The 57,671-nt window shown below is 59.4% G+C and carries 48 protein-coding genes, 2 tRNA genes, 3 rRNA genes and 2 pseudogenes (2 of these 55 only partly in view); 29 read left to right on the top strand and 26 right to left on the bottom strand.

All coding sequences use genetic code 11. The features are described from left to right. The 16 genes from A7J50_RS03550 to pgeF form a co-directional block, all read left to right on the top strand. Nucleotides 1-414, top strand: partial view of a tail assembly protein gene (locus A7J50_RS03550; RefSeq protein ID WP_064450576.1) — the 3' portion only. The gene continues 204 nt to the left of window position 1, outside the view; the window shows 414 of its 618 coding nt (coding positions 205-618); its start codon lies beyond the left edge, outside the window; the stop codon is at nt 412-414. 276 nt (nt 415-690) lie between these two features. Then, nucleotides 691-849 carry a hypothetical protein gene (locus A7J50_RS31540; RefSeq protein WP_167353674.1) on the top strand — a complete coding sequence of 53 codons (159 nt, stop codon included), beginning with the start codon at nt 691-693 and terminating at the stop codon, nt 847-849. Further along, on the top strand, nt 846-1,142 hold the full coding sequence (locus tag A7J50_RS03545; RefSeq protein WP_064450575.1) for a hypothetical protein: 297 nt from the start codon (nt 846-848) through the stop codon (nt 1,140-1,142). The genes A7J50_RS31540 and A7J50_RS03545 overlap by 4 nt, the downstream gene beginning before the upstream one ends. Nucleotides 1,143-1,204: 62 nt before the next feature. Further along, nucleotides 1,205-2,065: a toprim domain-containing protein gene (locus A7J50_RS03540; RefSeq protein ID WP_064454849.1), complete on the top strand. Its 861-nt coding sequence runs from the start codon at nt 1,205-1,207 to the stop codon at nt 2,063-2,065. After that, nucleotides 2,055-3,569, top strand: coding sequence for a DUF3631 domain-containing protein (locus A7J50_RS03535; protein WP_064450574.1), 1,515 nt, complete (start codon nt 2,055-2,057; stop codon nt 3,567-3,569). Before A7J50_RS03540 ends, A7J50_RS03535 begins: the two co-directional genes overlap by 11 nt. Continuing rightward, a complete protein-coding gene (locus A7J50_RS03530) occupies nt 3,569-3,862 on the top strand; it encodes a hypothetical protein (RefSeq protein ID WP_064450573.1) in 294 nt (97 codons plus the stop codon). The genes A7J50_RS03535 and A7J50_RS03530 overlap by 1 nt, the downstream gene beginning before the upstream one ends. Before the next feature lie 71 nt (nt 3,863-3,933). Further along, complete coding sequence (locus A7J50_RS03525; protein ID WP_156526248.1) at nt 3,934-4,164, top strand: hypothetical protein; 231 nt, start codon at nt 3,934-3,936, stop codon at nt 4,162-4,164. An 11-nt stretch (nt 4,165-4,175) separates the two neighbouring features. Continuing rightward, nucleotides 4,176-4,715 carry a hypothetical protein gene (locus A7J50_RS03520; RefSeq protein ID WP_064450571.1) on the top strand — a complete coding sequence of 180 codons (540 nt, stop codon included), beginning with the start codon at nt 4,176-4,178 and terminating at the stop codon, nt 4,713-4,715. A 143-nt stretch (nt 4,716-4,858) separates the two neighbouring features. Beyond that, nucleotides 4,859-5,842 carry a major capsid protein gene (locus tag A7J50_RS03515; protein ID WP_064450570.1) on the top strand — a complete coding sequence of 328 codons (984 nt, stop codon included), beginning with the start codon at nt 4,859-4,861 and terminating at the stop codon, nt 5,840-5,842. 35 nt (nt 5,843-5,877) lie between these two features. Beyond that, the gene (locus tag A7J50_RS03510) at nt 5,878-6,300 is read left to right on the top strand and encodes a hypothetical protein (RefSeq protein WP_064450569.1); all 423 of its coding nucleotides are present in this window, start codon (nt 5,878-5,880) and stop codon (nt 6,298-6,300) included. Continuing rightward, nucleotides 6,293-7,657, top strand: a complete 1,365-nt coding sequence (locus tag A7J50_RS03505; protein ID WP_082895820.1) for a phage terminase large subunit — start codon at nt 6,293-6,295, stop codon at nt 7,655-7,657. The genes A7J50_RS03510 and A7J50_RS03505 overlap by 8 nt, the downstream gene beginning before the upstream one ends. A gap of 286 nt (nt 7,658-7,943) precedes the next feature. Further along, nucleotides 7,944-8,510, top strand: a complete 567-nt coding sequence (locus A7J50_RS03500; protein WP_064450568.1) for a GNAT family N-acetyltransferase — start codon at nt 7,944-7,946, stop codon at nt 8,508-8,510. Then, nucleotides 8,507-9,340, top strand: coding sequence for a DMT family transporter (locus tag A7J50_RS03495; RefSeq protein WP_064450567.1), 834 nt, complete (start codon nt 8,507-8,509; stop codon nt 9,338-9,340). Before A7J50_RS03500 ends, A7J50_RS03495 begins: the two co-directional genes overlap by 4 nt. Nucleotides 9,341-9,459: 119 nt before the next feature. Further along, nucleotides 9,460-10,239, top strand: a complete 780-nt coding sequence (locus tag A7J50_RS03490) for a PhzF family phenazine biosynthesis protein (protein WP_064450566.1) — start codon at nt 9,460-9,462, stop codon at nt 10,237-10,239. Between the two features lie 36 nt (nt 10,240-10,275). Continuing rightward, the gene (gene ggt / locus A7J50_RS03485; RefSeq protein ID WP_064450565.1) at nt 10,276-12,105 is read left to right on the top strand and encodes a gamma-glutamyltransferase; all 1,830 of its coding nucleotides are present in this window, start codon (nt 10,276-10,278) and stop codon (nt 12,103-12,105) included. 25 nt (nt 12,106-12,130) lie between these two features. Continuing rightward, on the top strand, nt 12,131-12,853 hold the full coding sequence (gene pgeF, locus A7J50_RS03480) for a peptidoglycan editing factor PgeF (protein ID WP_064450564.1): 723 nt from the start codon (nt 12,131-12,133) through the stop codon (nt 12,851-12,853). A gap of 67 nt (nt 12,854-12,920) precedes the next feature. Here pgeF and ddlA read toward each other — a convergent pair whose 3' ends face one another. The 4 genes from ddlA to A7J50_RS03460 are packed head-to-tail and all read right to left on the bottom strand — an operon-like array spanning nt 12,921 to nt 15,518. After that, complete coding sequence (ddlA, locus tag A7J50_RS03475) at nt 12,921-14,015, bottom strand: D-alanine--D-alanine ligase (RefSeq protein WP_064450563.1); 1,095 nt, start codon at nt 14,013-14,015, stop codon at nt 12,921-12,923. A 44-nt stretch (nt 14,016-14,059) separates the two neighbouring features. Further along, nucleotides 14,060-14,698 (bottom strand): LysE family transporter, encoded by a 639-nt coding sequence (locus tag A7J50_RS03470; RefSeq protein WP_064450562.1) that lies wholly within the window; start codon nt 14,696-14,698, stop codon nt 14,060-14,062. Nucleotides 14,699-14,722: 24 nt separating this feature from the next. Continuing rightward, nucleotides 14,723-14,947, bottom strand: coding sequence for a helix-turn-helix domain-containing protein (locus A7J50_RS03465; protein WP_064450561.1), 225 nt, complete (start codon nt 14,945-14,947; stop codon nt 14,723-14,725). A 7-nt stretch (nt 14,948-14,954) separates the two neighbouring features. Next, nucleotides 14,955-15,518, bottom strand: a complete 564-nt coding sequence (locus tag A7J50_RS03460) for a DUF2975 domain-containing protein (protein ID WP_064450560.1) — start codon at nt 15,516-15,518, stop codon at nt 14,955-14,957. A 205-nt stretch (nt 15,519-15,723) separates the two neighbouring features. On the opposite strand from A7J50_RS03460, the gene A7J50_RS03455 reads away from it, so the two are divergent. Beyond that, complete coding sequence (locus tag A7J50_RS03455; RefSeq protein WP_064450559.1) at nt 15,724-16,533, top strand: AraC family transcriptional regulator; 810 nt, start codon at nt 15,724-15,726, stop codon at nt 16,531-16,533. 126 nt (nt 16,534-16,659) lie between these two features. Here A7J50_RS03455 and A7J50_RS03450 read toward each other — a convergent pair whose 3' ends face one another. The 4 genes and pseudogenes from A7J50_RS03450 to A7J50_RS03440 form a co-directional block, all read right to left on the bottom strand. Then, complete coding sequence (locus tag A7J50_RS03450; protein ID WP_064450558.1) at nt 16,660-17,235, bottom strand: flavin reductase family protein; 576 nt, start codon at nt 17,233-17,235, stop codon at nt 16,660-16,662. Between the two features lie 60 nt (nt 17,236-17,295). Continuing rightward, nucleotides 17,296-17,727 (bottom strand): annotated as a pseudogene (locus tag A7J50_RS32205) (methyl-accepting chemotaxis protein); the annotation flags it as partial. Between the two features lie 108 nt (nt 17,728-17,835). Continuing rightward, nucleotides 17,836-18,522, bottom strand: a pseudogene (locus tag A7J50_RS32200) (PAS domain-containing protein); the annotation flags it as partial. 194 nt (nt 18,523-18,716) lie between these two features. After that, on the bottom strand, nt 18,717-19,049 hold the full coding sequence (locus A7J50_RS03440) for a DUF2790 domain-containing protein (protein WP_064450556.1): 333 nt from the start codon (nt 19,047-19,049) through the stop codon (nt 18,717-18,719). 226 nt (nt 19,050-19,275) lie between these two features. Between A7J50_RS03440 and A7J50_RS03435 the strand changes: the two genes are divergently transcribed. The 3 genes from A7J50_RS03435 (at nt 19,276) to A7J50_RS03425 (ending at nt 23,046) form a co-directional block, all read left to right on the top strand. Continuing rightward, entirely contained in the window at nt 19,276-20,595 is a 1,320-nt protein-coding gene (locus A7J50_RS03435; RefSeq protein WP_064450555.1) for an OprD family porin, read from the top strand. 343 nt (nt 20,596-20,938) lie between these two features. Further along, nucleotides 20,939-21,613, top strand: coding sequence for a response regulator transcription factor PcoR (locus tag A7J50_RS03430; protein WP_053254221.1), 675 nt, complete (start codon nt 20,939-20,941; stop codon nt 21,611-21,613). Next, on the top strand, nt 21,610-23,046 hold the full coding sequence (locus A7J50_RS03425) for a heavy metal sensor histidine kinase (RefSeq protein WP_064450554.1): 1,437 nt from the start codon (nt 21,610-21,612) through the stop codon (nt 23,044-23,046). Before A7J50_RS03430 ends, A7J50_RS03425 begins: the two co-directional genes overlap by 4 nt. Here the strand turns inward: A7J50_RS03425 and A7J50_RS03420 are convergent. From A7J50_RS03420 to A7J50_RS03405, 4 genes are all read right to left on the bottom strand, one after another. Beyond that, complete coding sequence (locus tag A7J50_RS03420; RefSeq protein ID WP_064450553.1) at nt 22,961-26,116, bottom strand: CusA/CzcA family heavy metal efflux RND transporter; 3,156 nt, start codon at nt 26,114-26,116, stop codon at nt 22,961-22,963. The genes A7J50_RS03425 and A7J50_RS03420 overlap by 86 nt on opposite strands. 18 nt (nt 26,117-26,134) lie before the next feature. Next, on the bottom strand, nt 26,135-27,241 hold the full coding sequence (locus tag A7J50_RS03415) for an efflux RND transporter periplasmic adaptor subunit (protein ID WP_064450552.1): 1,107 nt from the start codon (nt 27,239-27,241) through the stop codon (nt 26,135-26,137). Nucleotides 27,242-27,259: 18 nt separating this feature from the next. Continuing rightward, entirely contained in the window at nt 27,260-28,480 is a 1,221-nt protein-coding gene (locus tag A7J50_RS03410; protein ID WP_064450551.1) for a TolC family protein, read from the bottom strand. A 109-nt stretch (nt 28,481-28,589) separates the two neighbouring features. Beyond that, complete coding sequence (locus tag A7J50_RS03405) at nt 28,590-29,495, bottom strand: cation diffusion facilitator family transporter (protein WP_064450550.1); 906 nt, start codon at nt 29,493-29,495, stop codon at nt 28,590-28,592. A 216-nt stretch (nt 29,496-29,711) separates the two neighbouring features. On the opposite strand from A7J50_RS03405, the gene A7J50_RS03400 reads away from it, so the two are divergent. Beyond that, complete coding sequence (locus A7J50_RS03400) at nt 29,712-31,082, top strand: gluconate:H+ symporter (RefSeq protein WP_064450549.1); 1,371 nt, start codon at nt 29,712-29,714, stop codon at nt 31,080-31,082. A gap of 3 nt (nt 31,083-31,085) precedes the next feature. On the opposite strand, the gene A7J50_RS03395 is transcribed toward A7J50_RS03400, so the two are convergent. Further along, nucleotides 31,086-32,375 carry an MFS transporter gene (locus A7J50_RS03395; protein WP_064450548.1) on the bottom strand — a complete coding sequence of 430 codons (1,290 nt, stop codon included), beginning with the start codon at nt 32,373-32,375 and terminating at the stop codon, nt 31,086-31,088. A gap of 186 nt (nt 32,376-32,561) precedes the next feature. Here A7J50_RS03395 and A7J50_RS03390 point away from each other — a divergent pair, with 186 nt between their 5' ends. The 4 genes from A7J50_RS03390 to A7J50_RS03375 all read left to right on the top strand — a co-directional run bounded on the left by A7J50_RS03390 (nt 32,562) and on the right by A7J50_RS03375 (nt 37,906). Further along, nucleotides 32,562-33,980, top strand: coding sequence for a short-chain fatty acid transporter (locus tag A7J50_RS03390; protein ID WP_064450547.1), 1,419 nt, complete (start codon nt 32,562-32,564; stop codon nt 33,978-33,980). A gap of 262 nt (nt 33,981-34,242) precedes the next feature. Next, complete coding sequence (gene acpA, locus A7J50_RS03385; RefSeq protein ID WP_064450546.1) at nt 34,243-35,943, top strand: acid phosphatase; 1,701 nt, start codon at nt 34,243-34,245, stop codon at nt 35,941-35,943. Between the two features lie 122 nt (nt 35,944-36,065). After that, entirely contained in the window at nt 36,066-37,235 is a 1,170-nt protein-coding gene (locus tag A7J50_RS03380; protein WP_064450545.1) for a hypothetical protein, read from the top strand. Between the two features lie 146 nt (nt 37,236-37,381). After that, nucleotides 37,382-37,906: a hypothetical protein gene (locus A7J50_RS03375; RefSeq protein ID WP_064450544.1), complete on the top strand. Its 525-nt coding sequence runs from the start codon at nt 37,382-37,384 to the stop codon at nt 37,904-37,906. On the opposite strand, the gene can is transcribed toward A7J50_RS03375, so the two are convergent. Then, nucleotides 37,903-38,547 carry a carbonate dehydratase gene (gene can, locus A7J50_RS03370; RefSeq protein WP_064450543.1) on the bottom strand — a complete coding sequence of 215 codons (645 nt, stop codon included), beginning with the start codon at nt 38,545-38,547 and terminating at the stop codon, nt 37,903-37,905. The genes A7J50_RS03375 and can overlap by 4 nt on opposite strands. A gap of 154 nt (nt 38,548-38,701) precedes the next feature. On the opposite strand from can, the gene A7J50_RS03365 reads away from it, so the two are divergent. After that, nucleotides 38,702-39,106: a hypothetical protein gene (locus A7J50_RS03365; RefSeq protein WP_064450542.1), complete on the top strand. Its 405-nt coding sequence runs from the start codon at nt 38,702-38,704 to the stop codon at nt 39,104-39,106. 131 nt (nt 39,107-39,237) lie between these two features. Here A7J50_RS03365 and rimI read toward each other — a convergent pair whose 3' ends face one another. Next, entirely contained in the window at nt 39,238-39,690 is a 453-nt protein-coding gene (gene rimI / locus A7J50_RS03360) for a ribosomal protein S18-alanine N-acetyltransferase (RefSeq protein WP_032886035.1), read from the bottom strand. Continuing rightward, entirely contained in the window at nt 39,683-40,426 is a 744-nt protein-coding gene (locus A7J50_RS03355; protein ID WP_064450541.1) for a hypothetical protein, read from the bottom strand. The genes rimI and A7J50_RS03355 overlap by 8 nt, the downstream gene beginning before the upstream one ends. A 187-nt stretch (nt 40,427-40,613) precedes the next feature. On the opposite strand from A7J50_RS03355, the gene mksB reads away from it, so the two are divergent. Genes mksB through mksF form a run of 3 tightly spaced genes read left to right on the top strand, consistent with a single transcriptional unit; the run spans nt 40,614 to nt 45,425 of the window. Then, on the top strand, nt 40,614-41,891 hold the full coding sequence (mksB, locus tag A7J50_RS03350) for an Mks condensin complex protein MksB (RefSeq protein ID WP_064450540.1): 1,278 nt from the start codon (nt 40,614-40,616) through the stop codon (nt 41,889-41,891). Further along, entirely contained in the window at nt 41,881-42,588 is a 708-nt protein-coding gene (gene mksE / locus A7J50_RS03345) for an Mks condensin complex protein MksE (RefSeq protein WP_064450539.1), read from the top strand. The genes mksB and mksE overlap by 11 nt, the downstream gene beginning before the upstream one ends. Continuing rightward, nucleotides 42,585-45,425 (top strand): Mks condensin complex protein MksF, encoded by a 2,841-nt coding sequence (gene mksF / locus A7J50_RS03340; protein ID WP_064450538.1) that lies wholly within the window; start codon nt 42,585-42,587, stop codon nt 45,423-45,425. Before mksE ends, mksF begins: the two co-directional genes overlap by 4 nt. Before the next feature lie 172 nt (nt 45,426-45,597). On the opposite strand, the gene A7J50_RS03335 is transcribed toward mksF, so the two are convergent. From A7J50_RS03335 to A7J50_RS03290, 10 genes are all read right to left on the bottom strand, one after another. Then, the gene (locus A7J50_RS03335; protein ID WP_064450537.1) at nt 45,598-47,901 is read right to left on the bottom strand and encodes a PqiB family protein; all 2,304 of its coding nucleotides are present in this window, start codon (nt 47,899-47,901) and stop codon (nt 45,598-45,600) included. After that, nucleotides 47,894-48,517, bottom strand: a complete 624-nt coding sequence (locus A7J50_RS03330; protein WP_064450536.1) for a paraquat-inducible protein A — start codon at nt 48,515-48,517, stop codon at nt 47,894-47,896. The genes A7J50_RS03335 and A7J50_RS03330 overlap by 8 nt, the downstream gene beginning before the upstream one ends. Then, nucleotides 48,504-49,163, bottom strand: a complete 660-nt coding sequence (locus A7J50_RS03325; RefSeq protein ID WP_064450535.1) for a paraquat-inducible protein A — start codon at nt 49,161-49,163, stop codon at nt 48,504-48,506. The genes A7J50_RS03330 and A7J50_RS03325 overlap by 14 nt, the downstream gene beginning before the upstream one ends. Nucleotides 49,164-49,407: 244 nt before the next feature. Then, nucleotides 49,408-49,523 (bottom strand): 5S ribosomal RNA (gene rrf / locus A7J50_RS03320). Nucleotides 49,524-49,691: 168 nt separating this feature from the next. Beyond that, nucleotides 49,692-52,583, bottom strand: a 23S ribosomal RNA gene (locus A7J50_RS03315). 250 nt (nt 52,584-52,833) lie between these two features. Beyond that, nucleotides 52,834-52,909, bottom strand: a tRNA-Ala gene (locus A7J50_RS03310). A gap of 30 nt (nt 52,910-52,939) precedes the next feature. Next, nucleotides 52,940-53,016 (bottom strand) — tRNA-Ile (locus A7J50_RS03305). Nucleotides 53,017-53,098: 82 nt separating this feature from the next. After that, nucleotides 53,099-54,635, bottom strand: a 16S ribosomal RNA gene (locus A7J50_RS03300). The 16S, 23S and 5S rRNA genes sit together here with 2 tRNA genes alongside, the layout of an rRNA operon. 626 nt (nt 54,636-55,261) lie before the next feature. Continuing rightward, on the bottom strand, nt 55,262-56,755 hold the full coding sequence (locus A7J50_RS03295; protein WP_053254187.1) for a CoA-acylating methylmalonate-semialdehyde dehydrogenase: 1,494 nt from the start codon (nt 56,753-56,755) through the stop codon (nt 55,262-55,264). Nucleotides 56,756-56,794: 39 nt separating this feature from the next. Then, nucleotides 56,795-57,671: the 3' portion of an aspartate aminotransferase family protein gene (locus A7J50_RS03290; RefSeq protein WP_064450534.1), read on the bottom strand. It continues 473 nt past the right edge of the window; 877 of the gene's 1,350 nt are visible here — the last part of the coding sequence; its start codon lies off the right edge, out of view; the stop codon is at nt 56,795-56,797.

Here is a 57,671-nt window from a genome sequence, read left to right as displayed (position 1 = left end):
AACCGAAAAAACGTTGGCGAGGGTGAATTCAAACTGGGTGGCACCAGGGAGATTCGTATCGTTCCGGTGATCTGTGGTTCCAAACGTGCTGGCGTCCTGCAGACCGTTGTGGGGGCAGTGCTGATTGTCGCTGCCGCATTCATCACCGCAGCTTCGGGCGGCACGGCCACACCACTGACAAGCGCGATGGCAGCTGCTGGTTGGGGTATGGCAATAGGCGGCGTTATCCAGATGCTCAGCCCCCAGGCCGGCGGACTAAAGACCAGTGCTGCGCCAGAGAACACCCCCGGCTACGCCTTTGGCAGCGCCAAGAACACCACGGCATCCGGCAACCCTGTCCCGCTCTGCTACGGCAAGCGACGAGTGGGCGGAGCGATCATCAGTGCCGCGATTTACGCGGAGGATCAAGTATGACGCTTGCGTCCGAATGCTTCCGCATGTATCGTCGGCCTGTCGTTGCAAATTCAACGACCGGGTTTGGTCACCCAGATAAGCAAAAGGCGCACAGCGCCCAAGATTCCGTCTCCGGCGTTTTTTTACGCCTGAGATTCCGCTTTATGGCGGCTGTGCGCAGGACACCTTCGGGTGTGCCGGGTTTCCTTTTGCCCCGGTTGACCAACCTGCGTACAGCTGCCACCCATTCGTTTGGTCACGAACGTGGCAGCTCCAATCTGCAAAAGGAGCTCCACCATGCACGCCCTCACTCCCTCGAAAATTCGCGCACTCGCACACCGTCGTATGGCGCTTTCCGCCCTTCACGCCGACTCCAGCCTGGCTACACGGCTCAAGCGGTACAACCATCACATGGCCATCGTTCGCACCTTGGAAGCGCAAGGTGGTGTGCAATGAATCTGCAACGCTACGTCGCCGAAGGTGAAGTGCTGCGCGATGCAGTGCTGAGTGCCAGGGATATGTGCTCAATGAACTTCGCCCGTGAAGAGTTCGACAAGCTGGTGCGGATTCTTTTGCCCATGGTCGAGCCGCACCTGGCCCGCGAAACGGAAGGCCCCGCTAGTGACATTGCGCGGCACATCGAGCAAATCAGGATCTTCAGTAGCAACTTCCTAGTCCATCATCGTCACTTGGGTGCGTCGTATGGAGTGGTAGGCAGTCGTCCCGGTGTAGACGTTCCAGAGGAATAACTATGAAAACCATTAAACAGTGCAATCGCGCTGGCGGGATCGGCTTATCTGCTAAACCTGAAATGGCCTTTCTGGAAGTTCTCCAGGGTGTATATGGCCAACTTGATTTTAACCCTATTGCTGATGGCGAAATTCACCGATTCAAAATTCAAGCTGATAAGTCTGGAAGTTTGAACGGATGGTACGTCCTATATTGCGACGGTATTGCTTCTGGTGCTTTCGGTAGTTGGAAAGCTGGCGACAATCACACCTGGAGCATTCGTGAGCCGGCAGACCATCAGGAATCCGAGCAACTGCGTCAGCGCATTGAGCAAGCTAAGGCACAGCGCGAGGCCGAGCGCCGCCAGAAACAGCAAGCGGCTGCCGAGCTGGCCAACCGCTGGTGGCGCAACGCCCGCCGCGCCGATCCAGAGCACCCGTATTTGGTCGCCAAGGGTGTACGTGGGCACGGACTACGCCAGCGCGGTGCCGAACTGCTCGTCCCTCTCTACGCCAACGGCCAACTGGTGAACCTACAGCGCATCAGTCCCGAAGGCATCAAGCGCTTTTTGGCTGGTGGCCAGGTGAGGGAAAGCTATTCAGCGCTGGGGGCTATCGGGTACGACAAACCGCTCTGCATCTGTGAGGGCTGGGCGACCGGTGCCACGTTGCACCAAGCTGGCTACACCGTCGCCGCTGCAATGAACGCCGGGAATCTCAAGCCGGTGGCGATGGCGCTTCGGTCGAAGTACCCAGGCGTCAAATTCATCATTGCCGGTGATGACGACCGGGGCACGGAAGGCAACCCGGGCAGGACAGCCGCAACGTCGGCGGCACTCGCCGTTGGTGGTGAGGTTTGCTTCCCCGAGTGGCCAGAAAGCGCGCCGATTGAGCTGTCGGACTTCAACGATCTGTTGCAGTGGAGGACGTCCAATGGCTACTGAAAACGTAATCAGCCTGGAGTCGAAAAGCCCGCTGCAAGAGGCCATCCGGCAACTGTCGGTCGATGCTGGCGCGCTTTATGCGCCGGCGATCCTCGACGAGCTTAAACGCACGCGGGACAAAGACCCAGCGGCCTGGGCACGCCTTCGCCAAACGGTAAAGGAAACCAAGGTTCTGTCGATGGCTGACTTCGACCGACTGACCGCCCCCGCCCTGGAAGGCAAGACCTCAGCCAATGATGGTTTTTTTGATGAGGTGGAGGCGTGCGCCGAGGCAGTAGATGGCGCTGCGCTGTTGGACGAAATTGTCCTTGCGATCAGTCAGTACGTGATTGCTGACAAGGAAACGATCCGCGCCGCCGCGCTGTGGGTGACGTTCACCTGGTTGACTGACGTTGTCCAGGTGGCGCCCATTGCCAACATCACAGCGCCGGAGAAGCGTTGCGGCAAAACGGTAATGCTCTCGGCACTCGGTAAGCTGGCATACCGCCCAATGCAAGCCAGCGACATTGCCACGGCGGCGCTGTTTCGCTCCATTGAGCTGTGGTCGCCAACACTGCTTATCGATGAGGTGGACGCGTTCCTGCGCGACAACGAAGAAGCACGCGGCATCCTGAACGCCGGGTTCACCCGCGACTCCGCGTTCGTGATTCGCTGTGTTGGTGACGATCACATACCTACCAAGTTCCGCGTGTGGGGCGGCAAGGCGCTGTGTGGCATTGGCAAGATTGCCGACACCCTGGCAGACCGGAGCATCCCGCTGCGCCTGCGCCGAAAGAAGCCTGGCGAAACCACCGGACACCTGCGTCATTCCGATGAAACCGTGTGGGAGCGCTTACGCAGCCGTATAGCCAGATTTGCAGAGGACAACGGCACTCGTATCGGCGCTGCCCGACCGACAACCATCCACGGCCTCAACGACCGCGCCAACGACTGCTGGGAGCCTTTGCTGGCGATTGCCGAGGCTGCGGGCGGTGACTGGCCACTGATGGCCCGACAAGCCGCTGTAGTGCTTCACGGCCTGGAGGGAGAGTCGCCAAGCGTTGGCGTAGAGCTACTGACTGACATCAAGGCCATTTTCGATAAGAAACAGGCAACCAGGATGTTCAGCTCTCACCTGCTTGATGAGTTGGTGGCGGATGACGAAGCACCGTGGGCGACCTGGAACCGTGGGAAAGCCATGGCACCGCGTCAGCTTAAAACGAAGCTTTCTGAGTTCGGAATTACCTCCAAGCAAGTCCGTATCGGATACGAATCCGGGAAGATGGGCTACGAGCGTTCCGACTTTGTAGAGGCTTGGGGGCGCTACCTTTCCCCGGCACCCCCCCTCAAAACCTCTACACCGCTACAAGCCACGCCACACAAGGGCTGCAGCGATATTGAAACCTCTACACAGGGTAAGAGTGTAGAGATTGAAAATGCTCTACAGTCCACGGAATACAAGGGTTGTAGCGGTGTAGAGGATAAAACACCCCTCCTCCGGGAAGAAGACGAGGAGGACCTGTGATGGCCGCCGTCGATTACCTGTTGGAGCGAGGATTCACAGCCAAAAAGTCGGGGATGCGTGTCCGCGTTTCGCCGGCTTCAAAGCTGACCGACGATGTTCGCCAGTACGTGAAAGCTCATCGTTTGGAGCTGCTGGCCGAACTGGCTGCCAACGACGGAGTGGAGCGCCGTTGTTATTGGCACGTCGTCCGTGACGGCAAGACGATCTGCACGATGGTCGGTGAGCCGAGCACTTACGCGGAGGCAACCACGGAAGTGAAATCACGCTGGGCAGACGCTGAGGTAAAGCAATGATGGCCGTAATGTTCACGGGGCACCTGAGCCGACCAGTTATGCAAACAGAACCGCACCGCTGGGAGGGTAGCGTGCGCAACGATCAGGAAGACCGTTCAGCGCGACTCCTGGTCAAGCGCAAGGCAATAGCAAGGCAACTTACGGGGTTGCCGATTGGCACCCAAGTAGCAATAACCGGTTTGCTTCACATCGTTCCGGTTATCAACGACCAAGGCGAGCCAAGGGTTCACCTGACAATCGAAGTAACCGCCGTGTTAACTGCGGCATCGAAAAAAACATTCATTCAGAAACTTTTTAGTTAAGGAACACAATCATGACTGACATTAAACTCGACGACATTGATGAAAAAAATGGTGAACTTGAAGGTCTGCGCTCAAAGAACCGCGAACTTTTGAACGAAGTAAAGCAACTTAAAATCCAACTTCGTGAACTTCAAGCATCTGCTGTTGGTGATAACGGCGAGACGGAAAAGCTGAAAGCGGAGTTGCTGGAGTTCAAAACCCGCGACGGCTGGTCAGCGATTACAAAGCACTCCGGCGTGTTGCCTGAAATGGTGAAGTATATGCGTCAGGAACTGGGCGCTAACTTGTCCATCGGCGAAGACGGCTCAATGCAGTTCGTCAATGCCGAAGGGAAAATCCTCACTGACAGCAAGGGCCGCGATCTGTCTCCGCTGGAGGTCGACGACGTTCGACTGCTGACCGAGTCTGTACGTGAGAAATTCCCGGCTTTCTGGCCGCGTCCGACCGGCACTGGCGCAGTCGGCAACGGTCATGGGCGCGCCGTGCCTCCAACCCCGGAAACCGACGAGCCTGCTAAGCATGAGAAGCCAGCTAGCTTCGGCCTGAAATAGCGTTTACCATTTGTCCAGCGGCCCCTGTGGGGTCGCTACCCTTCCGGCCTGTGGCCGACTCCCCCTGTAACACCGGCCTGTGGCCTCCCCGCGAAGTCTGTGACCCGCGATTCAAATCATCCATTGAATCGAGGCAATACCCTATGAGCACTACCCAACTCGCCGACATTATCGAACCGGCTGTTTTTACCGACTACATCATTCAAAACACGATGGAGCAAACCCGCCTCTATCAGAGCGGAATCATCGCCGCGAACGCCGTGATGCAAGCGCAACTCAAGGCCGGCGCACACAGCTTCACCGTGCCTTTCTGGCGTGACCTGGGCAACGAAGAAGCCAATATCACCAACGACGATCCGAACGACCGCGCCATTCCTCACAAACTGGGGTCTGGCAAGCAAGTTGTGCGCAAATCGTTCCTCCACAACTCCTGGTCTGCAATGAATCTGGCGTCTGAAATCGCCGGCTCTGATGCACTCAACCGCATTCAATCGCGAGTGACGGCCTACTGGGATCGGCAGATGCAACGCCGCCTGATTGCTTCGCTGAACGGGATCAAGGCTGCCAACGTCGCCAACGACGGCAGCGATATGGTCGTCAATATTTCGGGTGGCACAGGCAACGCTGCCAAGTTCAGCGCCAACGCGGTTATCGACGCAGCCGGCACCCTGGGCGACCAGCTCAACGCCGTCGTGGCCATCGGTATGCACAGCGACAAATACCGCGATGCGCTCAAGAACGACATGATCGAAACCATCCCCGATAGCAAGGGCGGCAGCATCCAGACCTTCCGGGGCCTGGGCATTGTTGTTGATGACGGCTTGCCTGTGGTCGATGGCAACTACACGTCTGTCTTGTTCGGTATGGGGGCATTTGGCTACGCGTTAACGGCACCGAATTATGCACAGGGCACCGAGATCGAGAACTTGCCGAGTGCCGGCCGTGGTGCTGGTCAGCAGATCCTGCACAGCCGGGTGAACATCGCAATGCACCCGAGCGGGTTCTCCTGGCTGGAGGGTGAGGTGGAAGGCGAAAGCCCGACCATCGCAGAGCTGGCAGACCCTCTGCACTGGCAGCGAATCCTCGAGCGCAAAGCAGTTCAACTGGCCTTCCTGGTCACGAAGTAATGGAGCTTGGGGGCAGTGATGCCCCCTTGTTGTTTATGACCCAGAAGAACAGAAACCCGGCAACCGGATCGCGCAAGAAGCCGCCGGCTGATGCAGCCGAAAAGCTGCTGGCAATGGCCGCTGATGGCGTGAACAAAAAAGGGTTGGCCTATGGATTGGGCACCACCGTCGAGCTGCTGAATGTGTGGCTCGATCAGTACCCAGAACTGCAACAGGCCATCGACCAAGGGCGCGAACGCGAGCACAAAGCGCTACACAACGCCCTGTACAAAGCCGCAGTGGATGGTGGCAACGTCACCGCCGCGATATTCCTGCTCAAAGCCCGCCACGGGTATCGCGAAGGCGACCAGGGCGACCAAGCCAACCGAGTGTCGATCAACTTCCAGTTGCCCGGTGCAATGCGCCTGGAGGACTTCACAAAGGATGTGACCCCGCGCAAGGAGACTCACGATGATTGAATTAAACAACTTCCAACAACGCCTGATGGCTACGCCTGAGGAACTGGACGTTTTCATGGGTGGCGGTCGTGGTGGTGGCAAGTCCTACGGCCTCGCCCTGGTGTGCCTTCGTCATGTCGAGCAGTACGGCGAGAAGGCACGAGTTCTGTACCTGCGCCGCACTTACAAGGGCCTGGCCGACTTTGAGTTGATCTGCCGGGAAGTGTTCGGGATGGTCTACGGATCTGCCGCGCGCTACAACTCTGCCGAGCACGTTTGGCGCTTTCCGAATGGCGGATACCTGGAGCTTGGCCAGCTCGAAACACAAGCCGATTACACGAAGTACCAGGGCCGATCGTTCACGCTTCTGATTGTCGATGAGGCTGGCCAGTACCCAACCCCTGAGCTGTTGGATTTGATGCGTTCCAACCTGCGCGGGCCGAGGGATATGCCTATCAGGATGATCGTTGCCGCAAACCCTGGTGGGCCTGGTCATTACTGGTTGGCCAAGCGTTACGTGTTCACCACCGCGCCGTGGAAACCGTTCTTGGAACCCAAGAGCAAACGGCAGTGGGTCTATGCGCCCTCGACCTACGAATCTAACCACTTCATCGACACAGACCAGTACAGCGACCAACTTGAATCGGCGTGCCCGGATGACCCTGAGTTGTTGCGTGCGTGGAAGACAGGTGACTGGGCAGTTAACCGCGGTGCCTACTTCGCGTCGGTGCTCGATGAGCAGCGTAATGCCGTTGACCCCTGGAATGAGATCCCTGATGACTGGTCAACCTGGCTCGCTCACGACTTCGGATCGAGCGCGCCCTCGGCAACCTACATCGTTGCAGAGGCACCTGGTGGCCTTGGCCCTGATGGCAAGTATTACGCTCGCGGTAGCCTGGTGCTGGTGGATGAGTTGGTGACGTGCAAACGGGATAGCCCGAACGCTGGGTTGAACTGGACAGTGCCCGTGCTGGCGGAAGAAATCGTGAAGATGTGCAAGCACTGGGATGTGAAGCCGTGGGGTGTCGCTGATGACGCGATATTTGCAAAGGGCGGTCACGCTGCAGGATCTATTGCAGATGAGTTCAGCCGTGCCGGTGTGAGCTTCACAGCAGCCAAGAAGGCCGACCGCATTACCGGGTGGAACATCATGCGCCGATTGCTCGCCGATGCGGGTAAGCCGGATAAGCCAGGTCTGTACATCAGCAGGCATTGTTCGTACCTGTGGGAGACTCTGCCAACGCTTGCCAGGGATCAGAAGCGGGTTGAGGACGTGGACAGCACAGGGCCAGACCACGGAGCCGATGCAGTGCGTTATGGCTGCTTGAGGCGGACTGCTTGCGTGGGGGGAGTGATCAAGATAAGGGGGATGTACTGACAGATTGAGTGGGTCGAAATCGCGCTTACACGATCAACTCAACCACAAAAAAGGGGGTGATTAAATTGTGATCAATCAGGGACAGCAGGTAGCACCGTGTATCCCTGTGTGTATCCCTTGATTTTTTACATACGATCAAACCCTTTAATATCAGCAACTTACACACCCAGTTCAATTGACTGTGTACCACCAAGTACTAAAAACGGCTTACCGAAAGGTAGGCCGTTTTTTTATGCCTCCAGAAAAGCCCTGAGGCATACTCGCCCCAACCCCAAGGAGGCGATACGTGAACCCTCAATTCCCCACCCGCGGCATCAGCACCGAACGGCTGTTGCTGCAAGCGGCCCACCCCTCCCACGCGGGCACCCTGCGCGCGCACCTTGTGGCCAACCGCGCGTTCCTCCAACCCTGGGAACCCTCGCGCGACGACGAGTATTTCGAACTGGCTGCGATCAGCCAACGCCTGGCAACCATGACCGAGAAAACCGCCAGCGGCGAAGCCTTGCACCTGCTGATACTGCGCGAGGGGCACATCATCGGCAGCTGTAACTTCACCACCATCGTGCGTGGCGCATTCGAAGCGTGCCATCTGGGTTATGCACTCGACGAGTCGGCTCAGGGCCAGGGGTTGATGCACGAAGCACTGAACGCCGCGATTGCCTATGTGTTCGACGAGATGAAGCTTCATCGCATCATGGCCAACTACCGGCCGGAGAATGAGCGCAGTGCGCGCTTGCTCAAACGGCTGGGGTTCGAGCGCGAGGGTGCAGCGCGGGCCTATCTCAAGATTAACGGCGAGTGGGCGGACCACGTCTTGACGTCGCTGATCAACAGCGCAAACCGCGACACATGAGCCTCACCGTCTTCGCGATCATCCTGCTGGGTGCCGCACTTCATGCCACCTGGAACGCTGTGGTCAAAGGCGGCGTCGACACGCTGTTGACCACCTGCATGATCGCCGCCGTCGCCTCGTTGATCGCGTTGGCGGCCGTCCCGTTTCTGGTGCTGCCGGCGAAAGAGAGCTGGCCGTACCTCGGCGTATCGGTGCTGTTCCAGGTGCTGTATTTCGTGCTGGTCGCCTCAACGTACCGCATTGCCGATATGAGCCAGACCTATCCGATCATGCGCGGCAGCGCGCCGCTGCTGGTGGCGACGGTAAGTGTGTTTGCGCTGTCTGAACCGCTGTCGACGTTCGCCTGGTTTGGGATCGCAGTGATCTCACTCGGCATCTTGAGCATGGCCGCCGCGCCTTCGGCAGGGCATAGAAAAGGCTTGGTCCTGGCACTGATCAACGCCGGTGTGATTGCCGGTTACACCCTGATTGATGGTTTGGGCGTGCGCACGTCCGGCGCGCCGGCGGCTTACACCCTGTGGATTTTCCTGCTGACCGGCATCCCGCTTGCCACGTGGGCGTTAGTGACGCGGCGTGCCGTGTTTTGTGATTACGTCGCGCGTCATTGGCGGCTTGGCATCGTTGGGGGCGCAGGCACTGTGGCGTCATACGGCCTGGCCCTGTGGGCAATGACGCAGGCACCGATCGCCAGTGTTTCGGCACTTAGGGAAACGTCGATCCTGTTCGGCGTGGTGATTTCAGCGTGGGTGCTCAAAGAGCCTCTCACGCGAGTTCGCATCGTTGCCGCGTGCATCATTGCCGCCGGGGCGATGGTGTTGCGCCTGGGTTGAGCGCGGCTCGTCGCTGCGCAGCTCAGACTCATGCGCTCAAAAAAAGGCGCCATCTGTACTTTGACGCTCCCGCGACCCCACTGCTAGTGTCCAGCCTCCCCTCACATGGAGCGCCTGCGATGAAATTGGACATCTACCAAGTCGATGCTTTCAGCCAACAGGCCTTTGGCGGTAACCCGGCGGCCGTCTGCCCGCTCACCGAGTGGCTGCCCACCGAGCAATTGCACAACATCGCCGCGGAGAACAACCTCTCGGAAACAGCGTTTTTCGTGCCGCGTGGCGAGGTCTATGAGTTGCGCTGGTTTACACCGGAAGTTGAAGTCGACCTGTGCGGCCATGCCACGCTGGCAGCAGCGTGGGTGTTGATTCACCAGTTGCCGGGCGCACCTGAAGTGTTGCGCTTTGCCACCCGCAGCGGCGAGCTTCGCGTGACGCGCAATGGCGATGAGTTGGCAATGGACTTCCCGGCCAAACAACCCCAGCGCTGCGAACCACCAGCCGGCATGTTGAGCGCATTGGGGCTCGAGCACGCTGAGGCATTTGCCACCGATGACTACATCGTTCTGGTCGACGACGAAGCCCAGGTCGCCGCCCTGACGCCGGACTTCGCACGCCTCAAGGGCCTGCCCAAACGGGGGATTGCGGTAACGGCCAAAAGCACGCGCTTTGATTTCATTTCCCGCTGGTTTGGCCCCAACGTGGGTGTCAACGAAGACCCGGTGACCGGGTCTGCCCACACCTCGTTGGCACCGTTCTGGAGCGAGCGTTTGGGCCAGTCGCGATTGACCGCCGAACAGGGTGGCAACCGCCGTGGGCAACTGCGTTGTGAGCTCAAAGGCGACCGGGTGATTATCTCCGGCCACGCAGCGCTCTACCTGCAAGGCACGATTTACCTGTAAAAAGCACTTTCCCAAGGACAACAGATCATTCTCAAAATGAACGGAGTTCAACGCGTGTTTTCGATTTCCCGCCGTCAACTGTCGATGATTGCCGCAGCCCTCACCCTGGCTGGCTGTCACACCCCTGTCAATGAACAGCCGCCGGCACCGGAATTGGGTTCGGGTTATCGCACCGACCTCACCACCCGCCACGCCGAGCGCCATATGGCCGCCGCCGCCAACCCACTGGCGGCCGAAGCCGGGCGCGAGATGTTGCGCCAGGGCGGGTCGGCGATTGACGCGGCGATTGCGATGCAGGCTGTGTTGACCCTGGTGGAACCGCAGTCATCCGGCATCGGCGGCGGCGCGTTCATCATGCTCTGGGACGGGAAAACCGTGCACGCGTATGACGGCCGCGAAACGGCACCGGCCGGTGCAACTGAGCGCTTGTTCCTGAAGGCCGACGGCACGCCGATGGCGTTTCCCGATGCGCAGATTGGCGGGCGCTCGGTCGGTACACCCGGGGTCTTGCGTGCCCTGGAGATGGCACACAAGAAGACCGGGCACTTGCAATGGGCCAAGCTGTTTGAACCCGCGATTCGTCTGTCGGAGCACGGCTTCGCGATTTCTCCACGCTTGCACGCGTTGATCGCCGCCGACCGTTTCATCCCGCAATCACCCGACATGGCGGCCTATTTTCTGAATGCCGATGGCACGCCCAAAGCCACCGGCACGCTGCTGAAGAACCCGGCGCTGGCCGCCGTGTTCAAACGCATCGCCAAAGAAGGACCGGACGCGCTGTACCACGGGCCGATTGCCGACGAGATCGCGCGCAAGGTTCAGGGCAACCGCAATGCGGGCAGCCTGTCGCAAGCGGACCTCAAGGCTTACATCGCCAAGGAACGCACGCCGCTGTGCACCGACTACAAGCAATACCAGGTGTGCGGCATGCCACCGCCGTCGTCAGGCGGAATTGCGGTGGCGCAGATCCTCGGCACGTTGCAGGCCGTGGAAGCCCGCGACCCGCGCCTGGCCATCGCACCGATGAAACCGGTCAAGAGTGCCTCGCCTGCCGGCCTTGAGCCCACGCCCGAAGCCGTGCACCTGATCGCCGAGGCCGGCCGCCTGGCCTTCGCCGACCGTGGGCTGTACGTGGCCGACGCCGACTTCGTACCGGTGCCGGTCGCCGGCCTAGTCGCTCCCGACTACCTGGCCAAACGCGCCGCGCTGATCGGCGCACGCAGCATGGGCATCGCCACACCGGGCCAGCCTGCGGGCATCCAGGTGGCGTACGCGCCGGACCGCTCGCCACTGCGCATCTCCACTTCGCAAGTGGTCGCGGTGGATGACCAGGGCGGCGCCGTGTCGATGACCACCACGGTAGAAGCGGCGTTCGGCTCCCATGTGATGGTCCAGGGCTTTTTGCTGAACAACCAGATGACCGACTTCTCGTTCATCCCCGAAGAAAACGGCCAACCGGTGGCCAACCGCGTCGAGCCCGGCAAGCGCCCACGCTCGGCCATGGCGCCAACGCTGGTGTTCGACCGCAAGAGCGGCGAGTTGCTGGCCACGGTGGGCTCACCGGGTGGTTCGCAGATCATCGAGTACGTGAGCAAATCCCTGGTGGCGATGCTCGACTGGAACCTCGACCCGCAAGCCGCCATCAGCCTGCCCAACTTCGGCAGCCGCAACGGCGCGACAGAACTGGAGCAAGGTCTGTTCAGCCCGGCGTTGAAACAGGCACTCAAGGACAAGGGCCATGCGCTGAGCGAGATCGATATGACCAGCGGCATCCAGGCCATCGTTCTCACGCGGGATGCCCACGGCAAGGTGTCGCTGAGCGGCGGGGCAGACCCTCGGCGTGAAGGCGAAGCGGTCGGCGACTGAGTATTTATCCAAGGGAGCGCGCGCGGTGCAGCAGGCAGATAATCTCGACGCCATCCCCGGCGTCGAACACGGCTTTTGTTCGATCAATGATCCACTGCGCCCGGATGACGTGTTCATCTGCAAGCAGGTACACAGTGCGTCGGTGATTGAATGGCAGGCGGATCAGGTGGCCAATACGATCGAGGCGGATGGCGTGTTCACACGCGAGCATCAGCCGATCGCAGTGATTACCGCTGATTGCCTGCCCATTCTGATCACTGCAAAAAGCGCTGCCATGGTGGCGGCGGTGCATGGCGGCTGGAAGGGGTTGCAGGGCGGGATCATCGCCAACGCCGTGCAGCAATTTGCCGCTCAAGGGATTGCGGTGGACCAGTTGCAGGTGGCTATCGGGCCATCGATCAAACCGTGCTGCTATGAAGTGAGCGAGGGATTTATTGCGCAGTTTCAGGCGGAGCAGGGTCACTTGTGGCATGCCGGTCAGGCACCGTGGCGCTTCGAGCAACCGGCGCCGTTGCTGGCACCGGAGATTGCACCGCCCTACGCGAGGCAAGCGGGAAGTGCCTGGTTTGACTTGAGCGGCTATGGGGTGATGCTGTTGCACGCGGCGGGGGTGCAGCGTGAACAGATCGACGTCAGTGAGGTGTGCACTTATTGCACATCCCCCACCTTCGCCAGCTACCGCCGAAGAACTCATCACCCGCAAGAGGCGAAGACCTTGATCTATTCGTGGATCGTTCGTAGCCCCTGAAGAACACGCGACTCTTGTGGCGAGGCAAGCCCGCTCGCCACACGGGACCGCGTCAGGCCTTGAACACTCAGCGGCTGATCTTCAAGCCCTTACGCCCCGCGTGCCGCTCCAGCGCCAGCTCAATCAACCGGCTCACCAAGTCGCTGTAACTCATCCCCGCCGCCTGCCACAGCTTGGGGTACATGCTGATGCGGGTGAAGCCGGGCAGCGAGTTGATTTCGTTGATCAGCACTTCACCGTCGCCAGTGAGAAACACATCGACCCGCGCCAACCCGGCGCAGCCCAATACCTCAAACGCTTCGATGGCCAGGTGGCGAATGCGCTCGCTGGCTTCAGGGCTGATATCGGCCGGCACCACCACTTGGGCGGCCTGGCCGTCGATGTATTTGCTGTCGTAGGAATAAAACCCGTTGCTCACCACGATCTCGCCGCAGCCGCTGGCGACAGGGCTGTCATTGCCCAGCACGGCGCATTCGATTTCGCGACCCTGGACGGCGGACTCCACCAGCACTTTTTCATCAAAACCCAGGGCCAGTTCGACGGCGGCGTGGTACTCAGCTTCGTTGCCGACTTTACTCACACCCACCGAGGAACCCTGGTTGGCGGGTTTGACGAACATCGGCAAGCCGAGGGTGCTCACGGCCGTATCAAAGGACGTGCGCGCCGCGTTGCGACGGGTCAGGGTGATGAACGGGGTGACGGCAATGCCGGCATCGCGCAGCAGGCGCTTGCTGATGTCCTTGTCCATGCACACCGCCGAACCGAGCACGTCGGAGCCCACAAACGGCAGGTCGGCCATGCGCAGCAGGCCTTGCAGGCAGCCGTCTTCGCCAAGGGTGCCGTGGACGATGGGGAAGATCACGTCGATGTGTTCCAGCAAACCCTGACCGGACGTTTCCACCACTTGCTGACTGGCCTTGCCTGGCACCACCGCCAGTTCACGATTGGATTGGTTCAGGGCGATCAAGGCCGGGTTTTCCTGGTTGATCAGGAAGTTTGAGGTGTCGTTGAGGTGCCAGTGGCCGGCCTTGTCGATGCCGATCAGGATGGGTTCGAAACGCGAGCGGTCCAGTGCATCGACGATATTGCGCGCCGATTGCAGCGAGACCTCGTGCTCGGCCGAACGGCCACCAAAAATAATACCTACCCGCACCTTGCTCATGACTCGGCCTCACTGTTGAAAGTAAGGCTTCTTACCATGAGCCGTCAGCGATTCGCTACCAGATGTGCGCCGAACAGCACATAGCAACCACCGGCAAACCGGTCGAGCCACTTGCGCGAACGGCCATAGACGTTGGCCATCCGTTCACTGGAAAACACCAGGGCCACGCTTGTGTACCAGCTGAATGACAACGTGGCCATGGTGATTACCGCCAGGGCCAACAATGTGGGGGACGGTGAAGGCGGCATAGTCGAGGCGAAGGCGGTGGTGACGAACAACGCGGCCTTGGGGTTGGACAAGTTGCCCAGCAAGCCGAAGCGCCAGGCGGAAAACAGCGAGCGCCGGGGTTCGGCAGGCAATAGCGTCTGGCTCATCGAGGGCGCCGAACGCTTGAACAGTTTCAGCCCCAGGTAAATCAGGTAGCAGCCGCCGATGAGCTTGAACGCCAGATAGAGCATGGGCGCGGCGGTGAACAGCGACTTGATGCCCAAGCCGCCCGCCAGCCCCCATATCACCGTCCCCGTCGCCACCCCGGCCGACGCCACCACGCCATGCCGACGCGAGCAACTTGCCGCCAGTTGGGCGGTGTTGAAAAAGTTGGGCCCCGGCGTCACCACCGCGACCGTCCAAAGCAGCCCCAGCGCCAATAACGGCGCGGCATACGGCAAGTCGAAGAACTGCATTGGACGATCCCTCTTGGCAAGTGGTTAAGCCTGTTCGGCCGCCGGCTCCGGTGTGTGCACCAACAGGTCGCCGGGCTGACAGTCCAGATAGGCGCAGATTGCATCCAGCGTACCCAGCCGTATGCCCTTGACCTTGCCTTGTTTGAGCAACGACAGGTTCTGTTCGGTAATCCCGATAGCGGCTGCCAGGTCTTTGGATTTGACCTTGCGCCGGGCAAGCATAACGTCCAGTTCAATCACAATGGGCATGTCAATCTCAAACAAAAGTGCGGTTTTCAGAATCCACTTCACTGGCCTGCCACAGGATACGCGCGATTACCGCGATACAGGCAGCGAGAAACAAGGCGACGAAGCTTGGCGCGGTGACACTTAACGTGATAAACCGCTGGCCGACCGGCTCATTCATCGTGACCCAGACACTGAGCAACGGCTCGCATAAAAAGTCCAGCAGCACCCACACCGCAACCGCCCGCCCCACCTTGCCCAAATGCTGCGCCGCCGCACGGGAGAAATACTCGCCACGGGCGTAGTTCTGGAACAATAGACGAAGATGGTTCAAGCCCCCGCCAAGGGCCAGCAACGGAATGCTGGAAAGCACAATAGCGCCCAGGATTTGCCACCAGGGCAGCAGCGCTACTTGCGCGCTGCGTGCCTGGATCAGGCGGTCACTCAAGGCAAAGCCAAACCCCAGGCCATCGGCAGAAGAACTCAGTACCGGGAACAGCCATACGCAGGTATTGAGCACCAGCATGACGACAATCAGCAAAAGGGTAAGCAGCGACATGCGCTGACTGAGCTGGGCCAGACGTTGGGTATTCATAAGCAACCTCAATGGGTGAAGGAGGACGCAAAAATAATAGATAAATTATCGTAAAACAATCATTTTTTAACGAATAGCAGTGTATTAACTGAAAAACACACTGTACCGGCGCTACCGCCAGCACGCACAATCGTTCAAGACCCCGCCAGACAACCCACGCCAGACTGGGTTAACGTGTTTCCACCTCAATTTGTGACAAACCACCATGGGCCAACCCACCTCCGCACTCGACTGGCTGCACCGCGCCCCGCACGCCAGCGGCCTGGATCGTATCGAGGCGTACTTTGCCGGCTTCGCGTTCGACCCGCATCGCCATGACACCTACGCCATCGGGCGCACGTTGTTTGGCGTGCAAAGCTTTCATTACCGCGGCTGCATGACCCACAGCCTGCCCGGTACGACCATGGTGATTCACCCCGACGAAACCCATGACGGCCGCGCCAGCAGTGTGGAAGGCTTCAAGTACCGCATGATTTATGTGGAGCCGGCGCTGATCCAGCAGATCCTGGGCGGCCGGCCGCTACCGTTTATCCACAACGGCCTGTCGACTGACCCGAGGCTGTTCCGCGCCAGCGAGGTGTTGCTGCAAAGCCTGGACTGCCCGATTGACCCGATGCAGGAACAGGACGCGCTGTACGACCTGGCCCAGGCGCTGAGCGCTGCGTCGGGCGTGATCGTCAGCCGTAAATCCTTCGATTACGTGGCCGCCGAGCGTGCCCGGGAATTTATCCACAGCGCCTTGGGCCGCAGCATCACCCTGGATGAGATGGCCGACCATTGCGGCCGTGACCGCTGGGCATTGTCGCGCGATTTTCGGTTGTTGTTCGGCACCAGTCCCTACCGCTACCTGACCATGCGGCGTTTGGACTTGGTGCGTAGCCTGCTGGCCCAAGGCCAAGCGCTGGTCGATGCAGCACTGACCGCCGGGTTCACCGACCAGAGCCATATGACGCGGCAATTTCGCAGCACCTACGGCATGCCACCGTCGCGATGGGTGAAGATGCTCGGGCGCTGACTGGCTGAGGGGAAATGCAATAAAAAATGTGGGAGCGCGCAAGCTCCCTCCCACACTTGATCCAGGTTGTTTCCAATATCGGCCCTACCGTGCGCAATGTGCGCAGCCGCCGCAGAGAGGCCAGGCTTACAGCTGGCGCCCGACAACCGGCTCGCCGATGCTCAGGAAATTCCCGCCCGCGATATGGTGCAAGGTGCGCAACGCGTCATGCCCTTCGAAGTGCCAGTGCCCTTCGCTGAATACGCGTTCGTCGGCATACGCCGCGAGCACTTCGCCGAGGAATAAATCGTAGGTCTGCTGGTTGTGAGGCTCGGGCAACAGGCGACATTCCAACCACGCCACGCAGCCCTCCAGCAACGGCGCGTCGGTGTGTTCACCGTGGAAGGTTTGCAGACCGTAAGCGGCGAATTTGTCCGTGTCGGCGCCCGTGGTGTTGCCGACCGTCTGCACCAGATCGGCCTGCGCCACGCAGGGCACCTGGAGCACGAAGGTGCCGGCGCCTTCCAGCAATTGCCGGGTCCAGGTGGCCTTGTCCAGCACCACCGCGACTTTCGGCGGTTCAAAGTCCAGGGGCATGGCCCAGGCAGCGGCCATGATATTGCGTCGGCCGTCGTGGGCTGCGCTCACCAATACGGTCGGCCCGTGATTGAGCAAGCGATAGGCCTTGGACAGCGGAACGGGGCGACAGTGAGTAGGGCTCATGGAGGGTCGGCTCTTCAAGCAAGAAAAAACCTACGATACCTCAAGCACAAGCCCGACGGGTCAGCTCGACAGCTGATTGGCGAACTGCCCGACTGCGCTCACCACTTTTTGCGCACCGTCCTGGATTTCCACAATCACCGTGCCGGCCTCAGCCGCCAGCGCCAAGCCTTGCTCGGCCTGCAGACGCCCCTCGGTCATCAGGGACACCGCATCGCGAGCCATGTCCTGGTTCTGACGCACCACACCGACGATTTCCTCGGTGGCCTTGCTGGTGCGCGACGCCAATTGGCGCACCTCATCGGCAACCACTGCAAAACCACGGCCCTGCTCACCCGCGCGCGCCGCTTCGATGGCCGCATTGAGCGCCAGCAGGTTGGTCTGTTCGGCAATGCCGCTGATGGTCTTGACGATGCTGCCGATCACTTGCGACTGGGCATTGAGCGCCTCAATGCCATCACCGGCCTGCTGCATGTGCTTGGCCAAATCACGCATCACGTCCACCGCCTGCGTCACCACAGTGGTGCCTCGTTGGGCACTGTTGTCGGTTTGCAACGAGGTGCTGTAGGCAATGTTGGCGGCCTCGGCCACCGCCTGTTCCTGGCTGACCTGGTCGGTAATTACCGTGGCGAATTTGACCACCTTGTACAGGCGATCATTGGCATCCAGCACCGGGTTATAAGTGGCTTCCAGCCAGACCACGCGGCCATGGCTGTCGACCCGCTTGAAACGCGCGGCGACAAACTCACCGGCATTCAAACGCTTCCAGAAGTTCTGGTACTCGGCGCTGTTGTATTCCTGCGGCTCGCAGAACATCCGGTGATGTTTGCCCTGAATCTGCGCCAGGCTGTAACCCATGCCGCTGAGGAACCGGTCATTCGCCGTCAGCACATGCCCGCCGAGGTCGAACTCGATGACCGCCGTAGAACGCACCAGCGCGGTGATAAGGTTTTCATGCTCGCGCGAGGCCTCGATGGTGCGGGTGAGGTCGCTTGAGTAAATCGAAAAATGCTTGATGCGCCCATCCGAGCTGCGCACGGGTTGCAGGATCGAGCGCAACCACGCTTCCTTGCCATTGCCGCGCATCAGCCGCACGGTACCCGCGAAGTGTTCGCCGCGCACCAGGGCATTCTTGAAACGCAGCTGGAATTCGTCCTGACGCACGTGTGCCGGCACCAGATCATCAATGTGGCGCCCCAGGATATTGGTGGCCTGGTACGCCAGTTCCTGCAGGAAGTTGGCATTTGCCCACTCCACCCGGCCTTCAGCGTCCAGCGTCAGGCACAGCATTTCACTTTCCAGGCTCTCCTTGACCTGTTGCAAGCTCGACAACTCTTCACGAAGAGCCGACAGCTCCTGCTTCAAACGGGTGTTGAACATGAGGCACCGATGATATTTGAGGAGATGAATCTGACCTGCATCGGCGCTGCCGGGATTTTCTGAAGCGCTTTTTAGCCCCTCGCCCAACTGTTTTTCTGGCTCTGTTAACCACCGTTATTTCGGCAGACGCCCATCACTTGATATTCAAGGGTATTGAGCTTGCCGCTGGAGTCTTCATAGGTCATGCGCGACGGCACCGGGTTGCACGAACGGATCGGCGGCGTGACGTTGACCACCTTGGCAATGTCCAGCGCCATGCCATAGCGGTAGGCCTGTACCTCGGGTGCCGGCTGCCCCTTTTTTTCGGCGTAAGCCGCCATGGCTTTCTCATTGCGTTCCATCATCAGGGCAAAGGTGCGATCACCGCCGCCTTCGGCCAATGCACCCAATGACAGGATTGCAGTAAATACACCCAGGCCAATTTTATAAAAGTTCATGACAGGTTCCTCGTCTAAGAAGTTCAGTGACGAGCGTAATGAAGTAACCCTGACGGAATGTTCACCAAACCATTACTTATTTGTTAGGTGGCCGTGAGTTTCCAGAATTGTAATGTTCACGCCATGAAGTCGTTATCCGCTGTTTGCAACTATCAGCCCGGGCCAGATCAATAAAAACGCCCACTTCTATAAGAAGCTGAACACTGCCAACACCGAGGAGCGAACCATGAGCATTGCTTACTACACCCTTCCCTTTTCATTGCTGGCCGCACTGCCCCTGGCAGCCGTGGCCGTGGAGGACAAGCCCGAAGGTTTTATCGAAGGCAGCAGCGTGAACGTGCTGGCGCGCAATTTTTACTTCAACCGCGACGACCGCAAGGGCCAGTCCAGCCCCACGGGCAACGGCTATTCCGAAGCCTGGGCGCAGGGCTTGATCGGCAAGTTCGAATCCGGCTTTACCCAAGGCACCGTGGGGTTTGGCCTGGATGCGTTTGCCATGTACGGCCTGAAACTCGACTCCGGCACCGGCCGCAGCGGCGGCAAGGGTTCGTTCGGCATGCTGCCGGTGGACAGCAATAACCACCCCGAAAGCGGCTACAGCAAATTCGGCGGCGCCGCGAAATTGCGCGTGCTGGACACGGTCTTCAAGGCCGGCGACGTATTCCCCGCCACGCCGGTGGTGGCCGCCGGCGACTCACGCCTGTTGCCGCAAAGCTTTCGCGGTGTCACCGCGCAGAACACCAGCCTTGAAGGCCTGAGCCTGCAAGGTGGGCGCCTGAGCGGCATGAGCCAGCCAAGCGAAAGCGGCATGAACAAAGGCTTTGCGACTTTCTATGCGGGCAAGGTCGACTCACCCTGGATCGGTTATTTCGGCGGCGACTACACCGTCAATAAACACCTGAGTGTCAGCCTGTACAGCAGCCGCTTGAAGGACGCCTGGGATCAGTATTACGTCGGCAGTGCCGCCACGTACCCGCTGACCGACGACGTCTCCTTGTTCGGCGACGTCAACTATTACAAGGCCGTGGACGAAGGCAAAAAACTGCTGGGTGAATTCGATAACAACATCTGGAGCGCCAGGCTCGGGGTCAAGGTCGGCGCCCACAGCCTGGCCGTGTCGCACCAGCGCAATAATGGCGACGACGACTTCGATTACCTGCGCCAATCGGACTCGATCTTCCTCAACAACTCTATCCAGTACAACGACTTCAACTCGCCCAAGGAGCGCTCGTGGATGGTGCGTTACGACCTCGACATGCAGACGTTCGGCATTCCCGGCCTGTCGTTCATGACCCGCTACGGCAAAGGCACCGGCGCCGATTACAGCAACGCCAACGCGGTGTACATGCGCCGCGATGCGGCAGGCGATCCGCTGACGGATCAACGTCGCTGGGAGCGGGACGTCGAGGCCAAGTACGTGGTGCAGAGTGGCAGCCTGAAGGATTTGTCATTGCGTTTGCGCCAGGCCACCGTGCGCTCCAGCGCTTTCGAATCAGACCTGGAGGAAATTCGCTTGATTGCCGAATACCCACTAGTGGCACTTTGACCATTGCTTACATTCGTTCGCCATTAACTAACATCTGCTCACAAATTGATAACTATCAAAACTGTAACATTGGGTTCAGCTTCCCGTTAAGTTGAACTTCCTATACTCGCTTCAACTTAGTTGCACCGAGCACATTCATCTCTGAAGCTTTTGTGTAGCTCCTTTGGAAAGAGATGAATTTTTAACGCCCCTCAGGGGCGTTTTTTTTGCCCGCAAGCTAAGTCGCGACCAATGGTCGCAGTTGACCCTGAAGCTACTTCAGACTTCAGAATTTCCCTACTCTCAAAACACCTGATTCCATAGGGAAATGGACCTCTTCTCTTTCAGTAAAAGGTAAATTTCTATGCGTATCCTTGTGGTTGAGGACGAGCAAAAAACCGCTGACTATTTGCAGCAAGGCCTGAGTGAAAGTGGCTATGTGGTCGACTGCGCGTCCAATGGCATCGACGGCCTGCACCTGGCCGGGCAGCACGCGTATGAGTTGGTCATTCTTGACGTCAACCTGCCGGGCAAGGATGGCTGGGAAGTGCTGGAGCAATTGCGCCGCAACGGCACGCAACGGGTAATGATGCTGACCGCGCGTGGCCGGCTGGCCGACAAGATCAAGGGCCTGGACATGGGCGCCGATGATTACCTGGTCAAACCCTTCGAGTTTCCCGAATTGCTCGCACGGGTCCGCACCCTGCTGCGACGCAGCGAGCATATCCCTCAACCGGAAGTATTCAGCGTGCAGGACCTGGAGCTGGACCCACGCCGCCATCGCGCGTATCGCGGCTCCCGACGGATCGACCTGACCACCAAAGAGTTCGCCCTGCTGCAGGTATTGATGCGCCAAACCGGCGAAGTGCTGACCCGCACGCAAATCATTTCCCTGGTGTGGGACATGAATTTCGACTGCGACACCAACGTCGTGGAAGTCTCCATCAGCCGCCTGCGGGCCAAGGTGGATGACCAGAGCGAGGTCAAGCTGATCCACACCATTCGCGGCGTGGGTTATGTGCTGGAGGCGCGCGGATGAAAACCGGCAGTTTGTCGATGCGCCTGGGCCTGACGGTCAGTGTGATGGGCGCAGGCCTGGTGTTGTTGCTGGCAACCCTGGCGTACCTGGCCCTGACCCACGAATTGGAAAAGCTGGCGCGCAAGGGCCTGGAAAGCAAGATGGAACAGATCCAGCACAGCGTCGCCCAGGGCATGGACGTGAACACCATCCGCGCCCGCCCGCATTCACTGATGGACTTGGTGATTGGCCATGACAACTTCTACCTGACCATCGTCGGCACCGCACCCGACGAAAGCGTGCTGCTGAGCACCGGGGCCAAGCCTCAGACGCCTTTGCTCACAGACTTCACCCCACGGGAAACCCTCGGTTACCTCAACTGGACCGACAGTGTCGGCAACCAAGTGCTCAGCGCTTCCAGCCTGATGCGCCTGGCCAGCGGCGAACGTGTACGCGTGCTGCTGTCCCTGGACCGCACCGACGATCAAGCGCTGCTCAGTGCTTACCTGCGCGCCACGGTGATCGCCTTGCCCATGCTGCTGCTCTTGATCGGCATGGGCGCCTGGTGGCTGGTGCAGCGCGGGCTGGCGCCGTTGAAACAGTTCAGCCATGTGGCGGCCAAAGTCACCACTCAGGACCTCACGCATCGTCTTTCCGTCGACAACCTGCCCCAGGAGCTGGGCGAGTTGGCGCAAGGCTTTAATGTGATGCTCAATCGCCTGGACGCTGGGGTACAGCAACTGTCGCAATTCTCCGATGACCTCGCCCACGAATTGCGCGCGCCCCTGACCAACCTGATGGGCAAAGCCCAGTTGACGCTGTCGCGCCAGCGGCCGCCTGACGAATACAAAGCCGTGCTGGAATCCAACACCGAAGAGCTGGAGCGCCTGGCGCGTATCGTCAGCGACATGCTGTTTCTGGCCCAGGTCAGCCACCCGGCGGCGCGGGCTTCGTTCGCGGCGGTGTCGCTGGCGGCTGAAACGGCTCGGGTGATGGACTTGTTCGCCCTCAGTGCCGAAGACAAACAACTGACCCTGACCCTCAGCGGCGATGCTCACGTGCACGGCGATCGCCTGATGATCCAGCGCGCCCTGTCGAACCTGCTGTCCAATGCCATCCGCCACAGCCCTGCGGGCTCGCATATTTCGCTGCTGGTGGAGGCCTACGGGAACACGGCGTCGGTGTCGGTCAGCAACCCCGGCCCCGGCATCGAAGCGCACCACCTGCCGCACCTGTTCGAACGCTTCTACCGTGTCGACAGCAGCCGCGCTCGCACCGAGGGTGGCACCGGCCTGGGCCTGGCCATCGTGCGGTCGATCATGACCCTGCACCAGGGTCAGGCCGACGTGCGCAGCCTGCCCGGTGGTTTCACACTGTTTCGCCTGGTGTTTCCTCTTCCTTGCGGTGCGCCCACTGATAAAGCGCCGGCAGCACCAGCAAGGTCAGCAGCGTAGAAGAGATAATCCCGCCAATCACCACCGTCGCCAACGGGCGCTGCACTTCGGCGCCGGTGCCGGTGGCCAGGGCCATCGGGATAAACCCCAGGGACGCCACCAGCGCGGTCATTAATACCGGACGCAAACGGGTCAGCGCCCCTTCGTTGACCGCCACCGATAACGCGCGCCCTTCCTCACGCAGGTTGCGGATGAAGGCAATCATCACCAGCCCGTTAAGCACCGCGACACCGGACAAGGCGATAAAGCCCACGCCCGCCGAAATCGACAGCGGAATATCGCGCAGCCACAGCGCCATGATCCCACCCGTCAACGCGAACGGAATCCCGGTGAACACCAACAGGCCGTCCTTGAGGTTGTTGAACATCATGAACAACAGCCCGAACACCAGCAGCAATGCCACCGGCACCACGATGCGCAAACGCTCGGACGCTTCCTTCAACTGTTCGAACTGGCCGCCCCAGGTGGTCCAGTAACCGGCGGGGACTTTCACCTGAGTGCTGATGGCCGCCTCGGCCTCTTCGACAAACGAGCCGATATCCCGCCCGCGCACGTTGGCGCTGACGATCACCAGGCGCTTGCCGTTCTCGCGACTGATCTGGTTGGGGCCGAGCACCAGGTCCAGGCTCGCGACCTGGGACAAGGCAATAAAGCCCAACTGCCCAGCCGCACTGCCGGCCAGCGCCGGCACCGGAATCAGCAGCCGTGACAGCCCGTCGATATCGGTGCGTAACGCGTCGGACAAACGCACGACCATGTCAAAGCGGCGATCACCTTCGTACAACGTGCCGGCCTGACGCCCGCCCACGGCAACCGCAATGGTGTCCTGCACATCGCCCACATTCAGGCCGAAACGTGCGGCCTTGTCGCGGTCGATATTGATGGTCAGCACCGGCAAGCCGGAAGTCTGTTCGACCTTGACTTCCGAGGCGCCCTCCAGCTTTTGCAGGGTCTCGGCGATTTCCCCGGCGGTTTTGTTGAGCACCGCCATGTCGTCACCAAACACCTTCACTGCCACATCACTGCGCACCCCGGAAATCAGCTCGTTGAAGCGCAGCTGGATCGGTTGCGACAGTTCATACGCACTGCCCGGCACAATCGCACTGGCGCGCTGGATGTCGGCAATCAGTGTCTCGCGGGACTTGTTTGGATCGGGCCACTGCGCCTTCGGTTTAAGCATCACGTAGCTGTCGGAAATATTCGGCGGCATCGGGTCAGAGGCGATTTCCGCAGTGCCGGTGCGCGCAAAGACCCGCTCGATTTCCGGTACCTGGGCCTTCAATGTTTTCTCAAGCTGCTGCTGCATCTGCACCGATTGCGTCAGGCTGGTGCCCGGCACGCGCAGGGCCTGTTGGGCGAAGTCGCCTTCACTGAGGCTGGGGATGAATTCACTGCCCATGCGGCTAGCCACCGCCCCAGAGGCGACAATGGTCAACACCGCCAAGCCAAATACCCACGGGCGGCGCGCCATCACCCAATCCAGCACCGGCGCATAGACCCGACGCGCCGTGCGCATCACCAGGTTTTCTTCTTCCTTGACCTTGCCGGTGACGAACAGCGCAATCGCGGCCGGCACGAACGTCACCGACAGAATCATCGCGCCCAGCAGCGCGATCACTACGGTGAAGGCCATAGGGTGGAACATCTTCCCGGCCACGCCAGTGAGGGCGAAGATCGGCAGGTAAACCACCATGATGATCAGTTGCCCGAAGATCAGCGCCCGCCGCGCCTCTTTGGCCGCCGCGAACACTTCATGCAGCCGCTCACTGCGGGTCAACAAACGGCCGTGGCGCTGTTGCGCATGCGCCAGGCGGCGGATGGCGTTCTCGACAATCACCACCGCGCCGTCGACGATAATGCCGAAGTCCAGTGCGCCAAGACTCATCAGGTTGGCGCTGACTTTGTTGGTAAACATCCCGGTAAAGGTGAACAACATTGCCAGGGGAATCACCATCGCGGTGATCAACGCCGCGCGGATGTTGCCCAGGAACAGGAACAGCACCGCAACCACCAGCAGCGCACCTTCGAAGAGGTTTTTCTTCACGGTGGCGATGGCTTTTTCCACCAGGTTGGTGCGGTCGTAAACGGTGACGGCGACCACGCCGGCGGGCAGCGAGCGGTTGATCTCTTCGAGTTTTTTCGCCACCGCCTGGGACACAGTGCGGCTGTTTTCGCCGATCAACATGAATACCGTGCCCAGCACCACTTCACGGCCGTTTTCGGTGGCGGCGCCGGTACGCAGCTCACGGCCGATTTCGACCTGCGCCACATTGCGCACGCGGATCGGCGTGCCATCGGAAGTGGTGATCACGATATTGGCGATGTCATCAATCGACGCCACTTGCCCCGGTGCGCGGATCAGCAGCTGTTCGCCGCTGCGCTCGATGTAACCGGCGCCGACGTTGGCGTTGTTGCGCTCAAGCGCCGTAACCAAATCGGTCAACGTCAGGTTGTAGGCCGCGAGGCGCTTGGGGTCCGGGGCAATCTGGTATTCCTTGGCAAAGCCGCCGATGGTGTTGATCTCGGCCACTCCGGGCACGTTGCGCAGTTGCGGCTTGATGATCCAGTCCTGGATCACGCGCAGGTCGGTCGGCGTGTAGGGCGTGCCATCCTCTTTGAGTGCGCCGTCCTCGGCCTCGACGGTCCACAGGAAAATTTCCCCGAGACCGGTGGAAATCGGCCCCATGGCGGTTTCGATGCCGGTGGGCAATTGTCCACGGGCGACCTGCAGGCGCTCATTGACCAATTGGCGGGCGAAGAACAGGTCGGTACCGTCTTTGAAAATCACCGTCACCTGGGACAAACCGGAGCGCGACAGCGACCGCGTCTGCTGCAGACCCGGCAACCCGGCCATGGCGGTTTCGATGGGAAAGGTAATGCGCTGTTCGGTTTCCAGCGGCGAAAACCCGGCCGCCGCCGAGTTGATCTGCACCTGCACATTGGTGATGTCGGGTACGGCGTCGATGGGCAATTTCTGATAGCTGGCGATGCCGACACCGGCCATCAACAACACGGCCAGCAGCACGATGATGCGCTGCTCGATGGCAAATTGGATAAGGCGCTCAAACATGGGGAATCACTCGCAGGATCAATGGGCGTGCTCGGCCGAGCCTTTACCCAGTTCGGACTTGAGGATGAAGCTGCCGACAGTCGCCACCTGCGCCCCGGCGTCGAGACCCTGGCGCACTTCGACGTAGCCGTTTTCACTCACGCCCAGCTCAAGGTGGCGGGTGATAAAACCGTCCGGCGTGCGCACGAACACCGAGGGTTTGTCCTCGATGGTCTGGATCGCGGTTTGAGGCACGGTGACCTTGGCCTGGTAGGTGTCAGTGGCCAATTGCACGGTGACAAACAGCCCGGGGCGCCAGGCGTCGTCGGGGTTGGGCACGTTCACGCGCACGGTGGCGGTACGCGTCTGCTCACCGAGCAAGTTGCCGACGTAGGCCACGGTGCCGAGCACGTCGGTGCCCATTTCCGTAGAACTGACTTTCACCGGTTTACCGACGCGCACCTTGTTCAAGTCCTTGGGAAATACACCGAAGGTGACCCATACCTGGGACAGGTCCGAAAGGGTGAACGCGTTGCTGGTTTCGCTCACGACCTCGCCGACTCCCAGGTGCTTTTCCACCACCATGCCGGCGAAGGGCGCACGCAGTTCATAGCGATTACCGCCGACCAGGACTGCGCTGCCGCTGAGGGCGGTCATTTTCTGGCGGGCGTTGTTCAGGGCGATTTCCGCTTCCTGCAAGGCCTGGCGCGCCAGCAGGTAATCCTGCTCGGCGGAGATTTGGTCCTGCCACAATTGGCGCTCGCGCTGGAAGGTGGTGCGCGCCAGTTCGACCCGCCGCTCACTGGCTGCCAGCTCACTGCGCTGGTCGGAAATTTGCTGGCTGGCGATCACCGCCAACAGCTCGCCCTTCTTAACCGACTGGCCGAGGTTGACCTTCACAGCCTCCACCACACCGGCCGCGCGCGGGACGATGTGCGAGGTGCGATCCTCATCAAAACGCACTTCTCCCGGCAGTGTCAGCAGGGTGCTGATGGCGCGTGGCTGGGCCTGGGCGAGTTGAATACCGGCGGCCTGGATCTGCTGCTCAGTGAGTTCGAGTGTGCCCTCCTCTTCTTCGGCGTTTGCAAAACCAGACAGCATCAGGCCCAGGGCGACGGCCAGCGCCACACCGTGTTTATGCTTCATAAAAGACTCCAGAAAAAATCAAAACCGGGCGAGGTCGCCGTAAATCCGTTCGATGCGTACCCAGGCGTCGGTGGCCTGGGCGGTCGCCGTGAGGTACTGGGTGCGCGCGGCGATCAAGGTGCGCTGGGCGTCGAGCACGTCGAGGAAGTTGAACTTGCCCATCTCGAAACCCCGGGTGGCGCTGTCCACCGCGCTTTGGGCGGCGGGCAGGATCTGTTGGTTGAAGGCGCGCACTTCGGTAATCGCGGTTTGCCACAGGTCCAGGGCCTGGCGGGTTTCGGTGCGCAGGCGCAACTCAGTGGCATTGCGCAAGTCACGGGCCTGATCGGCGCGGCGGCTGGCGGCGAGCACGTTGCCCTGGTTGCGGTTGAACAGCGGGATCGGCATCGACACGCCCACCAGGTTCACCCGCTCGCGCACGCTGGCGTCGTACTGGCTGCCGATCGACACGTCGAGGTCGGGAATCCGCTGGGCTTTTTCCAGGCCGACGCTGGCTTCGCTTTGCTGGATTTGCAGTTCAGCCAGGCGCAGCTCCGTGGTTTGCTCAAGACGCGCGAGCAACGGTGTGGAGGCCGGTAATGGCGGAGCGGATTGGCGTTGTGTGGCGACCGCCTGGAAATCAGGCGCGGCGCTGCCGGTAATGGCCGCAAGGCGGCGATAGGCGTCGCTCAGGCCGATCTGCGCCCGGTTCAGTTCCAGGCGGATCTCCGAGACCTGCACCTGCGCGCGCGTGGCTTCGACCGGCGACGACTTGCCGGCCGTGACGCGGCCGTTGGCGACCACCAGCCCGCGCTCGGCCAGGGCCATAGAGCGTTGCGCCAGGTCGAGGCGCTCCTGGGCACGCAGGGCGCCGTAATAGCTGTCGATCACATCGGCGCGCAGGCCGTTGCGACGCTGCTCCAGGGTCAGTGCGGCAGCGTCCTGGGCCCGAGTGGCCAGGTCAATCCGCGCACCGCGTTTGCCGCCCAGTTCCAGGGTCTGGCTGAGTTTGACGGTGGTGGTGCGCGTACTGCGGCGGGTGTCTTCAGCATCCCAGGAGGCCACCGGGTTGGGGATCAAGCCTGCCTGCTGGCGACCGCCCTGGGCGATGTCGATTTCCCACTGCGCGGCAGCCAGGTCAGGGTTGTTGGCAAACGCGGTTTGCAGGGCTCTATCAAGCGTGAGGGTTTGCGCCTGGACAGCACTGGCCGCCACCCACAACGCAGTCGCCCCCAACAGTGTTTTAACGGAAATTGCCATAACGAAAGTTCCACGCCCATGAAGTCGCTGAGGTTTCCCAGCGGGGGCAATGTAGCTTTCGGTACTTATCAGGGCGGTGGGCAGAACATTACAAATCCGTTAGCGAGGATCAGGCGTGCACGTCGTCATGTTCGTCGTGATGAAACCCTTCGCCTTCAACCTGCAACGTGACGTGGGAAATATCGAATTGTTCGTGCAGCAATTCCGTCACAAGCGCGAGGATCTGCTGCTCCGTGCCGAGCGACGAGTCCGCCACCAAGTGAGTGCTCAGCACATTTTTGCCGCTGGTCAGGGCCCAGATATGCAGATCGTGCACGTCCTTGACCCCGGGCACCTTGCGAATGGCCTGCTCGACCTGATCGATATCAACCCCGTCCGGCACACCTTGCAGCAGCACGTTCATGCTTTCCTTGAGCAGCGTCCAGGTACGCGGCAACACCCAGAAACCAATCGCCGCCGCCACCACGGAGTCGATCCAACCCCAGCCGGTGAACATGATCACCACCGCCGCGATGATCACGCCGATAGAGCCGAGCATGTCGCTCCAGACTTCCAGGTAAGCGCCCTTCACATTGAGGCTTTCGCCGCTGGCGGCACTGAGCAGGCGCATGGAAATCAGGTTGACGATCAGCCCCAGCACCGCAATGACCAGCATACCGGTGGACTGGATTTCAGCCGGTGCCTGGAGCCGTTGATAGGCCTCATACAGGATGTAAAACGCCACGGCGAACAGCAGCAGCGCATTGAAGGCGGCCGCCAGAATCTCGAAACGCGCATAACCAAAGGTGCGCTTGCGGTCGGCTGCGCGTTTGGCAACCTGGATGGCCACCAGGGAAATCGCCAGGGCCAGGGCGTCGGTCATCATGTGCGCGGCGTCGGACAACAGCGCCAGGCTGCCGGTGATAAACGCGCCGATCACCTCGGCAATCATGAAGCTGCTGGTCAGCCCGAGGGCGATCCATAGAAGACGCTCGTGGCCGGCGCGTGCTTGGCCGTGGTTATGTCCTGCGCTCATGAAATATCCTCAAAAGGTGTGGTCCGTTGATCATAGAGCTATTGGCCAAATACTCGGGCACGGGTTGCAAATTTGTCATCCGCGCGACAGCCCGCCGTTACATGACGCGCACCAAAATCGCACATGGACGCTCTGGCACAGTTCTATCAGGTATGCTTTTCGAGCAGGAAACAAAAAGAAACATATTAGCCAACCTGTTCGATAAGGAGTCCCGCTTTGGAGTTATCGACTGCCGCGTGGATGGTTCACGACACCCGCCTCATGTTCTGCGTTCTGCTGGCGATCGCCAGCATCATTGTGTTGATCAGCGCGACCAAGCTGCCGCCGTTCCTGTCAATTTTGATCGGTACGTTTATCGCGGGTGTCGGTGCCGGGTTGCCCCCGGAGGAAGTCGCCAAAGCCTTCAGCAAAGGCGCCGGGGCGATTCTCGGTGAAGCCGGGATTATCATCGCGCTGGGCTCGATGCTCGGTGCGCTGATGGCGGAATCCGGCGCAGCCGACCGTATCGCCACCACCCTGCTCGGGCTGGGCAAAGGCAAATCACTGCCCTGGGTAATGGCGCTGGTGGCCATGGTGATCGGCTTGCCGCTGTTCTTCGAAGTCGGCCTGGTGATGATGGTGCCGATCATCTTTGTGATGGCCAAACGTTCGAACCAGCCCTTGTTGAAAATCGCCATCCCCGCACTGGCGGGCATGACCACCCTGCACGCCCTGATGCCGCCGCATCCGGGACCGCTGATTGCGGTGAGCGCGTTGCACGCCGACCTCGGCCTCACCATGTTGCTGGGCTTCTGCCTGGCAGTGCCGGCAGTGATTCTGGCTGGCCCGCTCTATGGCAACTGGCTGTCCAAGCGCATGCACGTGGATGAACCGGCCGACATCGGCGCGCTGTTCAGCGCACCGCCCAAGGCGCCGCGCCAGCCGAGTTTCGGCGTGTCGTTGCTGATCATTTTGCTGCCGGTGATTTTGATGCTCGGGAGCACCTTGGCCAAGGTCGCCATGTCACCGGAAAACCCGCTGGCGCTGACCTTGAAATTCCTCGGTGAGCCGCTGATCGCCCTCGGCCTGGCGGTAATCGCCGCGGTGGTTTGCCTGGGCTGGGCCGCCGGCATGCCGCGTGCCGAAGTCGGCAACACCCTGCGCAAAGCCCTCGCGCCCATCGCCGTGTTGTTGCTGACCATCGGCGCCGGCGGCGGCCTCAAGCAAACCCTGCTGGACGCCGGCGTCAGCCAGACCATCAGCAAGGTCGCCGAAGGCGCGCACATGCCGTATCTGCTGCTGGCCTGGCTGATTGCCGTGGCCCTGCGCCAGGCCACCGGCTCGGCGACGGTCGCCACCACCACGACGGCGGGCATCCTCGCGCCAATGATGGCCGGGCTGGCGGCTACGCAGAGTTCATTGGTGGCATTGGCAATTGGCGCCGGCTCGGTGTTCTTCTGCCACGTCAACGACGCCGGGTTCTGGATGGTGCGTGAGTACTTCGGCTTGCAGCTCAAACAGACGATCTGGGTGTGGTCGGTGTTGCAGACGATTGTTTCGGTGGTCGGGCTGGTCGGTACGCTGTTGCTCTGGCACTTTCTGACCTGACCCTCAGGTCGCCAAGGTGTGGCGCTTGCCAAACAGCGCCACACTCGCCACCCCCACCGCCCCCATCACCACGCAATAGCCCACGCAAATCCACGGGCTCGTCGGCATCAACGCAATCAACAACAGCGGTGTGGTACTCGCCCACAGCGCGTAGGCAATGTTGTAGGTGAAGGAAATCCCCGACACCCGCACCGGCGCCGGAAACAGGCCGACCATCACCGACGGCACTGCGCCCACTACCCCGCAACTCAAGCCCGCCACCGCATACGCCGCCCCTAGCCACACGCCGCCGCTGATCAGGCTGGCATACAGAACCGCAATGCCCACCGGCAGCAGCAGGCTATAGACCAGCACCGTGCGCCAGGCGCCGATGCGGTCCACCAGCAGGCCGGCCAGTACACAACCGATATTCAGAAAAACAATGCCCAGCGCGCTCAAGGCGAAGGTGTGGCTGGGGCTCATGCCGAAGGTTTTTTGCATCATGGTCGGGGTGATGACCACCAGCACTACCACGGCCGAGGTGAGCACGCAGGTGAGGATCATTGCCGGCAGCAACACGGCGCGATGGTCGCGCAGCACGGTGCGCAGAGGCAATTCGGCGGCGGCCTGGCGGCGGGCCTGCATTTCGAGGAACACCGGGGTTTCGTTGAGCCAGCGGCGCAACCACACGCCGATCACACCGAAGACGCCGCCGAGCAGGAACGGGAAGCGCCAGGCGTAATCGAGGATTTCGGCGGGGGTGAACAGTTGCGCCAGCAATGTCGCGGTGAGTGCGCCGAGCAGGTAGCCGAAGGTCAGGCCGGCTTGCAGAAAGCCCAAGGCATACCCACGGTGATGACGCGGCGCGTGTTCGGCGACGAAGGTCCAGGCGCTGGGCACTTCCCCGCCCACCGCAGCGCCTTGCAGCACGCGCAGCACCAGCAGGATCAGCGGCGCGAAATAACCGATTTGTGCGTAGGTGGGCATGATCCCGATCAGCAGGCAGGGCAGCGCCATCATCAGGATGCTCAGGCTGAATACGCGCTTGCGCCCCAGGTGGTCGGCGAAGTGCGCCATCAGGATGCCGCCCAGCGGGCGCGCCAGGTAACCGGTGACGAAGATGCCGAAGCTTTGCAGCAGGCGCAGCCACTCGGGCATTTCCGGTGGGAAAAACAACTGGCTGAGGGTTAGCGCAAAGAATACGAAAATAATGAAGTCGTAGATTTCCAGGGCGCCGCCGAGGGCGGCCAGGCCCAGGGTTTTGTAGTCGGAGCGGGAAAAACGCTGCGCCTGTGGGGAAAAGGTGGCAGTCATGTGGAGGCTCGGCAGACAAACAAAATGGCGTGCAGGTTATGAGCTGAGCCCAATGATGGCAATCGCGACAGATATATTTGTTTTACTCATGGATCAATGAAGATAACTACATTCCCAAAACAATGGGCGTAGAGGAACATGCCGTAAAACTGCCAAAACCCATAATAAATACAAGAGGAAAGACTCGTGGCCGATGCTATCGAAGAAAGCCGCTATGCCCGATTTGCCCTGCGTTGCTCCAACTTCGCCGAACGCTGGTTTCCTGACTCCTGGGTATTTGCCGCCCTCGCCGTGATTATCGTCGCCGTGGCGACCCTGGGCATGGGCGCCGCGCCGACCGAGGCCGCCAAAGCCTTCGGTGATGGGTTCTGGAGCCTGATTCCGTTCACCATGCAAATGGCCTTTGTGGTGATCGGCGGTTATGTCGTGGCCAGTTCGCCACCTGCGGTAAAACTGATCGATCGCTTGGCGCGCATCCCGAAAAACGGCCGCTCGGCCGTGGCGTGGGTGGCGTTGATCTCGATGGTCATCTCCCTGCTCAATTGGGGCTTGTCCCTGGTGTTTGGCGGTTTGCTGGTGCGCGCACTCGCCCGCCGTACGGATTTACGCATGGACTACCGCGCGGCCGGTGCCGCCGCTTACCTGGGCCTGGGCGCGGTGTGGGCATTGGGACTGTCGTCGTCGGCTGCGCAACTACAGGCCAACCCGGCCAGCTTGCCGCCGTCGATTCTGTCGATTACGGGGGTGATTCCGTTCACTGACACGATCTTTCTGTGGCAATCCGGGGTGATGTTGCTGGCGTTGATCGTGGTCTCGCTGATCATCGCTTACGCCACCGCACCAGGGCCGAACAGCGCCCGTGATGCCAAGGCCTGCGGCGTCGACCCGGCCTTCAACCTGCCCAAGATTCAAGCGCCAACCCGCCCGGGTGAATGGCTGGAGCACAGCCCACTGCTAACCATTCTGCTGGCATTGCTGGCGGCCGGTTGGTTGTTCCATGAGTTCTCGACCAAGCCGGCGATCAGCGCCATCTCGGGGCTGAACACCTATAACTTCCTGTTCATCATGGTCGGCGCGCTGCTGCACTGGCGCCCGCGCAGTTTCCTCGATGCGGTGGCCCGCGCCGTGCCGACCACCACCGGCGTGCTGATCCAGTTTCCGCTGTATGGCTCCATCGCGGCGCTGATGACCGTGGTCAAGGGCGGCGACGGCCAGACCTTGGCGCACCATATCTCGACCTTCTTTACCTCCATCGCCTCTCACGACACCTATGCGTTGTTGATGGGCGTGTACTCCGCGGTGCTGGGTTTCTTTATTCCATCGGGCGGCGGCAAGTGGATCATCGAAGCGCCTTACGTGATGCAAGTGGCCAATGACCTGCAATACCACTTGGGCTGGGCGGTGCAGATCTACAACGCTGCCGAGGCGCTGCCGAACTTGATCAACCCGTTCTATATGCTGCCGTTGCTCGGCGTGTTGGGGCTGAAGGCGCGAGACCTGATTGGTTTCTCGTTTGTGCAACTGCTGGTGCACACGCCGTTGGTGTTGTTCCTGCTATGGGCGCTGGGCACGACGCTCAAATACCTGCCTCCCGTGATGCCGTAAACGCTTCTGTCACATTGCCTGCTTAAGCTTCGCCCTCAGGCCCGGCAACGCCTCCTGCACCTTGATCGGCCTTCAACCGATCAAGGTGCACACGATGCGTTGCAGCGCGGCCCCGTTACGAAACCCGATAGTCATCATCAGAACCCTTATGCCCTAAGGCCTCGCCTTATAGACTGAAGCGTTTAAGCTTTGCCATATTTGATGCCCTTTCAACGAAACATCCAGCAATAAATAAACCAAAAACAGCAGTGAGAAGCCTCGGATGACCGAAGAAACCGAAGACCAGAAAGCAACCAAAAACGCCGCCGACACGCTCCCCGATTCAAGCCGTCGGCGCTTTTTAGGAGGGGTTGCCGTACTGGGCGCCGGGGCGACCTTGAGCGCCTGCGGTGGGCCCGCTGAACCGCCTGGCCCGGTGGTCACCCGCGAACTGTCGCCTGCCGAGCTGGACAAGGCCTTGCACGACAACGTGAAGAATGTGGTGGTGATCTACGGCGAAAACCGCAGTTTCAACAACCTGTTTGCCGACTTCCCCGGCGTGGAAAGCCCACTGTCCGCTCTCAAACCCGCCGACTACCAGCAACGCGACCGCGACGGCAGCCTGCTGGAGACGCTGCCGGAAGTCTGGGGCGGCGTGACTCAGCTTGGGCCGCAAACGATTGACGGGGTGCTTTACCCCAGCGCCACCCAATATCAGGAACACTTGCCCAACGCGCCCTATGCACTGAAGGGGCCGAACGGCGAAGACCTGCCCCTGGGCCTGGTCACCCGCGATCTGTGGCATGTGTTTTATCAGAACCAGATGCAGATCAATGGGGGCAAGAACGACCTGTTTGTCGCCTGGGCCGACTCCGGTGCACTGACGCTTGGCCATTACCCGCAAACGCGTTATTCGCTGCGCCTGTGGGACGTCGCCAGGGAGTTCGTGCTGTGCGACAACTTCTTCCAGGGTGCCTTTGGCGGTTCGTACCTCAACCACCAATACTTGATCAGTGCTCAAGTGCCGTTTTACCCGGACGCCGCCAACTCGGTGGCTAAATCGCAGATCGCCACGCTGCAGAGCGACGACCCAACCGACACGCGCCTCAAGCCGTTGGACAAGTCACCGGCCAGCGCCATGACCGGCCCGCCGCAGTTCGGGCCCAGCGCGCTGACGCCGGACGGCTATTCGGTAAACACCATGGCGCCACCGTACTGGCCCACCTGGATCCGCGACCCGGAGCGCCCGGACTACGCCAAGCCCGACCTGCCCAGCGTGCTGGTGCCGCAGTCTCACGAACACATCGGCGACAAGCTGTCGAAGAAGAACGTCGATTGGGCCTGGTACGGCGGTGCCTGGCAGGCAACGATCGACGAGCACAAGGATTCGCTGGCGATTCCGAAGATCCCCAGCTTTCAGTATCACCACCAGCCGTTCAACTACTTCAAGCAGCAAGGTCCGGAAAACCCGGCGGAGCGCAAGAAACGCCTGCGCGACGGCGGCCTGGGCGATGAGCCAAGCACCAATCACTTCCTGGCTGATGCCCAGGCGGGAACACTGCCGGCGGTGAGCTTCTACAAACCCCAGGGCAACCTCAACATGCACGCCGGTTACGCCGACGTGGCCTCGGGCGACCGCCATATCACCCGCGCCCTGAAAGTGTTGCAGGAGAGCCCGCAGTGGAAAAACATGGTCGTGATCATCACCGTCGATGAGAACGGCGGCTGGTGGGACCACGTCGCACCGCCTAAAGGCGACCGCTGGGGCCCGGGCACGCGTATCCCGGCGTTGGTTATTTCGCCGTTTGCGCGCAAAGGTACGGTGGACCATACGGTTTACGACACCGCCTCGATCCTGCGCTTGATCACCCGGGTGTTCCAGTTGGAGAAACTGGACGGCCTCAAGCTGCGCGACGACGCAATGATTGCGCGCGGCCAGAAGCCCATGGGCGATCTGAGCAACGCCTTGCAGTTCAAGGTGTAGGTTTTCTTATCCAATAGCGACATGCCCAGCGATTTAGCACGCGGTTTTCCTGGTCAACCGCTACTGTGTGGAAGTGGGCTTTCACCCCGCGCAGACGGGCTTTCGCTGACAAGGAAACAACTATGTTCAAACCGACCAGGCTGTCCTTCACCCTGGCCGCACTGCTGGCCAGTGCGGTCGTACAGGCCGACATCGAAGTACCATTGGGCAGCACGCAACGGGTCACCCAGTTGTTTGCGTTCCCCAATAACTGCAACGTGATCTGCTTTCGGCCATGGACGCTGGAGCAGACCGCCGAGCATTATCTGAACCAGAGCCTGCAGCGCGACGGTTACAGCCGCGCCAAGGTCAGTGTGAAAACCCATGACGGCCAGGTCTCAGCCACCTTCAGCGGCGTGCCCGACCACTACGGCCAGCCGCTGACCACGCTGCTCGATACCGCCGACCTGGCCTACCAAGGCGCCAGCAAACTCAACAGCGACGGCAAGTGGGCTTACAACTGGTACCTGTTCCTGCCGCTGGGCATGGCCCTGGAAAATCGCAAGAGCATCGAACTGCTGCACTTCCCGCCGGACTATTCGCTGACCCAGGCCCAGGATTACCTGGAATCGGCAACCACCGACCGCTGGGCCACGTTGCTCACCGACAATGGCATCCCTGCCACCGAAACGCCGGCCTACCAGACCATCATCGATATCGCACCGATCGCCGCGCCCTCCAATGCGGGCAAGGACCTCGAAAACGTTTACAGCTACTTCGCCGATTACCAGACACGCATGGTCAAGGAGTTGAGCCTGCGCGCCAACGGCTCGTTGCCGATGGTGGCGTTCGGCGCGCCAGTGCGGAATTGGATCAAGCAACAATACGGCCAGACCGTGGGCGTGCTGGGCCTGGCGCAGATCAGCCCGACAGCGGGCAAGACCGTGTCGGTATTGGGCGCCAACCACCCGAGTTACATCTGGTATGCGGCAGACCCTGCAACCTACGACGGTAATGAACAGAAAGCCGATGAGGCCGGCTTGAAGGTGATGGGGCAGGACCTGAGCGCCGCCTGCTGGCAAGCCGGCATGGGGCAGAAACCCGCCAGCGATGCGAATGTACTGCTCAAGGCTTGCATGAATACCTGGCAGGTCACGCGCAAGGAACAGACCTGTGAGTTGTTCTATACCTCGGTGCGCAATCTGACCCCGGAACAAGCCAACGCCAAATGCGCCACCCCCGTCATCAAGGCTCAGTTGAAACAACTGAAGGACGCCGCTCCAACCCCGGCGGTCATGGCCCCGGCGCTGTAAGCTGAACAGGTTATAACCGATTTCTACTGTCAGAGTTGACAGTAGAAATCGGATCCAATATCAGCGAGTCTTGAGTGGCACCCATCCGCTGCAAGACTGATAGTCAGCCCCACTCGCAGGTCGATGCAGCCCAACCCAGGAGAGTCATGAAAACTCAAGCCATGGATAAGGCTAACACCGCTGTGAGTGACGGCCTTTACCCCTTCAAGACGGTGCTCGTTGAACAGGGTTACCCCTCGACCAAACACTTCCAGATCGCACAGGACGCAAATGGGCCAGGCGCCGTCATCAAGGCGTGCGTTACCTTTGACAGCCGCCTGCGCATTGCCCGAGTCTCCGGCTACGCCCTGAGCGAGCGACGCTTGCATACCCTGCAACTGTCATCACGCATCCACTTGTATGACCCGTGGTTCAGCGGCCTGCTGTCGCACTCCTGCAACCCGAACGTGTTTTTCGATGCCACTTACCTGGAAGTCTGGACGGTGCAAGCCATCGCTGCAGGCGACCTGCTGACGATGGATTACGCCAATACCGAGGACGCGGTGTTCCGGCAGTTCGCCTGCCAATGCGGCGAGCTGAACTGCCGGGGGTGGATCACCGGCAGTGCGGAGCCCTTGAACGCCGACGGTCAGGCCTTCATGGCCCAATGGCGGCTGCGCAAACGGCCTTAGACCTCGCCCAATGGCCGCAAGCGATATTGCGGTGGCAGTTGCTCGAAACCACTGATGGTGGTGTTCAAGCTCTTCCAGCGACCATCCTTGATGCCATAGATACAGCCATGGATCGACAGGCTCTGCCCACGGTGCCAGGCGTTTTGCACAATGCTGGTGTGACCCACGTTGGCCACCTGCTGAATCACGTTCAGCTCGCAAAGGCGGTCGACGCGTTCTTCTTCGGTCGGCAACTGGGCCAACAGTTCGCGGTTTTCGTAGTAGAGGTCACGAATGGTGCGCAGCCAGCCATCGATCAGGCCGAACTGGCGGTCCTGCATGGACGCGCGCACGCCGCCGCAGCCGTAGTGGCCAGTCACGAGGATATGTTTGACCTTGAGCACGTCGACCGCGTACTGGATCACCGACAGGCAATTAAGGTCGGTGTGCAATACCACGTTGGCCACGTTGCGGTGCACAAACAGATCACCGGGCAGCATGCCGACGATTTCGTTGGCCGGTACACGGGCGTCGGAGCAGCCGATCCACAGGTATTCCGGGGTTTGCTGGCGGGCGAGCTTGGCGAAGAATTCGGGATCTTCCTGTTTGATCGCATCCGCCCAGCGTTCGTTGTTATCAAGCAGGTCTTGTAGTTCGTTCATCAGGGAAAGCCTCAGGAATGATGCGCAGCTTTGACAGACGACCGCTCGTCCGGGTCACGCCCGGTTTAAAGAATAGACCGGCGTTAATTAGCTTGAATCTTTGGGGAGCCATGCCTGTCCACACACTATAAGCCCCACAGCATGAGGATTGGCCATGACAGATTCACGACGTCCCTACGGCGCTACGCAGCCGGAACCCATCGATGACAATGAAGACCGCATGGGCTCGATACATGAGCTGGATTTTGACGAAGAAGCGCCGACGGCAGAAATCGGCGATGAAATCCCACCGGGTGAACGTGAACACCTGATGCCCGACGAGCGGGTACGTGAAGCCGGGATGACCGGGGCTTCAACGGATGACCACGAACCCACCGATGATGACATGAGCCCGGAAACGCTGATTCATGAGGACGGCGCACGGGATGCACGGGAAGAAGGTGAAGACAGCCCGGCAGATTACGATTTGAGCATCGTCGATGAAGATGAGATCGGCGGCGGGAATGGGCTGGATGAAGCCGAGTTGGCGGATATCGACCCGGTAGACGGTAACCGCTGACATACCACCGCCCCTGTTGGAGCCGGGCTTGCCCGCGATGCTGGTGCCTCGGTGTCTCAGTGAGACCGAGGGGATGCTATCGCAGGCAAGCCAGCTCCCACAGGAGTGTGCCTCCACAGGGGTTTTGTGTCTTAGTCGACTAAGGTGCAAGCCATTACGACTGCATCTTCGCGCCCACCCACGGCGGGGTAGTAATCGCGTCGACGGCCGATCTCGTTGAAACCGTAGCGCTCATACAGGCGGAACGCGCCGGTATTGCTGTCGCGCACTTCCAGGAAGCATTCCCGGGCTTTGGCGGCATACGCGCGGGACATCAAGTGTTCCAGCAGCGCCAGGCCCAAACCACGGCCCTGGTTTTCCGGCTTGACGGTGATATTCAGCAAATGCGCTTCATCAAGGATGATTTGCACCACACCGTGGCCCACCTGCTGCTCGCCCTCGAACATCAGCCAGATCTGGTACTTGCCCAGCCCATCGAGAAAAATCCCGCGGGTCCAGGGATGGCTGAACGCCGCGTATTCAATCTTCAGTACAGCGTCGAGGTCCGCCTCGGTCATCGGGCGAAAGGATAAAGCTTCACTCATCGGTACTTTTCCAGCGCGCCATCAGCCGGCGCATGGCTTGCCAGACATCAGCCTTACGCTGTGGCTCTTCCATTAATAATTCCAGGCCCGGCAGGGCCCAAACCGAGCCCAGACCTTCGACCTGCAGTTCGCGGTACCAGGCTTCGGCATTCGCTTCGCCGGCAAAACGCACAGCGGGCAGGCCGATCAACCACAGGCACACGCAGGGTTCGTCTTCCAGGCGCGCCGACACAAAACCTTGTACAAAATCCCGCGCGGCTTCCGGGCCCTGGTCCATGGTGCCACGCACCAGCAGCGGCCAGCGCACCGGGTCGCCGACGATCTGCGGGCTGTCGGGCAGGCCGGCGGCGCGCAGCATGTCCTTGAGCAGCATGTAGGCCGGGTCGCGGGTCTGGAAGCGTTCGCCAGTGGGCAACTCCACTAACAGCAGGCAACGCCCGGCCCGCAGCAATTGCAGGGCAAAGCGTGGCGGCGGCACCACCGGGGCCTTGACCACCGGCGCGGCCTCTTCGGCCACCACGGGTTTGGCTGCTGGTGAAGGGCGCGGTACTTCGATCTTCGCCCGCTCGACCACAGGACGCGCCTCGGGAACGGGCTTGACCACCGCCACCGGCGCCGCCGCCTCCTCCCCTGAAACCTCGAACGCCTCATAAGGCTCAGGCGCCTGCAGCAGCTCGAGCCGCGACGGGGCGGCAAACGGCAGTTCGGTGCGGGGCAGCCAGTTGACCACCTGCATGGCGGTCAAGTAAGCGCGACGTCGGGACTCGATAAGCACAGCTCGGCCACTTGTGGATAAGTAAAGAGCGGGGATTCTACCGCTGTTCGGTAACAATCGCCCACTGCGCACTGACCGGCTGTGGATAAATCCCGCGCCTGATGCAGTACAATCGCGACTTTTAATCGCCAACCAGCCGGCCATTCCCATGATCGAACCCAAGCGCGTCCTGCGCGCCCTCGCCGAACACTGGGCCTTACTTGAGCCACTGTGCGAACACTTCGACCAAGGCACCTTGAGCCTTGGCGAGCTGCGCGCACAACTGGCCGCCCAACAACTGGACAGCACGCCCCAGGACATCACCAGCCTGCTGGACGTGTGGATTCGCCTGGATATCCTGGTGCCTGTCGCCAAGAGCCCGAACCGTTTCGAGCTCAATGCACAGATCCACGACTTCCTGGCGTATCTTCGCAAGGAGCACCGGCTTGGCCTGTGCCTGGAAATCGAAGCCTACCTGCGCCACCTCGAGCGCCTGGCCGGCTACATCCAGGACGCCTTCGACATCCGTGACGGCCACGACCTGGCCCGTCAACTGCGCCTGCTGGATATGCGCGTCCGCGATGTGCTGAAAAAACTCGCCAACGACGAACAGGCCCTCGCTGCCGTGGCCGACCGCGCCAAGACCAGCGACCGCCAGATCCCGTTGCGCCAGCGTTATGCCGAGGTATTGGCAACCTGGGACGAATACGTCGAACCGATGATCCAACTGGTGAACGCCGACGGCGCCTTCGAACAAGGCGTGCGCAAGGTCGAAAACGTGCTGTTGCGCATGCTGACCGAGCAACAGCGCCTCGGCCACCTGGTCGACGACGACATGCTGTTGCGCACCCACGCGCGCATCCTCGAAATGCAGACCAGTGCCCAGTTGACCTTGCGTCATGCCCGCGAACTGCTGTTGCCGTTGCGTGAAGAAGCGCGTCGGCACAATGCCGTGACCCGTGGCGCGGCGTTGGCGCTATCGGCCATCCGCCGTAAAGGCCTGGACGCGGTGCCACAGGCAGCAATGCCGATGTTCACCCGGCCACAAAGCACCTTCCTCGGCAGCGCCAGCCAGGTCGAAGCGTATGTGTATGCCCTGGCGAATTTCGAGCCGAAACCGGCGCGGTTCCCCAAGGCGCACAAATCCCACAAGGGCGAAGCCCAGCGTGCACCGCGCACGGTCAAGGAAATGCTCGAGCGCTGCGAAGACGCGTTGCCGATGCCGGACCTGATGACCTGGCTGCTGGAGCAGGAGCCGGACGGAGCCACCGACGAATTGCTGTACTGGTTCTCGCGACTCTCACGCGAGAAACGTTTCAAGCGCGAACGCCTGGAACGCCGCGACTACCACACACACGAGCACCAGGTCAGCCTGCGCTCATTCGCCCTGCTCCCGGCTGGCACTGACGCCGTCGAGAATTCTGCGAGCACCCCTTATGCATCTTGATCTATCCGAACTGTCCCAGCTGGCGCCGATCTTTCGCGAGCTGTTCAAGGGTTATCACGTCAGCCGCCGTGACCCCGAGCTGTATGCGCAACTGTCGAACTTCCAGGACCAGTACCGCACGCTGTTCAAGGCCCTGGGCTTCGAGCTGGTATGCGATACGCGCGGTTTCTACTACTTCGTGCCGGACTCCGCCATTGCCAGCGCGCAGGTGAACAAGACCGCCCAGCGCCTGGCGTTGTTCACCTTCATCATCGTCGAGCATTTGGCCGACCAGGGCCGCGACCCGATCGCTGTGCTCGACGGTGGCAGCCTGGGCCGCGATGAATTGCCGTCGTTGCTGGAGAAGTACCGCGACCTGTTTATCCAGGCCGAAGTGCAGACCCAGGAAGAGCTCGAAGAAAAAATCATGCGCCGCATGACCCAGCTGGGTTTTGCCAGCGAGGACAACGGCATCTATCGCTTCCTGCCGCCGATGCACCGATTCCTCGATGTGTGCCTCTCGGTGCAGCAGGACCGCGACCTTGCCGCCAGCGTGCACAGCGTGTTGCCATTGCCGGCGCCGGTGATCATCGATGATGACAGCGATGAAAAACTGCTCAAGACCGATGACCCCCTCGACCTGAGTGACTTCTCGGAAGAAAGCGAAGAAGACGCCCTGGCCCGTGCCATTGCCGAAGAACAGGAGACCGACGCATGAGTAAGGAACGCTACGGCATCCGCCGCTTCGCCCTATTGAACACCGCCGGTTACAGCCTGGGTTTGTTCCCACTGGAAGAGCCGCTGTCGGTGTACGGCGCGAACAACCTGGGTAAATCCGCTTCGATCAACGCCCTGCAGTTCCCGATTCTGGCACGCATGTCGGACATGAGTTTTGGCAAGTACACCCTGGAGCAATCGCGGCGGTTCTACTTTGCGACCGACACCAGCTACATCCTGGTGGAAGTCTCGCTGCCCCACGGCCCGCACGTGATCGGCGTGGTCGGGCGCGGCCCGGGCGGTGGTTTCGGTCACCAGTTCTTTGCCTATGCGGGCAAGCTGGACCTGGCCCACTACCAGAAAAACGACACCTGCCTGCGCCAGAAAGAGCTGTTCACCAACCTTGAACGCGAAGGCCTGAAAGCCTACGAACTCAAGCCGGATGAACTGCGCCGCTTGCTGGTAGGCGGCCACACGTCGGTGCCGCTGGACCTGACCCTGATTCCGCTGCGCTCCACCAGCGAACAGAGCCTGAAGACCTTCCGCGCGCTGTTTATCAACCTGCTGCACATGCGCGAAATCACCGCGGCCAAGCTCAAGCAACTGTTCCTGGATGCTTTCGAACACAGCCTGCGTTCCGGCAGTGTCGATTACATCGCGGCGTGCGAAGAAGCCTTCCGCGACGTGCGACGCATGGAGCAGGATTACAACTCGCTGGTGGCTGCCGGGCCGTTGGTGGAAGCGCTCGCCAATGGCGTAAAACAGCGCGACATTTTGCGCGGCAAATTGCATCGCCTGTCGCCGCTGCTGGACTCGCTGCTCGGCACTTGGTCGGACTACGCCAGTGCGCGCAAGGAAGAACTGACGATCCAGGCCGAGCACTACCGCAACGAGCAGGACGCGCTGCAAAACGATCAACGTGGGGGCACCCAGGAGCTGATGCGCCTGGAGCGGGAAATCAGCGGCATCCAGCGTTGGCTGGGCGAGCTGTCGGTACTCAAGCATCGCTTTGCCCTGGTGGATGACGTCAAGGTGCTGGAGCAGCAACTGCTGGCGGCCAAAGATGCCCACGATGAACTGGCGGGCGCCCTGGCGCAGTCGCGGCAGTTCAGCGCCGAGGATTTGGACGAGCGTTTGCGCGACCTGGAAAAACGCCTGAAGTCGGTCAAGCAGCAGCTCGACCACGCGGACAACAACAGCTACGCCAAACTGCGCGAAGAATTCTCACAGCAGGACGTCGAGCGCCTGATGCGTCTGTTCAACAGTTCGTTGTTCAGCCTGCCATTGGGCGAACACGGCATCACGCTGGATGAGGACGGCCAGTGGGTCAAATCCCTGGAGCAGATTCTCGACGGCTTCAAAGGCGAGCGTTTTGAAGTACCGGGGCTGTCCATCGACATCTCCCACATCGAACCACCTGCATTACAGGCGCTGGCGGATCGCGCGGCGTTGCGCGACCAGAAAGAGCGCCTGGAAAAAGAACTCAAGCAGCTCAAGACCCAACAGGCCGTAGCCTCTGACCGGGCGGCGAGCAAGACGCAGACCGAAGCGCTGTACCAGCAAGTGCTGGATGCGCAGAAGGCTTTGGAAGATTTCCGCCGCGCGCAAACCCTGAGTGCCGAGGAAGGCGAGAAACTGGAAAACCTGGCGCAGATGGAAGCGGCGCAGGATGAACTCAAGCGCTCCAGCGATGCGTTTACCGAGCGCGTCCAACAGCTGTCGGCCAAGCTGCAATTGGTCGGGCGTCAGATCGGCGATATGGAAGCCAAACAGCGCACGCTGGATGACGCGCTGCGCCGCCGTCAGTTACTGCCGGCGGACTTGCCGTTCGGCACTCCGTTCATGGACCCGGTCGACGACTCCATGGACAACTTGCTGCCGTTGCTCAACGACTATCAGGACAGCTGGCAAGGTTTGCTGCGCGCCGATGGCCAGATCGAAGCGCTTTACGCTCAGGTGCGCCTCAAGGGTGTGGCCAAGTTTGACAGCGAGGATGACGTAGAGCGTCGCCTGCAATTGCTGATCAACGCCTATGCGCACCGCACCGATGAAGCCCTGACGCTGGGCAAGGCACGCCGCGCAGCGGTCACCGATATCGCGCGGACCCTGCGCAATATCCGCAGCGACTACGACAGCCTGGAACACCAACTGGCCTTGTTCAACCGCGAGATCAACAAGCGCCAGGTTTCCAACCTGCAGAGCTTCCGTATCGTGCTGGCGCCGAACAAGGAAGCCCTCAAGCATATCGACCAGATCATCCACAGTGCCGGTCAATATGAAGAAGGCGAAACCTTGTCGGTGTTCGACCTCAGCCAGAGCGCCGAGCAGGACAACAAGAACGAAGAGGCCAAGGAATACCTCGCACGCCTGGTGGCTGCCAACCATAACCAGTTGGGCCTCAAGGACCTGTTCGAGCTCGCGTTCGAAATCACCAAGGTGAACGGTCAGCCCGTGATTCACACCGACATTGATGGCGCGGCGTCGAACGGCACCACCATGACCATCAAGGCACTGACCAACATGTATTTGTTGCTGCACTTGATGGACCGTGACCAGGCCGGTCGCGTGCGCTTGCCGTACTACCTCGATGAAGCGGCAGACATCGACGAGAAGAACCAGGCGGCGCTGCTGGAAACCAGTTTGCAGCTGGGCTTTGTGCCGATCCTGGCCAGTGTGAAGCCGCAGGTGTCCGCCCAGGTGGCGATCGACCTGGAAGGCGGCAGCGGGCCGAATGGCATCTACATCGACGAGGCGGACTGGAAGTACATCCGTCGTCACGATGCGGTGAAGGCAACGGTGAATGTGCAGGCGGATGAGCCGGAGTTGGATGCGGTTTAATCCACTGCGCTGAAATGCAAAAAGGCCGCGATCTTATGGATCGTGGCCTTTTTTTGCGGTGTTTTTGAGGGCCTCATCGCGAGCAAGCCCGCTCCCACTTTTGACCACGTTTATCCTGTAGGGACGCGGTCGAAAGTGGGAGCGGGCTTGCTCGCGAAGGCCACGCCTCGGTTTATTTGCCGAGCGGGATTTTAGGCGCCCAATTCAGCCATTCATCTTCGAACTTGTCGAACAACGGGAATGTTTGCTGCGGACGGGCGGCGTTGCCCATACGCTCGCCATCTGGCGTTGCGAAGGCGATGCCACCGGCAACGAGGGTTTCCAGGGATTCGGTGCGGACCGTCGCACCTTTGAACAGGCCGAAGTCGAGTCCAAAACCGCTGGTGTTCCAGAAGCGACTGCCACCACGCACCAGCGGCGCGTACTTGGATTCGATCAGGATGTGGATCAGCACACGGTCGGCAGTCTGGCCCAGCTCGTAGCCAGTGACTTTGCCGACGGTGACTTCACGGTAAGTGACCGGAACGCCCTCTTTCAGCGAGCCACGACGTGCAGCGCTGAGTACCAGGCTGAGGCCTTCCTCCTGGTGAACCGCCTCCGGTGGCTTGTCCAATGCGACGAAGCTTTTTTGCGGCCCTAGGTTTTTCGCGGCGGGCAGCACTTCGATGTATTGGCCGGTCACCAGGGTTTCCAGGTTTGAGGTTTTCATCAAACCCAGCTCAGGCTTGACCACCCAGAACTGGCTGCCTGCGCGCGCGATCCGATCAGCCACTTGGGTAATACGGGCGCTGAGCAGGACTGACTGCATGTCGGCGCTGAGGTCGACGTTCTCGATCTTGCCCACATCCAGGCCTTTGAAGCGCACTGGCGTGCCCGCGCGCAAACCGTCGGCGCGATCGACCTTGATGGTCACGAGGGTGCCATGTTGATTGGCCGCTTCACGATCAGTGAACAGACGGAAACGCGGGATGCGTTTTTTCAGCGGCACATTCGGTTCCGGCGTTTCGAAGGCGATACCACCGGCCATCAGGCTGGCGAGGGATTCACTCTTAACCTGGATGCCGCCGGTGAGGCCGCCGGTCAGCGTGACGCCGCTGGCATTCCAGAAACGCGTCGAGCCGTTGACCAGGTTCTCGTATTCCTTCTCGATGTGAACACCGATGACCAGTTGTTTGTTCTTGCGCGAGAACTGGTAGCTCTGCACCGAACCCACTTTGACCTGCTTATAGAGGATCGGGCTGCCGACATCCAGGGAGCCGAGGTTGTCCGTGAACAACACCATGTGCAGGCCTGGGGAACGCAGGTCCAACGGCGGCGCTTTGGCTCGGGCGACGAACTCACGTTGTGGTGCGCTGCCTTTGTCGCCGGGGCGGATGGCGATGTAGTTACCTTTGACCAGGGCTTCCAGGCCCGTGATGCCCGCCAGGGAGATGGACGGTTTGACCACCCAGAATTGGGTGTCCTGTACCAGGTAGTCTTCGGCGAGCGGATCGAGGGTCAGCTCGGCGTTGGCACTGGACAGGTCCGGGTCAATCTTCAGGGTTTTCAGGCTACCGACCTGGATGCCTTTGTACATGACCGGAGTACGCCCGGCTTGCAGGCCCTCGAAATCGGTGAGCTTGACCTTGACCTTGATGCCGGCTGCGGCGGCGTCGAAGTCCTCGTAGAGGCGAAACGGCAGGCTCGGGTCGGTCGGCGGGCTGTCCTTGCGATTCTCGGGTGTGGCGAACGCTATACCACCGGCGACGATGCTGGAGAGGGATTCGCTGCGCACTTTTACGCCGGAGAGGTTGGCGTCGATGCTGATGCCGCTGGCGTTCCAGAAACGTGTGTGTTTGCGCACCAGATTGGCGTAGGTCGGCTCGATGTAGACCTTGATCTCGACAGTGCTCTGGTCTTCGGACAGCAGGTAGCTTTTGACCTGACCGACCTGGATCTGTTTGTAGAACACCGGACTGCCACGGTTGAGCGAGCCAAGGCGATCGGCCTTGATGGTCAGGTGGAGGCCGGGCTTGGCATCGGACAAAGGCGGTTCTTCGGAGAGCGCTTTGAATTTGCGAGTGGGCTCGCCATCGCCAGGGCTGGCGGCAATGTAGTTACCCGAGACCAGGGTTTCCAGACCCGTAATGCCAGCGAGGCTGACGCTGGGTTTGACCAGCCAGAAACGTGTGTTGGTTTTAAGGTATTGCTCGACATCCTTGTTCATCTCAATGGTCGCGATCACACCGCGATTGCTGCCCTCGTCGTCCAGGGCCAGCGTCTTGACCTTGCCCACGGTCATGCCTTTGTAGACCACTTCGGTCTTGTTGACCTGGATGCCTTCGCCGCTTTCAAAGCGGACCTGGATCTCAATGCCTTGCTGGGAATAGGCGCGCCACCCTAGCCAGCCGCCAATAATCAGGGCGACCAATGGCAACACCCAAATGGCCGACCAATTGGAAGCTGGGCGGGTTTTAGCTTTTGGCAAATCACTCATGGTCGTCGTCCGACTCCGTGTTATCCCAAATCAGTCGGGGATCAAAAGTTACTGCGGCAAGCATCGTCAAGATCACCACACTGGCGAACGCTGCAGCGCCAAGATTGGCCTCGACACTGGCAAGTCGCCCAAAGTTAACAACCGCCACCAGGATGGCGATCACGAAGATATCCAGCATGGACCAGCGGCCAATGAATTCGATAAAGCGGTACATAACGATGCGTTGCTGCGCGGACAGCGGTTGGTGGCGCTGCACCGAGAACAGCAACAGGCCAATGCCTACCAGTTTGAATGTCGGCACCAGGATGCTGGCAATAAACACCACGGCAGCGATGGGAAACATACCGTGCTGTACCAGCTGAATCACCCCCGACATGATCGTACTGGGGTCGCCTTGGCCAAGAGAGTTGACGGTCATGATTGGCAACAGATTGGCGGGGATATACAAGATCGCCGCAGTGATCAGTAAGGCCCAGGTGCGCATGAGGCTGTTGGGGCGACGGGCATGGATCAGCGCACCGCAGCGCGTGCAGAGTTGCTCATCGGTATCGGCCTCTTGCTTGTTCAACTCGTGGCATTCGGTACAAATCAGAATGCCTGCATCAATCGCCCGCATGATCATCCTCTCCTGCCAATGCCTGCCAGATCTGGTGGGGCGACATCACCACCTCAAGCAGAACCTGAACGATTAATAGACTGACGAAGCAGGTCAGACCCAGGCCAATTGTGATAGAGGCCATGTCGGCGAGTTTAACGATCGCGACAAGCACACCCATCAAGTAGACCTCCAACATCCCCCAATCCTTCAAGTGATGGTAAATGCGATAGAGCAACAGCCCATAACTGCGCCCGATCTTCCAGCGAATGCTTAGCAGCACCGCTAATTGGCAGAGCAACTTGAGCAGGGGAATTCCCATGCTGCACAGGAATACGACAACCGCCACACCTTGCATGCCGGTATCGAACAGGCCGACAACGCCACTCCAGACGGTGTCCTCTGACGACTGCCCAAGTAGATTGAGCTGCATGATCGGTAAAAAGTTCGCAGGGATGTACAGCAACAGCGCGGCAATCACCAAGGCGAGGCTTCGCTCGACGACATTGTGGCGATGAGCATAGAGCTCGTAGCCGCAGCGCGGGCATTGAGCCTTTTCGCCCAGGGCGAGCGTTGGCTTGCGCATCAGCAAGTCGCACTCATGGCATGCCACCAGATCATCCAGTGGTAAATCCGACACCTCGGGGGTATCAACCGGATCGGGCATAGATAGGGCTCTAATTCTAAAAAAGGTTAGGTGCCTATTCTAATGGTCTGGTTCAGAAATAACTGTGCAAATTTGTCGGGAAGGATTGAGCGACTTATCGAAAAACATATGGGGCGATGCTGTATATGAGACAGCGTGCGTTCATGTTGAAGTGCATTGTGGATGCCGATAGCCCCTTAGCACTTTTCGACCGCCCAAAACAAAACCCCTGTCTGCGTTAGCAAACAGGGGTTCTGGAATTTAATCTTGACGATGACCTACTCTCACATGGGGAAACCCCACACTACCATCGGCGATGCATCGTTTCACTGCTGAGTTCGGGATGGGATCAGGTGGTTCCAATGCTCTATGGTCGTCAAGAAATTCGGGTACTGAGTCGTGACCAGATGGCCTCGCTTCAGCAAATTGGGTATGTGACAGCTTTCGGTGTTTTGTGAGATTCGAACTTTCGGTTCTATCGTCTTCACACACCGCAATCTGGTCTCTTTCGCTTTTCAGCTCGGAGCATGCAAATTGCTTGGGTGTTATATGGTCAAGCCTCACGGGCAATTAGTATTGGTTAGCTCAACGCCTCACAGCGCTTACACACCCAACCTATCAACGTCGTAGTCTTCGACGGCCCTTCAGGGGACTCAAGGTCCCAGTGAGATCTCATCTTGAGGCTAGTTTCCCGCTTAGATGCTTTCAGCGGTTATCTATTCCGAACATAGCTACCCGGCAATGCCACTGGCGTGACAACCGGAACACCAGAGGTTCGTCCACTCCGGTCCTCTCGTACTAGGAGCAGCCCCTCTCAAATCTCAAACGTCCACGGCAGATAGGGACCGAACTGTCTCACGACGTTCTAAACCCAGCTCGCGTACCACTTTAAATGGCGAACAGCCATACCCTTGGGACCGGCTTCAGCCCCAGGATGTGATGAGCCGACATCGAGGTGCCAAACACCGCCGTCGATATGAACTCTTGGGCGGTATCAGCCTGTTATCCCCGGAGTACCTTTTATCCGTTGAGCGATGGCCCTTCCATACAGAACCACCGGATCACTAAGACCTACTTTCGTACCTGCTCGACGTGTCTGTCTCGCAGTCAAGCGCGCTTTTGCCTTTATACTCTACGACCGATTTCCGACCGGTCTGAGCGCACCTTCGTACTCCTCCGTTACTCTTTAGGAGGAGACCGCCCCAGTCAAACTACCCACCATACACTGTCCTCGATCCGGATAACGGACCTGAGTTAGAACCTCAAAGTTGCCAGGGTGGTATTTCAAGGTTGGCTCCACGCGAACTGGCGTCCACGCTTCAAAGCCTCCCACCTATCCTACACAAGCAAATTCAAAGTCCAGTGCAAAGCTATAGTAAAGGTTCACGGGGTCTTTCCGTCTAGCCGCGGATACACTGCATCTTCACAGCGATTTCAATTTCACTGAGTCTCGGGTGGAGACAGCGCCGCCATCGTTACGCCATTCGTGCAGGTCGGAACTTACCCGACAAGGAATTTCGCTACCTTAGGACCGTTATAGTTACGGCCGCCGTTTACCGGGGCTTCGATCAAGAGCTTCGCGTTAGCTAACCCCATCAATTAACCTTCCGGCACCGGGCAGGCGTCACACCCTATACGTCCACTTTCGTGTTTGCAGAGTGCTGTGTTTTTAATAAACAGTCGCAGCGGCCTGGTATCTTCGACCGGCATGAGCTTACGGAGCAAGTCCTTCACCCTCACCGGCGCACCTTCTCCCGAAGTTACGGTGCCATTTTGCCTAGTTCCTTCACCCGAGTTCTCTCAAGCGCCTTGGTATTCTCTACCCAACCACCTGTGTCGGTTTGGGGTACGGTTCCTGGTTACCTGAAGCTTAGAAGCTTTTCTTGGAAGCATGGCATCAACCACTTCGTCATCTAAAAGATGACTCGTCATCAGCTCTCGGCCTTAGAATCCCGGATTTACCTAAGATTCCAGCCTACCACCTTAAACTTGGACAACCAACGCCAAGCTGGCCTAGCCTTCTCCGTCCCTCCATCGCAATAACCAGAAGTACAGGAATATTAACCTGTTTTCCATCGACTACGCTTTTCAGCCTCGCCTTAGGGACCGACTAACCCTGCGTCGATTAACGTTGCGCAGGAAACCTTGGTCTTTCGGCGTGGGTGTTTTTCACACCCATTGTCGTTACTCATGTCAGCATTCGCACTTCTGATACCTCCAGCAAGCTTCTCAACTCACCTTCACAGGCTTACAGAACGCTCCTCTACCGCATCACTTACGTGATACCCGTAGCTTCGGTGTATGGTTTGAGCCCCGTTACATCTTCCGCGCAGGCCGACTCGACTAGTGAGCTATTACGCTTTCTTTAAAGGGTGGCTGCTTCTAAGCCAACCTCCTAGCTGTCTAAGCCTTCCCACATCGTTTCCCACTTAACCATAACTTTGGGACCTTAGCTGACGGTCTGGGTTGTTTCCCTTTTCACGACGGACGTTAGCACCCGCCGTGTGTCTCCCATGCTCGGCACTTGTAGGTATTCGGAGTTTGCATCGGTTTGGTAAGTCGGGATGACCCCCTAGCCGAAACAGTGCTCTACCCCCTACAGTGATACATGAGGCGCTACCTAAATAGCTTTCGAGGAGAACCAGCTATCTCCGAGCTTGATTAGCCTTTCACTCCGATCCACAGGTCATCCGCTAACTTTTCAACGGTAGTCGGTTCGGTCCTCCAGTTAGTGTTACCCAACCTTCAACCTGCCCATGGATAGATCGCCCGGTTTCGGGTCTATTCCCAGCGACTAGACGCCCTATTAAGACTCGCTTTCGCTACGCCTCCCCTATTCGGTTAAGCTCGCCACTGAAAATAAGTCGCTGACCCATTATACAAAAGGTACGCAGTCACCCAACAAAGTGGGCTCCCACTGCTTGTACGCATACGGTTTCAGGATCTATTTCACTCCCCTCTCCGGGGTTCTTTTCGCCTTTCCCTCACGGTACTAGTTCACTATCGGTCAGTCAGTAGTATTTAGCCTTGGAGGATGGTCCCCCCATATTCAGACAAAGTTTCTCGTGCTCCGTCCTACTCGATTTCATGACTAAGAGATTTTCGCGTACAGGGCTATCACCCACTATGGCCGCACTTTCCAGAGCGTTCCGCTAATCTCAAAGCCACTTAAGGGCTAGTCCCCGTTCGCTCGCCACTACTAAGGGAATCTCGGTTGATTTCTTTTCCTCAGGGTACTTAGATGTTTCAGTTCCCCTGGTTCGCTCCATACACCTATGTATTCAGTGTAAGGTAACCATCTTATGATGGCTGGGTTCCCCCATTCAGACATCTCCGGATCAAAGTCTGTTTGCCGACTCCCCGAAGCTTTTCGCAGGCTACCACGTCTTTCATCGCCTCTGACTGCCAAGGCATCCACCGTATGCGCTTCTTCACTTGACCATATAACCCCAAGCAATCTGGTTATACTGTGAAGACAACATTCGCCGAAAATTCGATAATACTCAATTACGAGTAACTCACAAATTTTACCTTAGCCTGATCCGTTACCAGTGAAAGTAACGTTCAGTCTATCTTTCTATCACATACCCAAATTTTTAAAGAACGATCTAATCAAAGACTAGAAATCAACATTCACCACCTTAACGATGGAATGCTCATTTCTAAGCTTTCAAAACTTCAGAAGCAGTAGTGGTGGAGCCAAACGGGATCGAACCGTTGACCTCCTGCGTGCAAGGCAGGCGCTCTCCCAGCTGAGCTATGGCCCCGTATTTCTACAGGCGTTTCCCACACAAAATTGGTGGGTCTGGGCAGATTCGAACTGCCGACCTCACCCTTATCAGGGGTGCGCTCTAACCAACTGAGCTACAGACCCAATTTCGGGCTGCTTCTTATCGTCTTCTTCAATGAATCAAGCAATTCGTGTGGGAACTTATGGAGCAGCTGATGTCGTCGATTAAGGAGGTGATCCAGCCGCAGGTTCCCCTACGGCTACCTTGTTACGACTTCACCCCAGTCATGAATCACACCGTGGTAACCGTCCTCCCGAAGGTTAGACTAGCTACTTCTGGTGCAACCCACTCCCATGGTGTGACGGGCGGTGTGTACAAGGCCCGGGAACGTATTCACCGCGACATTCTGATTCGCGATTACTAGCGATTCCGACTTCACGCAGTCGAGTTGCAGACTGCGATCCGGACTACGATCGGTTTTGTGGGATTAGCTCCACCTCGCGGCTTGGCAACCCTCTGTACCGACCATTGTAGCACGTGTGTAGCCCAGGCCGTAAGGGCCATGATGACTTGACGTCATCCCCACCTTCCTCCGGTTTGTCACCGGCAGTCTCCTTAGAGTGCCCACCATTACGTGCTGGTAACTAAGGACAAGGGTTGCGCTCGTTACGGGACTTAACCCAACATCTCACGACACGAGCTGACGACAGCCATGCAGCACCTGTCTCAATGTTCCCGAAGGCACCAATCTATCTCTAGAAAGTTCATTGGATGTCAAGGCCTGGTAAGGTTCTTCGCGTTGCTTCGAATTAAACCACATGCTCCACCGCTTGTGCGGGCCCCCGTCAATTCATTTGAGTTTTAACCTTGCGGCCGTACTCCCCAGGCGGTCAACTTAATGCGTTAGCTGCGCCACTAAGAGCTCAAGGCTCCCAACGGCTAGTTGACATCGTTTACGGCGTGGACTACCAGGGTATCTAATCCTGTTTGCTCCCCACGCTTTCGCACCTCAGTGTCAGTATTAGTCCAGGTGGTCGCCTTCGCCACTGGTGTTCCTTCCTATATCTACGCATTTCACCGCTACACAGGAAATTCCACCACCCTCTACCATACTCTAGTCAGTCAGTTTTGAATGCAGTTCCCAGGTTGAGCCCGGGGATTTCACATCCAACTTAACAAACCACCTACGCGCGCTTTACGCCCAGTAATTCCGATTAACGCTTGCACCCTCTGTATTACCGCGGCTGCTGGCACAGAGTTAGCCGGTGCTTATTCTGTCGGTAACGTCAAAACACCAACGTATTAGGTTAATGCCCTTCCTCCCAACTTAAAGTGCTTTACAATCCGAAGACCTTCTTCACACACGCGGCATGGCTGGATCAGGCTTTCGCCCATTGTCCAATATTCCCCACTGCTGCCTCCCGTAGGAGTCTGGACCGTGTCTCAGTTCCAGTGTGACTGATCATCCTCTCAGACCAGTTACGGATCGTCGCCTTGGTGAGCCATTACCTCACCAACTAGCTAATCCGACCTAGGCTCATCTGATAGCGCAAGGCCCGAAGGTCCCCTGCTTTCTCCCGTAGGACGTATGCGGTATTAGCGTCCGTTTCCGAACGTTATCCCCCACTACCAGGCAGATTCCTAGGCATTACTCACCCGTCCGCCGCTCTCAAGAGAAGCAAGCTTCTCTCTACCGCTCGACTTGCATGTGTTAGGCCTGCCGCCAGCGTTCAATCTGAGCCATGATCAAACTCTTCAGTTCAAACATCTTTGGGTTTTTAAGAAACCCTAAACTTGGCTCAGCAATCGTTGGTTACATCTTTGATTTCTCGCGGAGTAACTTGTGATGCTGATAATCTTGTTGACTATCAGTCTGACTCCACAAGCACCCACACGAATTGCTTGATTCAGTTGTTAAAGAGCGATTGGTTAAGATCTTTCGTCTCAACCGAGGCGCGCATTCTACAGCAGCCTCATTTGCTGTCAAGTGATTATTTTCAGAAGTTTTCGAAGAATTCTTCAACAACTTCAACCACTTGCGCTTCCGATCTCTCGTTAGCGGGAGGCGAATTCTACAGCGTTACACGCTGCTGTCAACACCTCTTTTTCTCCGCTTTCGACCGAGAGGTTCGAAACGTTAATAGAGCCAAACAACACTGCCCTACCAACTCCTTCTGGGCTTCGATGAACTGAAGCAACTCGCTGTCGAACTCTGCATAACTCTTTGTTTACCAACGAGTTTTCCGTTTCGACTGCGCCGGAAGTGGGGCGAATTATAGACTTCCAGAATTTGCCGTCAACACCTTTTTCATATTTCTGTCATATAGGTCAAAAAGGCCACAAAACGCAAAAGCCGGCCCCAAGGGGCCGGCTTTTCACTACAACGCCTTACAAACTAGGAAAGGCAAACTGCGAGGCTTCATGGCTGGCCCGTTGCGGCCAACGCTGGGTAATCGCCTTGCGCCGGGTATAGAAACGCACCCCATCGGGCCCATAGGCATGCAAGTCGCCAAACAACGACCGCTTCCAGCCACCAAAGCTGTGATACGCCACAGGCACCGGCAGCGGAACGTTAACACCGACCATACCGACTTCAATCTCGTCACAGAACAGGCGCGCCGCCTCCCCATCACGGGTGAAGATGCAGGTGCCATTGCCATACTCGTGATCATTGATCAGTTGCATCGCCGCTTCCAGGCTATCAACTCGCACCACACACAACACCGGCCCAAAGATCTCTTCTTTATAGATGCGCATCTCAGGGGTCACACGGTCAAACAGGCTGCCGCCCAGGAAGAAGCCCTCTTCATGTCCGGCAACACTCAAGCCACGTCCGTCCACCACCAGCTCGGCACCCGCCGCCACACCGTCTTCTATATAGCCACTGACTTTGTCCCGCGCCTGGCCAGTCACCAAGGGCCCCATATCCAGACCACACGAAGTGCCTGCACCGATCTTCAGTGCCTTGACCTGCGGCACCAGCTTGGCAATCAACGCATCCGCCACCTGGTCACCCACGCACACGGCCACCGAGATCGCCATACAGCGCTCACCGCAGGACCCATACGCCGCGCCCATCAAGGCGCTCACGGCGTTATCCAGATCCGCATCCGGCATCAGCACTGCGTGGTTCTTCGCCCCACCCAGCGCCTGCACGCGTTTGCCGCGTTTGGTCGCTTCGGAGTAGATGTATTCGGCAATCGGCGTCGACCCTACAAAGCTCAACGCTTTCACTTCCGGTGCTTCGATCAGCGCATCCACCGCGCCCTTGTCACCGTGTACCACGCTCAACACGCCTTTAGGCAGGCCAGCCTCCTGCAGCAACTGTGCAATGAGCAGCGTCGAACTTGGATCACGCTCCGAGGGTTTCAGGATGAAACAGTTACCGCACACGATCGCCAGCGGGTACATCCACAACGGCACCATCGCCGGGAAGTTGAACGGGGTGATACCGGCCACCACGCCCAACGGCTGAAAATCCGACCACGCATCAATGTTCGGCCCCACGTTACGGCTGTATTCGCCCTTGAGAATCTCCGGCGCCGAACAGGCGTACTCCACGTTCTCGATCCCGCGCTTCAATTCGCCCGCAGCGTCTTCCAAGGTCTTGCCATGCTCTTCGCTGATCAACTGCGAGATACGTGCCTCGTTCTGCTCCAGCAATTGCTTGAAACGAAACATCACCTGAGCACGCTTGGCCGGTGGGGTATTACGCCAGGCCGGGAAGGCAGCCTTGGCCGAGTCGATTGCACGTTGAATGGTTTCGCGGCTGGCCAACGGCACCTGATGAATCACCTGGCCGGTGGACGGGTTATACACATCGGCAGTACGACCGGACTCACTGACCAACTGGCCGTTGATCAAATGCTGGATAAGGCTCATGCGGGGCTCCTGAAAAGTTGTTCTATATAGAAGGAGAAATCAATCGATCTTGTTCAGCACTTCGCCGACCGCATCGAACAGGCGATCCAGGTCCTGCGGCTTGCTGTTAAAGGTTGGCCCGAACTGCAGGGTGTCACCGCCAAAGCGCACGTAGAAACCGGCTTTCCACAAAGCCATGCCAGCCTCGAATGGACGCACGATGGCATCACCGTCACGCGGGGCAATCTGGATTGCACCGGCCAGGCCGTAGTTGCGAATGTCGATCACATTCTTGCTGCCCTTCAAACCGTGCAGCGCATTCTCAAAGTGCGGGGCGACTTCGGCTACGCTCTGCACCAGGTTTTCTTTCTGCAACAGGTCCAACGCCGCCAGGCCAGCGGCGCAAGCCACTGGGTGCGCCGAGTAGGTGTAGCCGTGGGGGAATTCCACCGCGTACTCCGGCGTCGCCTGGTTCATGAAGGTCTGGTAGATCTCGCTGCTGGCAATCACCGCGCCCATCGGGATCGCGCCATTGGTGACTTGCTTGGCGATGCACATCAGGTCCGGGGTCACACCGAAGCTGTCAGCACCGAACATCGAGCCGGTACGGCCGAAACCGGTGATCACTTCATCAAACACCAACAGGATGTTGTGCTGGTCGCAGATCTCACGCAGACGCTTGAGATAACCTTGCGGCGGCACCAGCACGCCAGCGGAGCCGGCCATCGGCTCGACAAACACCGCAGCGATGTTCGACGCGTCATGCAATTCGATCAGTTTGAGCAGCTCATCGGCCAAGGCGATACCGCCCAGCTCCGGCATGCCACGGGAGAAGGCATTGCTCGCCAGCAAGGTGTGAGGCAGGTGGTCAACATCCATCAAGCCCTGACCAAACAGCTTACGGTTACCGTTGACGCCACCCAGGCTGGTACCGGCA

Source organism: Pseudomonas antarctica (assembly GCF_001647715.1).
Taxonomy (GTDB): Bacteria; Pseudomonadota; Gammaproteobacteria; order Pseudomonadales; family Pseudomonadaceae; genus Aquipseudomonas; species Aquipseudomonas antarctica_A.
This window is presented reverse-complemented; position numbering and strand designations above follow the sequence as displayed.

Coding starts and splice junctions, on each gene's coding strand:
- A7J50_RS03540 (WP_064454849.1), top strand. CDS start 1,205: ATGGCCTTTCTGGAAGTTCTCCAGGGTGTATATGGCCAACTTGATTTT.
- A7J50_RS03450 (WP_064450558.1), bottom strand. CDS start 17,235: ATGAGCCCTACTCACTGTCGCCCCGTTCCGCTGTCCAAGGCCTATCGC.
- A7J50_RS03455 (WP_064450559.1), top strand. CDS start 15,724: ATGGGCCAACCCACCTCCGCACTCGACTGGCTGCACCGCGCCCCGCAC.
- A7J50_RS03465 (WP_064450561.1), bottom strand. CDS start 14,947: ATGCCCATTGTGATTGAACTGGACGTTATGCTTGCCCGGCGCAAGGTC.
- mksF (WP_064450538.1), top strand. CDS start 42,585: ATGAGTAAGGAACGCTACGGCATCCGCCGCTTCGCCCTATTGAACACC.
- A7J50_RS03530 (WP_064450573.1), top strand. CDS start 3,569: ATGGCCGCCGTCGATTACCTGTTGGAGCGAGGATTCACAGCCAAAAAG.
- A7J50_RS03470 (WP_064450562.1), bottom strand. CDS start 14,698: ATGCAGTTCTTCGACTTGCCGTATGCCGCGCCGTTATTGGCGCTGGGG.
- A7J50_RS03510 (WP_064450569.1), top strand. CDS start 5,878: ATGACCCAGAAGAACAGAAACCCGGCAACCGGATCGCGCAAGAAGCCG.
- A7J50_RS31540 (WP_167353674.1), top strand. CDS start 691: ATGCACGCCCTCACTCCCTCGAAAATTCGCGCACTCGCACACCGTCGT.
- A7J50_RS03520 (WP_064450571.1), top strand. CDS start 4,176: ATGACTGACATTAAACTCGACGACATTGATGAAAAAAATGGTGAACTT.
- A7J50_RS03405 (WP_064450550.1), bottom strand. CDS start 29,495: ATGAGCGCAGGACATAACCACGGCCAAGCACGCGCCGGCCACGAGCGT.
- A7J50_RS03435 (WP_064450555.1), top strand. CDS start 19,276: ATGAGCATTGCTTACTACACCCTTCCCTTTTCATTGCTGGCCGCACTG.
- A7J50_RS03335 (WP_064450537.1), bottom strand. CDS start 47,901: ATGAGTGATTTGCCAAAAGCTAAAACCCGCCCAGCTTCCAATTGGTCG.
- A7J50_RS03365 (WP_064450542.1), top strand. CDS start 38,702: ATGACAGATTCACGACGTCCCTACGGCGCTACGCAGCCGGAACCCATC.
- A7J50_RS03295 (WP_053254187.1), bottom strand. CDS start 56,755: ATGAGCCTTATCCAGCATTTGATCAACGGCCAGTTGGTCAGTGAGTCC.
- A7J50_RS03490 (WP_064450566.1), top strand. CDS start 9,460: ATGAAATTGGACATCTACCAAGTCGATGCTTTCAGCCAACAGGCCTTT.
- A7J50_RS03380 (WP_064450545.1), top strand. CDS start 36,066: ATGTTCAAACCGACCAGGCTGTCCTTCACCCTGGCCGCACTGCTGGCC.
- ddlA (WP_064450563.1), bottom strand. CDS start 14,015: ATGAGCAAGGTGCGGGTAGGTATTATTTTTGGTGGCCGTTCGGCCGAG.
- acpA (WP_064450546.1), top strand. CDS start 34,243: ATGACCGAAGAAACCGAAGACCAGAAAGCAACCAAAAACGCCGCCGAC.
- A7J50_RS03430 (WP_053254221.1), top strand. CDS start 20,939: ATGCGTATCCTTGTGGTTGAGGACGAGCAAAAAACCGCTGACTATTTG.
- A7J50_RS03355 (WP_064450541.1), bottom strand. CDS start 40,426: ATGCAGGTGGTCAACTGGCTGCCCCGCACCGAACTGCCGTTTGCCGCC.
- A7J50_RS03545 (WP_064450575.1), top strand. CDS start 846: ATGAATCTGCAACGCTACGTCGCCGAAGGTGAAGTGCTGCGCGATGCA.
- A7J50_RS03505 (WP_082895820.1), top strand. CDS start 6,293: ATGATTGAATTAAACAACTTCCAACAACGCCTGATGGCTACGCCTGAG.
- A7J50_RS03425 (WP_064450554.1), top strand. CDS start 21,610: ATGAAAACCGGCAGTTTGTCGATGCGCCTGGGCCTGACGGTCAGTGTG.
- A7J50_RS03440 (WP_064450556.1), bottom strand. CDS start 19,049: ATGAACTTTTATAAAATTGGCCTGGGTGTATTTACTGCAATCCTGTCA.
- A7J50_RS03410 (WP_064450551.1), bottom strand. CDS start 28,480: ATGGCAATTTCCGTTAAAACACTGTTGGGGGCGACTGCGTTGTGGGTG.
- ggt (WP_064450565.1), top strand. CDS start 10,276: ATGAACGGAGTTCAACGCGTGTTTTCGATTTCCCGCCGTCAACTGTCG.
- rimI (WP_032886035.1), bottom strand. CDS start 39,690: ATGAGTGAAGCTTTATCCTTTCGCCCGATGACCGAGGCGGACCTCGAC.
- A7J50_RS03495 (WP_064450567.1), top strand. CDS start 8,507: ATGAGCCTCACCGTCTTCGCGATCATCCTGCTGGGTGCCGCACTTCAT.
- A7J50_RS03375 (WP_064450544.1), top strand. CDS start 37,382: ATGAAAACTCAAGCCATGGATAAGGCTAACACCGCTGTGAGTGACGGC.
- A7J50_RS03330 (WP_064450536.1), bottom strand. CDS start 48,517: ATGCGGGCGATTGATGCAGGCATTCTGATTTGTACCGAATGCCACGAG.
- A7J50_RS03325 (WP_064450535.1), bottom strand. CDS start 49,163: ATGCCCGATCCGGTTGATACCCCCGAGGTGTCGGATTTACCACTGGAT.
- mksB (WP_064450540.1), top strand. CDS start 40,614: ATGATCGAACCCAAGCGCGTCCTGCGCGCCCTCGCCGAACACTGGGCC.
- A7J50_RS03420 (WP_064450553.1), bottom strand. CDS start 26,116: ATGTTTGAGCGCCTTATCCAATTTGCCATCGAGCAGCGCATCATCGTG.
- mksE (WP_064450539.1), top strand. CDS start 41,881: ATGCATCTTGATCTATCCGAACTGTCCCAGCTGGCGCCGATCTTTCGC.
- A7J50_RS03415 (WP_064450552.1), bottom strand. CDS start 27,241: ATGAAGCATAAACACGGTGTGGCGCTGGCCGTCGCCCTGGGCCTGATG.
- A7J50_RS03395 (WP_064450548.1), bottom strand. CDS start 32,375: ATGACTGCCACCTTTTCCCCACAGGCGCAGCGTTTTTCCCGCTCCGAC.
- A7J50_RS03515 (WP_064450570.1), top strand. CDS start 4,859: ATGAGCACTACCCAACTCGCCGACATTATCGAACCGGCTGTTTTTACC.
- can (WP_064450543.1), bottom strand. CDS start 38,547: ATGAACGAACTACAAGACCTGCTTGATAACAACGAACGCTGGGCGGAT.
- A7J50_RS03460 (WP_064450560.1), bottom strand. CDS start 15,518: ATGAATACCCAACGTCTGGCCCAGCTCAGTCAGCGCATGTCGCTGCTT.
- A7J50_RS03535 (WP_064450574.1), top strand. CDS start 2,055: ATGGCTACTGAAAACGTAATCAGCCTGGAGTCGAAAAGCCCGCTGCAA.